Source organism: Caenimonas terrae (assembly GCF_042655405.1).
GTDB classification, from domain to species: Bacteria; Pseudomonadota; Gammaproteobacteria; order Burkholderiales; family Burkholderiaceae_C; genus Ramlibacter; species Ramlibacter terrae_A.
This window is the reverse complement of record NZ_JBHSMF010000010.1, coordinates 164,581-220,170: the sequence shown is the minus strand read 5'-3', so window position 1 is coordinate 220,170 and position 55,590 is coordinate 164,581. Positions and strand designations below refer to the sequence as shown.

General features: G+C 68.9%; 51 protein-coding genes (2 of these 51 cut by a window edge). 17 read left to right on the top strand and 34 right to left on the bottom strand.

Annotation, left to right across the window (positions count from 1 at the left end; all coding sequences use genetic code 11):
• Together ACFPOE_RS20265 and ACFPOE_RS20260 are read right to left on the bottom strand one after the other, a co-directional pair.
• A protein-coding gene (locus tag ACFPOE_RS20265) for a phospholipase (protein ID WP_376852136.1) crosses the window boundary here: on the bottom strand, window positions 1-484 show its start. 614 nt of this gene lie to the left of the window's left edge; only the first 484 of its 1,098 coding nucleotides appear in the window; it begins with the start codon at window positions 482-484; its stop codon lies beyond the left edge, outside the window.
• 4 nt (window positions 485-488) lie between these two features.
• The gene (locus tag ACFPOE_RS20260) at window positions 489-2,873 is read right to left on the bottom strand and encodes a Tex family protein (protein ID WP_376852135.1); all 2,385 of its coding nucleotides are present in this window, start codon (window positions 2,871-2,873) and stop codon (window positions 489-491) included.
• A gap of 133 nt (window positions 2,874-3,006) precedes the next feature.
• On the opposite strand from ACFPOE_RS20260, the gene ACFPOE_RS20255 reads away from it, so the two are divergent.
• The 4 genes from ACFPOE_RS20255 (at window position 3,007) to ACFPOE_RS20240 (ending at window position 6,195) form a co-directional block, all read left to right on the top strand.
• Window positions 3,007-3,522, top strand: a complete 516-nt coding sequence (locus ACFPOE_RS20255; RefSeq protein ID WP_376852134.1) for a hypothetical protein — start codon at window positions 3,007-3,009, stop codon at window positions 3,520-3,522.
• Between the two features lie 66 nt (window positions 3,523-3,588).
• Window positions 3,589-4,320: a DUF1223 domain-containing protein gene (locus tag ACFPOE_RS20250; protein ID WP_376852133.1), complete on the top strand. Its 732-nt coding sequence runs from the start codon at window positions 3,589-3,591 to the stop codon at window positions 4,318-4,320.
• A gap of 88 nt (window positions 4,321-4,408) precedes the next feature.
• A complete protein-coding gene (locus tag ACFPOE_RS20245) occupies window positions 4,409-5,380 on the top strand; it encodes a tripartite tricarboxylate transporter substrate binding protein (RefSeq protein WP_376852132.1) in 972 nt (323 codons plus the stop codon).
• The gene (locus ACFPOE_RS20240; RefSeq protein ID WP_376852131.1) at window positions 5,377-6,195 is read left to right on the top strand and encodes an amidohydrolase family protein; all 819 of its coding nucleotides are present in this window, start codon (window positions 5,377-5,379) and stop codon (window positions 6,193-6,195) included. Before ACFPOE_RS20245 ends, ACFPOE_RS20240 begins: the two co-directional genes overlap by 4 nt.
• A 9-nt stretch (window positions 6,196-6,204) precedes the next feature.
• Here the strand turns inward: ACFPOE_RS20240 and ACFPOE_RS20235 are convergent, their stop codons facing one another.
• Entirely contained in the window at window positions 6,205-6,750 is a 546-nt protein-coding gene (locus ACFPOE_RS20235; RefSeq protein ID WP_376852130.1) for a methylated-DNA--[protein]-cysteine S-methyltransferase, read from the bottom strand.
• A 23-nt stretch (window positions 6,751-6,773) separates the two neighbouring features.
• Here ACFPOE_RS20235 and ACFPOE_RS20230 point away from each other — a divergent pair, with 23 nt between their 5' ends.
• Window positions 6,774-7,691: an aldo/keto reductase gene (locus tag ACFPOE_RS20230; RefSeq protein WP_376852129.1), complete on the top strand. Its 918-nt coding sequence runs from the start codon at window positions 6,774-6,776 to the stop codon at window positions 7,689-7,691.
• Window positions 7,692-7,749: 58 nt separating this feature from the next.
• Window positions 7,750-8,418 (top strand): DUF6064 family protein, encoded by a 669-nt coding sequence (locus ACFPOE_RS20225; RefSeq protein WP_376852128.1) that lies wholly within the window; start codon window positions 7,750-7,752, stop codon window positions 8,416-8,418.
• Here the strand turns inward: ACFPOE_RS20225 and ACFPOE_RS20220 are convergent.
• The 17 genes from ACFPOE_RS20220 to ACFPOE_RS20140 all read right to left on the bottom strand — a co-directional run bounded on the left by ACFPOE_RS20220 (window position 8,390) and on the right by ACFPOE_RS20140 (window position 28,411).
• Entirely contained in the window at window positions 8,390-9,298 is a 909-nt protein-coding gene (locus ACFPOE_RS20220; protein WP_376852127.1) for an SDR family oxidoreductase, read from the bottom strand. The two genes, ACFPOE_RS20225 and ACFPOE_RS20220, sit on opposite strands and share 29 nt — an antisense overlap.
• The gene (locus ACFPOE_RS20215) at window positions 9,295-10,251 is read right to left on the bottom strand and encodes a glutathione S-transferase family protein (protein WP_376852126.1); all 957 of its coding nucleotides are present in this window, start codon (window positions 10,249-10,251) and stop codon (window positions 9,295-9,297) included. Before ACFPOE_RS20215 ends, ACFPOE_RS20220 begins: the two co-directional genes overlap by 4 nt.
• 16 nt (window positions 10,252-10,267) lie before the next feature.
• Window positions 10,268-11,944: an isovaleryl-CoA dehydrogenase gene (locus tag ACFPOE_RS20210; protein WP_376852125.1), complete on the bottom strand. Its 1,677-nt coding sequence runs from the start codon at window positions 11,942-11,944 to the stop codon at window positions 10,268-10,270.
• A gap of 15 nt (window positions 11,945-11,959) precedes the next feature.
• A complete protein-coding gene (locus ACFPOE_RS20205; RefSeq protein ID WP_376852124.1) occupies window positions 11,960-12,976 on the bottom strand; it encodes an NADP-dependent oxidoreductase in 1,017 nt (338 codons plus the stop codon).
• Between the two features lie 19 nt (window positions 12,977-12,995).
• Window positions 12,996-13,418 carry a PaaI family thioesterase gene (locus ACFPOE_RS20200; protein ID WP_376852123.1) on the bottom strand — a complete coding sequence of 141 codons (423 nt, stop codon included), beginning with the start codon at window positions 13,416-13,418 and terminating at the stop codon, window positions 12,996-12,998.
• A 4-nt stretch (window positions 13,419-13,422) separates the two neighbouring features.
• Window positions 13,423-14,214, bottom strand: coding sequence for an SDR family oxidoreductase (locus ACFPOE_RS20195; RefSeq protein WP_376852122.1), 792 nt, complete (start codon window positions 14,212-14,214; stop codon window positions 13,423-13,425).
• Between the two features lie 81 nt (window positions 14,215-14,295).
• Window positions 14,296-14,499: a hypothetical protein gene (locus ACFPOE_RS20190; RefSeq protein WP_376852121.1), complete on the bottom strand. Its 204-nt coding sequence runs from the start codon at window positions 14,497-14,499 to the stop codon at window positions 14,296-14,298.
• Complete coding sequence (locus ACFPOE_RS20185; protein WP_376852120.1) at window positions 14,499-16,340, bottom strand: acyl-CoA dehydrogenase; 1,842 nt, start codon at window positions 16,338-16,340, stop codon at window positions 14,499-14,501. The genes ACFPOE_RS20190 and ACFPOE_RS20185 overlap by 1 nt, the downstream gene beginning before the upstream one ends.
• 113 nt (window positions 16,341-16,453) lie before the next feature.
• A complete protein-coding gene (locus ACFPOE_RS20180) occupies window positions 16,454-17,629 on the bottom strand; it encodes an acetyl-CoA C-acyltransferase (RefSeq protein ID WP_376852119.1) in 1,176 nt (391 codons plus the stop codon).
• A 31-nt stretch (window positions 17,630-17,660) separates the two neighbouring features.
• The gene (locus tag ACFPOE_RS20175) at window positions 17,661-19,142 is read right to left on the bottom strand and encodes a M20 family peptidase (protein WP_376852118.1); all 1,482 of its coding nucleotides are present in this window, start codon (window positions 19,140-19,142) and stop codon (window positions 17,661-17,663) included.
• Window positions 19,143-19,153: 11 nt separating this feature from the next.
• On the bottom strand, window positions 19,154-21,253 hold the full coding sequence (locus ACFPOE_RS20170; RefSeq protein WP_376852117.1) for a 3-hydroxyacyl-CoA dehydrogenase NAD-binding domain-containing protein: 2,100 nt from the start codon (window positions 21,251-21,253) through the stop codon (window positions 19,154-19,156).
• A gap of 161 nt (window positions 21,254-21,414) precedes the next feature.
• Window positions 21,415-22,116: an ABC transporter ATP-binding protein gene (locus ACFPOE_RS20165; RefSeq protein ID WP_376852116.1), complete on the bottom strand. Its 702-nt coding sequence runs from the start codon at window positions 22,114-22,116 to the stop codon at window positions 21,415-21,417.
• Window positions 22,117-22,258: 142 nt separating this feature from the next.
• Window positions 22,259-23,038 carry an ABC transporter ATP-binding protein gene (locus tag ACFPOE_RS20160; protein ID WP_376852115.1) on the bottom strand — a complete coding sequence of 260 codons (780 nt, stop codon included), beginning with the start codon at window positions 23,036-23,038 and terminating at the stop codon, window positions 22,259-22,261.
• Complete coding sequence (locus tag ACFPOE_RS20155; protein WP_376852114.1) at window positions 23,035-24,336, bottom strand: branched-chain amino acid ABC transporter permease; 1,302 nt, start codon at window positions 24,334-24,336, stop codon at window positions 23,035-23,037. The genes ACFPOE_RS20160 and ACFPOE_RS20155 overlap by 4 nt, the downstream gene beginning before the upstream one ends.
• 1 nt (window position 24,337) lies before the next feature.
• A complete protein-coding gene (locus ACFPOE_RS20150; protein ID WP_376852113.1) occupies window positions 24,338-25,285 on the bottom strand; it encodes a branched-chain amino acid ABC transporter permease in 948 nt (315 codons plus the stop codon).
• 138 nt (window positions 25,286-25,423) lie between these two features.
• On the bottom strand, window positions 25,424-26,665 hold the full coding sequence (locus tag ACFPOE_RS20145) for a branched-chain amino acid ABC transporter substrate-binding protein (protein WP_376852112.1): 1,242 nt from the start codon (window positions 26,663-26,665) through the stop codon (window positions 25,424-25,426).
• Window positions 26,666-26,785: 120 nt separating this feature from the next.
• Entirely contained in the window at window positions 26,786-28,411 is a 1,626-nt protein-coding gene (locus tag ACFPOE_RS20140) for a 3-(methylthio)propionyl-CoA ligase (RefSeq protein WP_376852111.1), read from the bottom strand.
• A gap of 161 nt (window positions 28,412-28,572) precedes the next feature.
• Here ACFPOE_RS20140 and ACFPOE_RS20135 point away from each other — a divergent pair, with 161 nt between their 5' ends.
• Window positions 28,573-29,598 (top strand): AraC family transcriptional regulator, encoded by a 1,026-nt coding sequence (locus ACFPOE_RS20135; protein WP_376852110.1) that lies wholly within the window; start codon window positions 28,573-28,575, stop codon window positions 29,596-29,598.
• A 3-nt stretch (window positions 29,599-29,601) separates the two neighbouring features.
• Here the strand turns inward: ACFPOE_RS20135 and ACFPOE_RS20130 are convergent, their stop codons facing one another.
• From ACFPOE_RS20130 to ACFPOE_RS20115, 4 genes are all read right to left on the bottom strand, one after another.
• Entirely contained in the window at window positions 29,602-30,774 is a 1,173-nt protein-coding gene (locus ACFPOE_RS20130; protein ID WP_376852109.1) for a response regulator, read from the bottom strand.
• Window positions 30,775-30,785: 11 nt separating this feature from the next.
• Complete coding sequence (locus tag ACFPOE_RS20125; RefSeq protein ID WP_376852108.1) at window positions 30,786-33,293, bottom strand: response regulator; 2,508 nt, start codon at window positions 33,291-33,293, stop codon at window positions 30,786-30,788.
• Window positions 33,290-33,604, bottom strand: a complete 315-nt coding sequence (locus ACFPOE_RS20120; protein ID WP_376852107.1) for a hypothetical protein — start codon at window positions 33,602-33,604, stop codon at window positions 33,290-33,292. The genes ACFPOE_RS20125 and ACFPOE_RS20120 overlap by 4 nt, the downstream gene beginning before the upstream one ends.
• Window positions 33,605-33,750: 146 nt before the next feature.
• Window positions 33,751-34,038, bottom strand: a complete 288-nt coding sequence (locus ACFPOE_RS20115) for a hypothetical protein (RefSeq protein WP_376852106.1) — start codon at window positions 34,036-34,038, stop codon at window positions 33,751-33,753.
• Between the two features lie 255 nt (window positions 34,039-34,293).
• On the opposite strand from ACFPOE_RS20115, the gene ACFPOE_RS20110 reads away from it, so the two are divergent.
• From ACFPOE_RS20110 to ACFPOE_RS20090, 5 genes are read left to right on the top strand one after another with little or no spacing between them, the layout of a single operon-like run.
• Entirely contained in the window at window positions 34,294-35,790 is a 1,497-nt protein-coding gene (locus ACFPOE_RS20110) for a protein adenylyltransferase SelO (RefSeq protein ID WP_376852105.1), read from the top strand.
• Window positions 35,787-36,206: a peptide-methionine (R)-S-oxide reductase MsrB gene (gene msrB, locus ACFPOE_RS20105; RefSeq protein WP_376852104.1), complete on the top strand. Its 420-nt coding sequence runs from the start codon at window positions 35,787-35,789 to the stop codon at window positions 36,204-36,206. The genes ACFPOE_RS20110 and msrB overlap by 4 nt, the downstream gene beginning before the upstream one ends.
• A 6-nt stretch (window positions 36,207-36,212) precedes the next feature.
• On the top strand, window positions 36,213-36,758 hold the full coding sequence (locus ACFPOE_RS20100; RefSeq protein WP_376852103.1) for a septation protein A: 546 nt from the start codon (window positions 36,213-36,215) through the stop codon (window positions 36,756-36,758).
• A complete protein-coding gene (locus ACFPOE_RS20095; protein ID WP_376852102.1) occupies window positions 36,755-37,036 on the top strand; it encodes a BolA family protein in 282 nt (93 codons plus the stop codon). The genes ACFPOE_RS20100 and ACFPOE_RS20095 overlap by 4 nt, the downstream gene beginning before the upstream one ends.
• Window positions 37,037-37,088: 52 nt before the next feature.
• Window positions 37,089-37,868 (top strand): peptidylprolyl isomerase, encoded by a 780-nt coding sequence (locus ACFPOE_RS20090; protein ID WP_376852101.1) that lies wholly within the window; start codon window positions 37,089-37,091, stop codon window positions 37,866-37,868.
• 86 nt (window positions 37,869-37,954) lie between these two features.
• Here the strand turns inward: ACFPOE_RS20090 and ACFPOE_RS20085 are convergent, their stop codons facing one another.
• From ACFPOE_RS20085 to ACFPOE_RS20075, 3 genes are all read right to left on the bottom strand, one after another.
• Window positions 37,955-38,449 (bottom strand): hemerythrin domain-containing protein, encoded by a 495-nt coding sequence (locus tag ACFPOE_RS20085; RefSeq protein WP_376852100.1) that lies wholly within the window; start codon window positions 38,447-38,449, stop codon window positions 37,955-37,957.
• Window positions 38,450-38,477: 28 nt separating this feature from the next.
• Window positions 38,478-40,916, bottom strand: a complete 2,439-nt coding sequence (locus tag ACFPOE_RS20080) for a catalase (RefSeq protein ID WP_376852099.1) — start codon at window positions 40,914-40,916, stop codon at window positions 38,478-38,480.
• Window positions 40,917-41,025: 109 nt separating this feature from the next.
• The gene (locus ACFPOE_RS20075; RefSeq protein WP_376852098.1) at window positions 41,026-41,751 is read right to left on the bottom strand and encodes an acetyltransferase domain-containing protein; all 726 of its coding nucleotides are present in this window, start codon (window positions 41,749-41,751) and stop codon (window positions 41,026-41,028) included.
• 100 nt (window positions 41,752-41,851) lie between these two features.
• Between ACFPOE_RS20075 and ACFPOE_RS20070 the strand changes: the two genes are divergently transcribed.
• The 3 genes from ACFPOE_RS20070 to ACFPOE_RS20060 are packed head-to-tail and all read left to right on the top strand — an operon-like array spanning window position 41,852 to window position 43,946.
• Window positions 41,852-42,700: a metal-dependent hydrolase gene (locus tag ACFPOE_RS20070; RefSeq protein WP_376852097.1), complete on the top strand. Its 849-nt coding sequence runs from the start codon at window positions 41,852-41,854 to the stop codon at window positions 42,698-42,700.
• Window positions 42,700-43,497 (top strand): ABC transporter substrate-binding protein, encoded by a 798-nt coding sequence (locus ACFPOE_RS20065; RefSeq protein WP_376852096.1) that lies wholly within the window; start codon window positions 42,700-42,702, stop codon window positions 43,495-43,497. Before ACFPOE_RS20070 ends, ACFPOE_RS20065 begins: the two co-directional genes overlap by 1 nt.
• Window positions 43,494-43,946, top strand: coding sequence for a universal stress protein (locus ACFPOE_RS20060; RefSeq protein WP_376852095.1), 453 nt, complete (start codon window positions 43,494-43,496; stop codon window positions 43,944-43,946). Before ACFPOE_RS20065 ends, ACFPOE_RS20060 begins: the two co-directional genes overlap by 4 nt.
• On the opposite strand, the gene ACFPOE_RS20055 is transcribed toward ACFPOE_RS20060, so the two are convergent.
• The 5 genes from ACFPOE_RS20055 to ACFPOE_RS20035 all read right to left on the bottom strand — a co-directional run bounded on the left by ACFPOE_RS20055 (window position 43,909) and on the right by ACFPOE_RS20035 (window position 50,863).
• Window positions 43,909-44,727 carry a DUF2189 domain-containing protein gene (locus ACFPOE_RS20055; RefSeq protein ID WP_376852094.1) on the bottom strand — a complete coding sequence of 273 codons (819 nt, stop codon included), beginning with the start codon at window positions 44,725-44,727 and terminating at the stop codon, window positions 43,909-43,911. The two genes, ACFPOE_RS20060 and ACFPOE_RS20055, sit on opposite strands and share 38 nt — an antisense overlap.
• Window positions 44,724-44,927 (bottom strand): DUF3330 domain-containing protein, encoded by a 204-nt coding sequence (locus ACFPOE_RS20050; protein WP_376852093.1) that lies wholly within the window; start codon window positions 44,925-44,927, stop codon window positions 44,724-44,726. The genes ACFPOE_RS20055 and ACFPOE_RS20050 overlap by 4 nt, the downstream gene beginning before the upstream one ends.
• Window positions 44,928-45,053: 126 nt before the next feature.
• A complete protein-coding gene (locus tag ACFPOE_RS20045; RefSeq protein WP_376852092.1) occupies window positions 45,054-45,422 on the bottom strand; it encodes a VOC family protein in 369 nt (122 codons plus the stop codon).
• Between the two features lie 113 nt (window positions 45,423-45,535).
• Entirely contained in the window at window positions 45,536-49,525 is a 3,990-nt protein-coding gene (gene purL, locus ACFPOE_RS20040) for a phosphoribosylformylglycinamidine synthase (protein WP_376852091.1), read from the bottom strand.
• A gap of 90 nt (window positions 49,526-49,615) precedes the next feature.
• On the bottom strand, window positions 49,616-50,863 hold the full coding sequence (locus tag ACFPOE_RS20035) for a sensor histidine kinase (RefSeq protein ID WP_376852090.1): 1,248 nt from the start codon (window positions 50,861-50,863) through the stop codon (window positions 49,616-49,618).
• A gap of 117 nt (window positions 50,864-50,980) precedes the next feature.
• On the opposite strand from ACFPOE_RS20035, the gene map reads away from it, so the two are divergent.
• Both map and ACFPOE_RS20025 read left to right on the top strand, forming a co-directional pair.
• Window positions 50,981-51,784 carry a type I methionyl aminopeptidase gene (gene map, locus ACFPOE_RS20030; RefSeq protein ID WP_376852089.1) on the top strand — a complete coding sequence of 268 codons (804 nt, stop codon included), beginning with the start codon at window positions 50,981-50,983 and terminating at the stop codon, window positions 51,782-51,784.
• 17 nt (window positions 51,785-51,801) lie between these two features.
• Window positions 51,802-54,396: a [protein-PII] uridylyltransferase gene (locus tag ACFPOE_RS20025; RefSeq protein WP_376852088.1), complete on the top strand. Its 2,595-nt coding sequence runs from the start codon at window positions 51,802-51,804 to the stop codon at window positions 54,394-54,396.
• An 11-nt stretch (window positions 54,397-54,407) separates the two neighbouring features.
• Here ACFPOE_RS20025 and ACFPOE_RS20020 read toward each other — a convergent pair whose 3' ends face one another.
• Together ACFPOE_RS20020 and def are read right to left on the bottom strand one after the other, a co-directional pair.
• On the bottom strand, window positions 54,408-55,097 hold the full coding sequence (locus tag ACFPOE_RS20020; RefSeq protein WP_376852087.1) for a class I SAM-dependent methyltransferase: 690 nt from the start codon (window positions 55,095-55,097) through the stop codon (window positions 54,408-54,410).
• Window positions 55,098-55,267: 170 nt separating this feature from the next.
• On the bottom strand, window positions 55,268-55,590 hold the 3' portion of the coding sequence (gene def / locus ACFPOE_RS20015) for a peptide deformylase (RefSeq protein WP_376852086.1). 217 nt of this gene lie beyond the right edge of the window; 323 of the gene's 540 nt are visible here — the last part of the coding sequence; the start codon falls outside the window, past its right edge — the gene reads right to left on this strand; its stop codon occupies window positions 55,268-55,270.

Below are 55,590 nucleotides of genomic sequence, written 5' to 3'. Positions count from 1 at the left end.
CCAGGTAGCCCAGCGGCGTGCGCCACGCGTGTTCGCGCCCCAGCAGGTGGCGCCCGCGCGAGGTGACGACGTGCAGCCGGTAGCGCGGGTGCTGCAGCACCTCGGCCAGCCGCCCGCCGTAGAACGACTCCAGGCTCTGGCCGAAGCGCTCGCTGACGTGGGCGGCGGTGGGGTTCTTGCGGCCGGGTTCGAGCTCGTAGTCCTGCGCGATGTAGTCGCGCTCCAGCCGCCCGAATGCCGCCACCGGATCATCCAGGCAGGCCGTCGCCATCCGCCAGGCGCCGATCGATGCGCCCACCAGGTGCACCGGTTGCTGCGACTGCGCCAGCCACTGGCCGAAGATGAAGCGGTCCAGCGGCCCGAGGATCAAACCCTTGGGACCGCCCGCGGCGCCCGGCACCACGCCGACGTCCTGCGGCCGCAGGCCCTGGCGCTCGATATGGGCACGGGCCGCGGGGCCGGCGTAGATCCGCAGCGCCCGCATCGGCTTACTTGCGCTGCAATTTGGCGAAGGCGCCGGCCATCGCGGTGTTCATCGGCGCGGCCGGCGCGCGCTGGCCTTGCGGCGGCCGCTGGCCCCGGCCCGCGCCTTCGTAGCGGTTCTCGCGGGGGGCGTCGCGGCGAGTGGGCGCGTCGCCCAGCTTCATCGACAGCCCGATCCGCTTTCTCGCCACGTCGACTTCCATCACCTTGACCTTGACGATGTCGCCGGTCTTGACGATCTCGCGCGCATCGGTGACGAACTTGTGGGACAGCTGGCTGACGTGGACCAGGCCGTCCTGGTGCACGCCCAGGTCGATGAAGGCGCCGAAGGCGGCGACGTTGCTCACCGTGCCCTCCAGCACCATGCCTTCGCGCAGGTCGGCGATGTCTTCCACACCCTCGTTGAAACGCGCCACCTTGAAGTCCGGACGCGGGTCGCGGCCCGGCTTTTCCAGCTCCGCCAGGATGTCCCGGATCGTGATCACGCCGAACTTGTCGTTGGCGAACAGCTCGGGCCGCAGCGTCTTGAGCATCTCGGCGCGGCCCATCAGCTCGGCGACCGGCTTGCCGGCCTGCGCCAGCATCTTCTCCACCACCGGATAGGTTTCCGGATGGACGCCGGTCATGTCCAGCGGGTTCTCGCCGCCGCGGATGCGCAGGAAGCCGGCGCTCAGCTCGAAGGTCTTGGCGCCCAGGCCGGAGACTTCCAGCAGCTGCTGGCGGCTGCGGAAGGCGCCGTTGGCTTCGCGCCAGCGCACCACGGACTTGGCGACGGTCCCCGACAAGCCGGACACGCGCGACAGCAGCGGCACGCTGGCGGTGTTGAGGTCGACGCCGACCGAGTTGACGCAGTCTTCCACCACCGCCTCCAGCGAGCGCATCAGCTCGCCCTGGTTGACGTCGTGCTGGTACTGGCCGACGCCGATCGACTTGGGATCGATCTTCACCAGTTCCGCCAGCGGGTCCTGCAGCCGGCGCGCGATGCTGGCCGCGCCGCGCAGGCTGACGTCGACGTCCGGCATTTCCTGGGATGCGAACTCGCTGGCGGAATAGACCGAGGCGCCGGCTTCGCTGACCACGACGCGCTGAATCTCCGTTCGCGTTGAGCTTGTCGAAACGCCGGCTTCGACAGGCTCAGCCCGAACGGTCAGGGACAGGCGCTTCATCAGGTCCCCCGCCAGCTTGTCGGTTTCCCGGCTGGCCGTGCCGTTGCCGATGGCGATCAGGTTGACGCCGTGCTTCTCGCACAGCTTGGCCAGCGTGTGCAGCGAGCCTTCCCAGTCGCGCCGCGGCTCGTGCGGAAAGACGGTCGACGTGTCGACCAATTTTCCGGTGGCGTCGACCACCGCCACCTTGACGCCGGTGCGGATGCCCGGGTCCAGCCCCATCACCACCCGCGGCCCGGCCGGCGCGGCCAGCAGCAGGTCGCGCAGGTTGTCGGCGAACACCTTGATCGCCACCTTCTCGGCGTCCTCGCGCAGCCGGGCGAACAGGTCGCGTTCGGTGGACAGCGACAGCTTGACGCGCCAGGTCCAGGCCATGCACTTGCGCAGCAGGTCGTCGGCGGCGCGGCCGGCGTGGCTCCAGCCCAGGTGCAGCGCGATCTTGCCTTCGGCGATCGACGGCTTGCCCGGCTCCGGCTCGACCGGCAGCACCAGCTTGGCATCGAGGATCTCCAGCTGGCGGCCGCGGAACACCGCCAGCGCCCGGTGCGAGGGCACCCGGCCGATCGGCTCGTCGTAGCCGAAGTAGTCGCGGAACTTGGCGACGTCGGGATGGTTCTGGTCCTTGCCGGCGGCCAGCGCGCTCTTGAACAAGCCTTCCTGCCACAGCCATTCGCGCAGCGTCTGCACCAGCGTGGGCTGCTCGGCCCAGCGCTCGGACAGGATGTCGCGCACCCCGTCCAGCACCGCGGGGACGGTGGTGAAGTCCTCGCCGCCCTCGCCTTTTTCCGCCTGCACGAAGGCCTGCGCCTCGTCGGCCGGAACGCGCGTGGGATCGGCGAACAGCAGGTCAGCCAGCGGCTCGATCCCCGCTTCCCGGGCGATCTGGCCCTTGGTGCGGCGGCGCGGCTTGTACGGCAGGTACAGGTCTTCCAGCTCCTGCTTGGTGGGCGCCGCCTCGATCGCCGCCCGCAGCGACGGCGTCAGCTTGCCCTGCTCCCCGATGCTCTTGAGCACCGCGCCGCGCCGCTCCTCGAGTTCGCGCAGGTAGCCCAGCCGCTGTTCGAGCTCGCGCAGCTGGATGTCGTCCAGGCCGCCGGTCGCCTCCTTGCGGTAGCGGGCGATGAAGGGGACGGTGGCGCCGCCATCGAGCAGGTCGACGGCGGTCTGCACCTGGTTCGCCTGGGCCCGGAGTTCGGCGGCGAGCTGCTGGATGATTTTCTGCATTCTGGAAGGATGGCCGGGAGCAAGGGCCGCGAGTTTGCCACAGCGGGCGGACAGCACTTCGGCATGTCCGCTGACAGCCCGGTACGGGCCGGCGTTTCCACAATGGGGCTGTCTCATCCACAGGAGCACAGACATGCGCCCTCGCCTGACCATCCTCCTCGTCGCCATCCTGCTGGTGGCGGGCTTCGCCGGCCTCAACTGGTCGGAATTCGTGCGTCCCACGCCGCTGAGCTTCGGCCTGTTCGTGATGGACGCGCCGCTCGGCCTGATCCTGCTGACCGTGCTGACCGTCACGCTGGTGGCCTTCCTGATCAGCAGCATCCACATGCAGACCGTGAACCTGCTGGACACGCGCCAGCATTCCAAGGAACTGCACGCCCAGCGCGAACTGGCGGACAAGGCCGAGGCTTCGCGTTTCACCGACCTGCGCCTGCACCTGGACGCCCAGATGAAGGAGATCCAGCAGCGCGAGGCGATCACGGCCACCGAGCTGGAAAAGGCAGTCGTCGCCGGCCAGCGCGAACTGCGCACCCAGCTGGAACTGATGAACCGCACGCTGGCCACCCGGCTGGCCGAGATCGAGGGCCGCGTGGACGCCCGCGCCGACCAGCACGCCCGCGTGCCGGGCTCCAGCACCATCCTGAGCTGAGGCGCGCCGCATCCAGCCGCGCCCGGCGCGCGTACAGGAGGAGAATCGAACTCCTGGAGCGCGCCCATGAACCTTCCGCTTCGCGCCTTTGTCGCTGCCGCCCTGCTGGCCGTCGGCGCTGCCGCGACCGCTGCCGGCCCGGCCTGCCGCGCCGAATCCGCCGCCACGCTGACGCCGGTGATCGAGCTCTACACCTCGGAGGGCTGCAGTTCCTGCCCGCCGGCCGACCGCTGGCTGTCCACGCTCAAGGCCGGTGCGGCCCAGGGCAAGGCCGTGGTCGAGGCGTTCCACGTCGGCTACTGGGACTCGCTCGGCTGGATCGATCGCTTTGCGGCGCCGGCCCATACCGCAAGGCAGAAACAGATCGCCGTCCTCAACGGCCTGTCGGCTATCTACACGCCGCAGCTGGTGCGCAATGGGCGCGACTGGCCCGACGCCACGCGGCGGCTCGACGCAGCCGCCGAACCCGCAGGGGCCCGCATCGCCATCCAGCGCAACCCCTCCGACGCCTTCGAAGCCAGCGTCACGCCGCTCGATCCGGCCGGCCGCTGGTCCGCCTACTGGACCGTCACCGAACACGGCCACGCCAGCAAGGTCAGGGCCGGCGAGAACGCCGGCGAATTCCTGCAGCATGACTTCGTGGTGCGGCAGTACGTGCCGGCCGGCGACTACCAGGGCGCGGCGCGGCTGGTGCTGCGTGCGGTGCCCGGCGAGGCCGGCCATCCGCGCCAGGTCAACCTGGTCGTGTACGACAAGGCCACCGGCAAGCCGCTGCAGGCACTCAGCATCGGCTGCTGACGGGCTTTCACCGATTGCCAGCCGGTCCGGCTTGCGCCAAGGTCCGACGACCCGTCGATCCGGCGGCATCGTCCAACCAAGGAGCACCATGGCCCGTTCCCTGATCGCCTTTGCGCTGGCCGCTGCCGCGCTCGCAGCGGCCGTATCGCCCGCCGTTGCCGAGGTCGCGGGCGGCAAGCCCGTGGTGCTGGTCGTGTCCTATCCGGTGGGTGGCGGCGCCGACCTGATGGCGCGGCTGATCGCGCCGCGCATGGCCGAGGCGCTGGGCCAGACCGTGCTGGTCGACAACAAGCCCGGCGGCGCCGGCCAGCTCGCCGGCGCCTATGTGGCGAAGGCGGCGCCGGACGGCGCGACGCTGCTGCTGGACGCGTCCAGCTTCGCTGTCACGCCCGCGCTGTACCCGCGCATGAGCTACGACCCGACCAAGGCCTTCACGCCGATCGCGGTGCTGGCCCTGTTCCCCAACGTGCTGGTGGCCTATCCGCAATTCCCGCCGGCCGACGTGCAGGGCGTGCTGGCCGCCGCTCGGGCCGCGCCCGGCAAGGTGGCCTTCGCCTCGTCGGGCAACGGTTCGGCGCAGCACTTGGCCGGCGCGCTGTTCGAGGACATCGGCAAGGTCAGCCTGCTGCACGTGCCGTACCGCGGCGGCGGCCCGGCGATGACGGACGTGATGGGCGGCCAGGTGCCGCTGTTCTTCGCCAACCTGGCCTCGTCGCTGCCGCAGATCCAGAACAAGCGCTTGCGGCCGATGGCAGTGACCAGCCGCACGCGCTCGCCGGCGCTGCCGAACGTGCCGACGATGGAAGAGGCGGGCCTGAAGGGCTACGAGGTCTACGAGTGGAACCCGGTGCTCGCCCCGGCGGGCATCAGCGCCGACACCCGCCGGCAGCTGGTGGCGGCGGTGCAGCGCGCGATGGCCGCGCCCGAGGTGCAGGAGCGCATCCGCACCCTGGGCGGCGAGGCCTTCACCGGCGGGCCGGATGCTGCGGCGAAGTTCCTGAAGGACCAGCGCGAGCTCTGGTCCGGCATCGTGCGGGAACGCAACATCAAGGCCGAATGAGCGCCGCAGCGGCCGGCGGCTGGGACTGCCACGTCCACGTCTTCGACGCCGCGGCGCCGGCCCTGCCCGGCCACTACCTGCCGCCGACGCGCACGCTGGCGATGCTGGCGGCGGCCGCGGTGGGGCTGGCCGACCGCTTCGTGCTGGTGCAGCCGAGCGTCTACGGCAGCGACAACACGGTGCTGCTGCAGGCCCTGCGCGGGTCCGGCGGCCGGCACCGCGGCGTGGCCGTCGTCGACCCGGCGATCGGCGCCGGCGAGCTCGACGCGCTGCACGAGGCCGGCGTGCGCGGCCTGCGCTTCAACCTGGTGTCGCCGGTGGGCAATTCCGACGCCGATGGCCTGGACCGGCTGGCGCCGCTGCTGCGCGAGCGCGGCTGGCATGTGCAGTGGTACGCGCGGCCGCAGCAGCTGGCGCAGATCGCGCTGCTGCAGGAGCGCCACGGCTTCACGCCGGTGCTCGACCACCTGGGCGGCCTGACGCCGGCGCTGCTGGCCGACGGCCCGCACTGGGAAGCGCTGCAGCGGCTGGCCGCGGCCGGCGGCTGGATCAAGCTCTCCGGCTGGTACCGGCTGCAGTCGGCCGCGCCCTACCGCGACATCGAAGCGGTGCTGCGCAAGGCGGCGGCGCTGTTTCCCGGCCGCAGCGTCTGGGGCTCGGACTGGCCGCACACCGCCTTCCTCGGTCCGGATGCGAAGGAAGCGCCGCCGGCGTACGCCGCCACCTGGCGGCCGGTGCCTGCTGCACTCGGTGAGGCGCAGGCTGGCGAGATCCTGCAGGCCAACCCGGCGCGCCTGTACGCGGCGAACGATTGACGCGCGCGCTCAGTCGAACAGGCCGGGACCGTCGCCCAGCTGCGCCTTCTCGATCTGCAGCATCCTGAGCTTGGTGGCGACGCCGCCGCCGGCGGAAAAGCCGCCCGAGCGCTTGCCGGCGGCCAGCACGCGGTGGCAGGGCACGATCGGCGCGAACGGGTTGTGGCCCAGCGCCTGGCCGACCGCCCGCGCCGCGCCCGGTTCGCCCAGCATCGCGGCCACCTCGCCGTAGCTCAGGGTCTGGCCGGGGGCGATGGCCCGGGCAATGGCGTAGACGCGCTGGTTGAACTCGGGCACGCCCGCCATGTCCAGCGGCACGTCGGCCAGCGTGTCCGTGGTTGCTCCATTCAGCAGTGCCCGCGTCCGTTCGATCACCTGCGCCACCCAGTGCGGCGGCGCAATCTGCCGCGCCTGCGGAAAGCGCCGCTGCATGCGGGGCGCGGTCTGCTGCGGATCGTCCTCGGGCAGCAGCACGCCGACGATGGCCGCCGCGCTCCAGGCGATGGCGCACTGGCCGATCGGCGTGTCGAACAGGCAGAAGCCACTGGCGTGCATCGGGCGATGCTATCGTCTTTGCCATGGGCAAGCCACCGTCCACCAGCCTGACGCGCCGCAGCCTGGTCGGCTGCGCAGCCGCGCTGCTGCTGCCGGCCGCCGGGCAGGCGGCATCGCCCCTGCTCACCAGGCCGATCCCCTCCAGCGGCGAGGCCTTGCCCGTGGTCGGGCTCGGAACCTGGATCACGTTCAACGTCGGCAACGATCCGGCGGCCCGGGCCGACCGGGCCGAGGTGATGCGGCAGTTCTTCGAGGCCGGCGGCCGGATGATCGATTCGTCGCCGATGTACGGCTCCTCGCAGCCGGTGATCGGCGAGGGCGTGGCGAAACTGCAGCCCGGAGCGACGCTGTTTGCCGCCGACAAGGTCTGGACTTCCTCCGATGGCGCCCGCCAGATCGAGCAGTCGAGGCGCCTGTGGCGGGTGCCGCGCTTCGACCTGCTGCAGGTGCACAACCTGCTGGCCTGGGAACGGCAACTGCCGCTGCTGTTCGAGCTCAAACGCAAGGGCGAGGTCCGCTACGTGGGCATCACCACCTCCGAGGCCCGGCGCCATGCGGAGGTGGAGCAGATCATGCGCGCGCAGCCGCTGGACTTCGTCCAGGTGACCTACAACATCCTGGACCGCGAGGTGGAGCAGCGCATCCTGCCGCTGGCGCGCGAGCGCGGCATCGCGGTGATCGCCAACCGGCCGTTCCGCGAAGGCGCGCTGATCGACGCGGTGCGCAGGCATCCGCTGCCGCCGTGGGCCGCCGAGATCGACTGTGCCAACTGGGCCCAGTACCTGCTCAAGTTCATCGTGTCCCATCCGGCCCTGACCTGCGCGATTCCCGCCACCAGCAGCGCGGCCCATGTGCGCGAGAACATGGGCGCGGCGCGCGGGCGCCTGCCCGACGAGGCCATGCGCAGGCGCATGGCGCAGCACGCCGGACGGCTGACATGAGGCGCACCGCCGTTGCGAAGGCGCACGGAACCGCAGCTCGTCGAGCGGAGGTTCCCCATTGACCGAGTGGTGGGCCTACGGGCTGTCGGACTTCCTGATGTTCTCGGCGCGCACCTGGCAGCGCACCCTGGAGCTGCACAACCGCGACTGGTTTCCGTCGCAGGCGCTGGCCACCTTGCTGGCCACGGTGATGCTGTTCGCGCTGCGCGCCCGCGCGGCCTGGGCGCCGCGCGCCGCACTGCTGGCGATGGCCATGGCCTGGGGATTCGTCGCCTGGGCCTTCCACTGGCAGCGTTACGCGCCGATCAACTGGGCGGCGCAGTATTTCGCGGCCGGTTTCGCGCTGCAGGCGTTGTTGCTGGCGTGGCGGGCATTGGCCGCGCCGCCAGCGCGCGTGGCGGACGGCGGCCTGCGCAGCCTGGTCGGCGACTTGCTGCTTGCGGCCGCCATCCTGTATCCCCTGCTGGCGCTGGCCGCAGGCCGGCCGCCGGTTGAAACCGAATGGGTGGGCCTGATGCCCGATCCCACCGTGCTGGCGACGCTGGGCCTGCTGCTGTCCCTGCATGGCGGGCGCAACCGGCTGCTGCTGCCGCTGCCGTTGCTGTGGTGCGCCATCACCGGCGCCACGCTCTGGACGCTGAAGTCGCCGCAATGGTGGCTGGCGCCGCTGGCCGGCGTGCTGGCGCTCGCGGCCTTTCCTATCCCGCCGCGCGCAGCGCCGCCCTGAGCTCGACGCCGATCTCCGGCCGGGCCAGGAACGGGTCCGGCGGGTTGTGCGCCTGCACGATCGCCTCCATCCGGCTTTGCACGTTGCCCAGCGCCTTGGGGTGGCTGAAGATGTAGAACTGGTCGGCCGCGACGGCGTCGAACACCTTCTGCGCCACTTCGGCCGCGGTGATCTTGCCGGAGCCGACCGCCTTGTCGCTCATCGCCTGGCCGATCAACTGGCTGCGGGTGGGCTTCTCGTGCGCCAGTTCGCCCGGCTTGTTGCGGTGGCTCTGGCTGATGCCGGTGGGCACGAAGTACGGGCACAGCACGCTGGCGCCGACCTGGTCGGTGACCAGCCGCAGGTCCTGGTACAGCGTCTCGGAGAAGCTGACCACCGCGTGCTTGCTGACGTTGTAGATGCCCATGTTGGGCGGCGTCAGCAGGCCCGCCATGCTGGCGGTGTTGACGATGTGGCCGCGCCAGGCCGGGTCCTTGGCCGCCGCCTCCAGCATCATCGGCGTGAACAGGCGCACGCCGTGGATCACGCCCCAGAGGTTCACGCCCAGCACCCACTCCCAGTCCTTGACCGAGTTCTCCCAGATCAGGCCGCCGGAGCCGACGCCGGCGTTGTTGAAGACGAAGTGCGGGGCGCCGAAGCGTTCCTGCACCGCCTGGGCCAGGGCCTCCATCTGCTGCGCGTTCGAGACGTCCACCTTGCGCGCCAGCACCGGCGCACCGGCGGCCTTCGTCTCGGCCTCGGCCCGCTCCAGCGCGTCCTGCTGGACGTCCACCAGCACCAGGTTCATCCCGAGCCGGGCGCCGATGCGCGCGCATTCCAGCCCGAAGCCCGAGCCGGCGCCGGTCAGCACCGCGGTCTTGCCCTTGAAGTCCTCGATCATGTTGCGTCTGCCTTCTTCAATACGTAGCCGATGCGGGGGAAATGGACGTGGACGGTGCCGGCGCGCGGGTCCTCGCGGCGCAGCGAGTAATGGGTGCGGGTGGCGGCGATCAGCTCGCCCTCGGTGGGCTCGGGCCCGAAGCTCTCGCCGGTGACCGTCACCCGGCTGCCCAGCGCAATGCCATGGTCGTCCTGGAACGCGCTGTCCACCAGCAGGTTGCCGCCGGCCGGCCGCGGACCGGCATTGCGGGCCACCTCGATCGCGTCGGCGGAGGTGAATTTCTCCGGCAGTCCGTGGCCGGTCGCGGCCATGCGGTCCATCCATTCGAGCACCGAGGGCGTGGCCGCCAGGATGTCGGCCATCGCAGGCGTGCGGGTGCGGGTGAACCACAGCGGGTGGTAGGCGGCGAAATCGGCGACGCAGGCGTCGATGCCGAACAGGAAGTCGTGCTCGTCGGCCATGTGGGCGATGCGCCGCAGGTACGAGCGGTAGGCGCTGGCCGCATCCGCCGGCCGCAGGGAGGTCATGTTCACCCGCATCGCCTTGCGGTCCTCGGCGAAGCTTCTGGCGAATTCCGGCGGCGCGTCGGCGAACACCTGGGCCGCGCCGCCGGGCTGGAAGTTGTACGCCATCGCGGTCCAGAACAGCGTGCTGTCCGCCCACTGCGCGAAGATGCGGCACACGCCCTTGAGGTGGGCGGGGTACAGCGTCGGCTCCGGCGCGATGTGTTCCAGCACGTCGCAGATCAGGGCCGTGTCGCAATAGACGTCGGCGCCGACCTGCAGCACCGGCGTCTTGCGGTAGCCGCCGGTCAGGGCCAGGACGTCGGGCTTGGGCATGACGGCGGGAATCAGCACCGACTTCCAGGCCAGCTTCTTGAAGCCCAGGATCAGGCGGATCTTCTCCGCGAAGGGCGAGGTCGGGTAGTGGTGCAGGATCAGTTCGGTCGGCATGAAGTCTCCGTTGTTGTCAGCGCGGCATGGCCCGGGCGATGATGGCGTCGAAATCGGTGTGCGCACCCAGGGTGCCGAACACCGGCCCCCAAGCGCCGCCCAGGGGCGCGTTCGGCATCCAGCCGGCCAGGCGCGAATCGCAGAAGGCCGCAAACACGGCCGCCGGGGCGCCCTGGTACAGCAGCGCGGCCTGGACCGCCAGCGCCACGTCCTGGGCCAGCCGGCGCGCTTCCACCTCGGTGGCCAGTTGTTCCACCTGGGCCGGCAGCGCGGCCACCAGCCGGTCCAGCGCGGGATGCGCGCCCTTCGCCGGAGCCAGTTCCTTGGCCAGCGCGGCGCCGGCATCGGCCTTGCGCAGCGCCCGCAGCAGGTCCAGCGCCATGATGTTGCCGGCGCCTTCCCAGATCGAATTGACCGGCATCTCGCGGTAGATCCGGGCCATGATGCCCTCGCCGCCCTCCTCCACGTAGCCGTTGCCGCCCAGGCACTCCATCGCTTCCTCGGCGAAATGGCTGCCGCGCTTGCAGATCCAGAACTTGGCCACCGGCGTCAGCAGCCGAGCGATCGCCGCCTCGTGGGCGTCGGCGCCGTCGTCGAAGGCGCGGGCCAGCCGGATCGCCAGCGCGGTCGACGCCTCCGATTCCAGCGCCAGGTCGGCCAGCACGTTGCGCATCAGCGGCTGCTCCAGCAGCGGCTTGCCGAAGGCCTGGCGCTGCGCCGTGTGGTCCAGCGCGATGGCCAGCGCCTGGCGCATCAGGCCGCTGGTGCCGAGCGCGCAATCGAGCCGGGTCATGGTGCCCATCTCGAGGATCTGCGGCACGCCGCGGCCTTCCTCGCCGACCAGCCAGGCCGTGGCGTTGTCGAATTCCACTTCGGAGCTGGCGTTGGCCTTGTTGCCCAGCTTGTCCTTCAGCCGCTGGATCCGGATGGCGTTGACGCTGCCGTCCGGCAGCACGCGCGGCAGGAAGAAGCACGACAGCCCGGCGCCGCTTTGCGCCAGCACCAGGAAGGCGTCGCACATCGGCGCCGACATGAACCACTTGTGGCCGGTGATGCCGAAGCGCCGGCCCCAGCCGTCCGTGCCCTGCTCCGCCGCCGCCGTGGTGTTGGCCCGCACGTCGGAGCCGCCCTGCTTCTCGGTCATGCCCATGCCCATGGTCAGGCCCGGCTTGTCCTTCCACAGCTTCAACGCCGGGTCATAGGCGCGGCTGGCCAGCTTCGGGCCCCAGTCGGCGTAGATCGCCGCATTGCGGCGCAGCGCCGGCGTCACCGCATAGGTCATCGAGACCGGGCACAGGATCGAGGGCTCCAGCTCGGTGAACAGCATGAAGCCGGCGGCGCGCAGCACGTGCGGGTTGGCCGCCTGGGCGCCCTCGCCCCAGGGCGTTCCGTGCAGGCCGGCGCCGGTCGCCGCCGCCATCAGCGCGTGGTAGCTGGGATGGAATTCCACCGTGTCGGTGCGGCGGCCGAAGCGGTCGTGGCTGCGCAGCTGCGGCGGATGGACGTTGGCCAGCCGGGCGTGGGCCTGCATGTCGGCCGTCCCCAGGGTCGCGCCGAGCGCCGCCAAAGGCCCGGTGTCCAGGGCGGGCGCGTTGAACTTCAGCGCGTCGCGCAGGGCCCGGTTGCCCTCGAACAGGTTGTAGCCCGCCAGCGGCGCCGGCTGGTTGAAGACCTCGTGGGTGGCATCCGCCATGGCGCCCTCCCGCGCTCAGACCAGCTTGACCAGCTGCTTGCCGAAGTTGCGGCCCTTGAGCAGGCCCAGGAAGGCCTCGGGCGCCGACTCGATGCCCTGGGCGATCGACTCGCGCGGCCGCAGCTTGCCGCTGCCCACCAGCGTGCCCAGCTCCTTGAGCGCGTCCGGCCACACTTCCATGTGCTCGCTGACGATGAAGCCCTGCACCTTCATCCGGTTGGTCAGGATCAGCTGCGGATAGGTCATCGGCACCGGCTGGCCGTCATAGCCGGCGATCATGCCGCACAGGGCGATGCTGCTGAAGGCGTTCATGCGCAGCATCACGGCGTCCATCACCATGCCGCCGACGTTCTCGAAATAGCCGTCGATGCCGTCGGGCGCCGCTTCCTTGAGCGCCTTCGACAGCGAAGCCGCGTCCTTGTGCTGCTTGTAGTCGACGCAGGCGTCGAAGCCCAGCTCCTTGGTGACGTAATTGCACTTGTCGGCGCCGCCGGCGATGCCGACCACCCGGCAGCCGCGGGCCCTGGCCAATGCGCCGAAGGCGCTGCCCACCGCGCCGCTGGCGGCGCTGACGGCCAGGGTCTGGCCGGCCTTGGGTTCGATGATCTTCACCAGCCCGTACCAGGCGGTCACGCCCGGCATGCCGACCGCGCCCAGGTAGTGGGACAGCGGCACGTGGGTGGTGTCCACCTTCTTGAGCGCGCCGGGCTGGTCGGCGTTGACCACGCTGTATTCCTGCCAGCCGCCGAAGCCCACCACCTTGTCGCCAGGCTGGTACTTGGGCGAGCGGCTCTCCACCACCTCGCCGGCCGTGCCGCCCTGCATCACCTGGCCCAGCGGCTGCGGCTGGGCGTAGCTCTTGGCGTCGTTCATGCGCCCGCGCATGTACGGGTCCAGCGACAGGAAGTGGTGGCGCACCAGCACCTCGCCGTCCTGCAGCGCCGGCGTCTCGGCGCTCACCAGCTTGAAGTTGCCCGCCACCGCTTCGCCCTGCGGCCGGTTGTCGAGATGGATCTGTCGGTTCTGTGTCATGGGTTGCTCCTGCGGAATGTCAGTCGGTCGAAATGACGTCGCGCCCCGGGGGCTGGCGCTGGACGTACTTGAAGGTGCCGGTGGCGTGGGCGCAGGGCCTGCCCTCGCCGTCGTGGATCGTGCCTTCGGTGAAGGCCATGGAGCGGGTTCGGTGCATCAGCCGGCCCTTGCCGGTGAGCAGGCCGACGCAGGGCTGCATGAAGGTGGTCTTCATCTCGATGGTGACGACGCCGATGTCCATGTCCACGCTGCGCGCGGCCGTGGCCAGCGTCACGTCCAGCAGCGTCATGATGGCGCCGCCGTGCGTCACGCCGAAGGAGTTGAGGTGCTCGGGCCGGGGCAGGAAGCGCAGCTCCGACTGCCCGCCCTCCATCATCACCAGCTCGAAGCCCAGGTGGCTGACGAACGGGATCTCGACGCCGAAGAGCTTCGGTGCGCTCAAGGCCTCAGCCCCCGGTGACGACGCTGACGCCGCCGTCCACCGCCAGCCACTGGCCGGTGATGTGCTTGCCGGCGTCGGACGCGTACAGCACGGTGATGCCCTTGAGGTCCTCGTCGTCGCCCAGCCGGCGCAGCGGCGCGTGCTCGGCGAGCTTGTCCTCGCCCAGGTTCTTCAGGGTGGCGGCCGTCATCTTGCTGGGGAAGAAGCCAGGGCAGATCGCGTTGACCGTGATGTTGTACTTGCCCCATTCGGCGCCCAGCGCCTTGGTGAAATTGACCACCGCGCCCTTGGAGGTGTTGTAGGCGATGGTGGTCATCTCCGGCGGGTTGCCGCCCAGGCCGGCGATCGAGGCCACGTTGATGATGCGGCCGCTGCGGCGCGCGATCATGCTGCGCTTGGCGACCTGCTGCGACAGGATGAAGTAGCCGCGGATGTTGAGGTTCATCACCTTGTCCCAGGCCTCCACCGGATGGTCCTCGGCCGGTGCGCCCCAGGCGGCGCCGGCGTTGTTGACCAGGATGTCGATGTCGCCCATGCGCTGCAGCGTCTCGTCGGCCAGCCGCCGGATGTCTTCCTCCTTGGCGCAGTCGGCCGCGATCCAGCGGGCGTCGATGCCCGCCGCCTGCAGGTCGGCCGTGGCCTCCTCCAGGTCGCCGGCCTTGCGCGAGCTCAGCATGATGCGGGCGCCGGCCTCGCCGAGCGCGTGGGCCATCTGCAGGCCCAGGCCGCGCGAGCCGCCGGTGACCAAGGCGGTCTTGCCCTTGAGGTCGAAGAGTTGCATTACGGTGCGGGTCATTGCCGGTTTCTCCTGGAGAGTCGTTGTTTGCGCCGATTGTGCGACGGTGGGGCGGGGTTGTCGTGTCCCCGCCGCGATATTTCAGCGGTCCGGGCCGAGCCGCGAGCGCACCCAGATCAGCAGCACGCCGGCCGCGGCCAGGCAGCCGCCCAGCACCATCAGCGTCCAGCCGGTTGCCGTCGCCACCGGCCGGCTGGCGATGCCCAGCACCGCGGTGAGCAGCCCGCCGAAGATGAGGACCCAGATCAGCACGTCGAGGCGGGCCTTGAGCGGCGTCATCGGCATCAGAAGGACTCCTCCGGCATGTCGGCGCAGGTCGGGTCGCGCGCCGACACCACGTTCAGCCAGGCGCCGATCTTGGGCAGCTCGTAGTGGAAGAAGAAGCGCTGCGCCCGCAGCCGCCCTTCGCGCGCCGCACCGGCCGGCGCGGCGGCGGCGACCAGCGCCACGTCCAGCCAGATCCAGGCCAGCACCATGTGGCCGAAGGCCTGCATGTACGGAACCGCGTTGGCCAGCGCCTCGCCCGGCACGCCGGTGGCCCACGCCGCCTTGGTGGCCGCGCCCACCTGCTGCAGCGCGGCGGCCAGCGCGCTGGCGTCCGCGGCCAGGTCCGGCTTGTTGGTCGCGCGCTCGATGGTGGCGTTGATGCGGCCGGCCAGCAGCTGCAGGCCCTTGCCGTCCTCCATCAGCACCTTGCGCCCCAGCAGGTCGGCGGCCTGGATGCCGTGCGTGCCCTCGTGGATCATGTTCAGGCGGTTGTCGCGCCAGTACTGCTCCACCGGGAAGTCGCGGGTGTAGCCGTAGCCGCCGTGCACCTGGATCGCCAGCGAATTGGCCTCCAGGCACCATTCGCTCGGCCAGCTCTTGGCGATCGGCGTCAGCACCTCCAGCAGCAGCCTGGCGTCGTCGGCCACTGCCGGGTCGGCCGTGTGCTGCTCGTCGACCAGCCGGGCGCAATACAGCTCCAGCGCCAGCGCGCCCTCGCAATACGACTTCTGCGCCAGCAGCATGCGCTTGACGTCGGCGTGTTCGATGATGCGCACCTGCGGCTGCGCCGGGTCCTTGCCGGCCGGACCCAGCGGGCGGCCCTGCGGGCGGTTCTTCGCGTAGTCGAGCGAGGCGTAATAGCCCGCCAGGCCGAGGACGACGGCGGCGGTGCCGACGCCGATGCGCGCCTCGTTCATCATGTGGAACATGCAGCGCAGGCCTTCGTGCGGCCGGCCGACCAGGTAGCCCACCGCCCCGGCTTGCGCCTGTCCTGCGCCTGTGGACGGGACCGGGAACCGGCCCTCGCCGAAATTGAGCAGCGTGTTGGTGGTGCCGCGCCAGCCCAGCTTGTGGTTCAGGCCCGCCAGCGCGACGTCGTTGCGCACGCCGGTGAGCTGGCCGTCGGTGCCCACCATCTTCTTGGGCACGATGAACAGGGAGATGCCGCGGGTGCCCGGGATCAGCTTGCCGTCCGGCCCCGGGATCTTGGCCAGCACCAGATGAACGATGTTCTCGGTCAGCTCGTGGTCGCCGGCCGAGATCCACATCTTGTTGCCGGTGAGGCGATAGCGCGGCCCGAGCGGATCGTTCTCGAAGTCCGGTCCGTCGGGCACCGCACGGGTGGCGATGTCGGACAGCGACGAGCCGGCCTGCGGCTCCGACAGGCACATCGTTCCCGCGAAGCGGCCGTTGAGTTCATTGCGCGCGAACACCGCCTTCTGCATCTCGGTGCCGTGCACCAGCAGCAGGTTGGCGTTGCCCTTGGTCAGCAGCGCCGAGCCGATGCTCACCGAGGCCAGGCCGAAGAAGCCGTTGGCCGCCGCCTCGATGGTGTAGGGCAGCTGCATGCCGCCCTCCTGGTAATCCTGCGCCGCGCTCAGCATGCCGGATTCGGCGTAGGCCCGGTGCGCGTCATGCGTGGCCTGGGGAAGAATGACCTTGTCGCCGTCCAAGCGCGGCTCCTCGGTGTCCACCGTGCGGTTGAACGGCGCGTATTTCTCGCGCGCGATCCGCTCGCAGGTGTCCAGCACCGCGTCGAAGGTCTCGCGCGAATGGTCCGTGAACCGGGTGCGCCGCGTCAGGTCCTCGGCGTGCAGCCAGTCGTACAGCAGGAAGTCGAGGGTTGCACGCAGGGACATTCATTCTTCCTGATCACATTGCCGGCGAAGGCGCGGCGGCTATCGCTACGACAAGACTTGTGGCTGTTCAATCAAACAGGAAAGCGCCGGGCCGCCCCAAATTTTCTCAGTGATTAGAGAACTTCGAAGATGCCGGCCGCGCCCATGCCGCCGCCGATGCACATGGTGACGGCCACCCGCTTGGCGCCGCGGCGCTTGCCCTCGATCAGCGCGTGGCCGGTCAGGCGCTGGCCCGACACGCCGTACGGATGGCCCAGCGCGATGGCGCCGCCGTTGACGTTCAGGCGGTCGTTCGGGATGCCCAGCTTGTCGCGGCTGTAGATCACCTGCACGGCGAAGGCTTCGTTCAGTTCCCACAGGTCGATGTCGTCGACCTTCAGGCCCAGCTTCTTGAGCACCTTGGGCACGGCGAACACCGGGCCGATGCCCATTTCGTCGGGCTCGCAGCCGGCCACCGCGAAGCCCAGGAAGCGGCCCAGCGGCTTGAGGTTGTGCTTGCTGGCGTATTCCTCGCTCACCACCACGCAGGCGCCGGCGCCATCGGAGAACTGGCTGGCATTGCCGGCAGTGATCACGCCGCCGGGCAGGGCCGGCTTGATGCCGCTGATGCCTTCCTTGGTCGTGCCTTCGCGCGTGCCCTCGTCCTTGCTGACGGTCACTTCCTTGGTGCGCAGGCCCATCACCGCGTCGGCGACGCCGGCCATCACGGTGATCGGCGCGATCTCGGCGTCGAACTTGCCGGCCGCCTGCGCGGCGCAGGCCTTCTGCTGGCTGGCGGCGCCGTATTCGTCCATCGCGTCGCGGCCGATGTCGTAGCGCTTGGCGACCTGTTCCGCGGTCTGCAGCATCGACCAGTAGATCTCGGGCTTGAGCTTTTCCAGTTCCGGGTCCTTGAGCATGTGGGTGTTCATTTCCTGCTGCACGCAGGAGATGCTCTCCACGCCGCCGGCGACAAACACCTCGCCCTCGCCGGCGATCACGCGCTGCGCGGCCAGCGCGATGGTCTGCAGGCCGGAGGAGCAGAAGCGGTTGACCGTCATGCCGGAGACCGTGACCGGCATCCCGGCCATCAGCGCGATCTGGCGCGCGATGTTCATGCCGGTGGCGCCCTCGGGATTGGCGCAGCCCATGATCACGTCCTCCACCGCGCCGGCGTCGATGCCGGCGCGCAGCAGCGCGTGCTTGACGGCGTGGCCGCCGAGCGTGGCGCCGTGGGTCATGTTGAAGGAGCCCTTCCAGCTCTTGGCCAGGGGGGTGCGGGCGGTGGAAACGATCACGGCGGAGGTCATGCTGGGCCTTTCTGGGATGTGCGGAAAAAAATCAGGGCGACGGCGCGCTGGCGGCGTTGCGAATGAGCTGGTGATAGAAGCCCACCAGCTCCGCGAGGTTGCTGATGGCGATGCGCTCGTTGGTGCCGTGGAAGCGCGGCAGGTCTTCGGCCTTCGCGCGCACCGGCGAGAACCGGAAGATGTTGTCGCTGATCGCGCTGAAGTGGCGCGAGTCGGTGCCGCCGATCATCAGCGAGGGCGCCACCACCGTGCCGGGAAACAGCGAGCGGATGGTGCGGTTGACCAGCTGGTAGGAAGGCGAGCCGGTGGGCGACACCGGCGGCGGATCGTAGGCGTCGGGCGCCGCCTTCAGTTCGATGCGCTCGTTGGCGATGGTGTCCTTGACGTGCTGCAGCACCTGGGCGCCGGTGTCGCCGGGCAGGATGCGGTAATTGACCGTCGCCTCCGCCACGCCGGGCAGCACGTTGAACTGGTTGCCCGCATGGACCACCGTCAGCGCGGTGGTGGTGCGCAGCATGGCATTGGTGCTGGCGCCCTTTTCCAGTTGCGCCTGCACCACCGGGCCGAACAGCCAGAGGTTGGACAGGGCCACCCGGCCGAAGCCGGTCATCTCCGGCGCCAGCGTGTCGAACATCTCGTGCGCGATGCCGCGCATCGCGGCCGGCAGCTGCTGGTCGTCCAGCCGCCGCAGCGCCGCGCTCATCATGCCGATCGCGCTGGTGCCCTGCGGCGGCGGCATCGAGGAATGGCCCGGCGCGGTGGTCACGCGCAGCAACACCGACATCGAGCCCTTCTCGCTGACGCCGATCAGCGCCGCCGGCGGCGCCAGCCCTGGCAGGATGCCTTCGGTGATCAGCAGGCCCTCGTCGATCACGAAGTCCAGGGCCACGCCGCGGGACTGCAGCAGTTTCGCGACCTCGCGGGCGCCTCGGTGGCCACCCACCTCCTCGTCGGCGCCGAACGAGAGATACACCGTCTGGCGCGGCTGGAAGCCGCTGGCCACCAGCATCTCCACGGCTTCGAGCTGCGAGATCAGGTTGGCCTTGTCGTCCCAGGCGCCGCGGCCCCAGACGAAGCCGTCCTTGCGCTCGCCGGCGAAGGGCGCGGCCTGCCAGGTGCTTTCGGTGCCGGGCGCGATCGGCACCACGTCCTGGTGCGCCATCAGCAGGATCGGCTTGGCGGCCGGGTCGCTGCCGGGCCAGGTGTAGAGCAGGCTCAGCCCGCCGACCATCTCGCGCTTGAGGGTCGCATGCACCTTGGGGAAGCGCTCCTGCAGGTAGGCGTGGAGCTTGCGGAATTCGTCCGCGTTCTGCTGCGGATCGTCGAAGCTGGAGATGGTCCTGAAGCGGATGGCGCCGGCCAGCTTGTCGGCCACGCCCTCCTTGTCGATCGCCAGCGGCGGGGCCGCCGGCACCTGCAGCTGGCGCGATCCCTGGCGCAGGGTGTTGACCGCGACGGCCGCGGCCAGCAGCAAGAACAGCGCGAGCAGCGCCAGCAGGACGCGCTTGATCATCGGGCCGGCCCTCAACTGAAGGTCTTGCCTTCGGCCGCCAGCTTCGCCAGCAGCGGCGCCGGCTCCCAGAACGCGGCGTCGTCGCGCGGGTTCTGCTGGAAGCGCTTCATCGCCTGCACCACGTTGAACAAGCCGACCTGGTCGGCGTACATCATCGGGCCGCCGCGGTGCATCGGGAAGCCGTAGCCGGTGAGGTAGACCATGTCGATGTCGCCGGCCTTGGACGCGATGCCGTCCTCCAGGATGCGCGCGCCTTCGTTGACCAGCGAGAACACCAGCCGCTGGACGATCTCGTCGTCGGAGATCTTGCGCGGCGTGATGCCCAGTTCCTTGCGGTGGTCCTCGATCATCTTGTTGACCAGCGGCGACGGGATGGCGTCGCGCTTGCCGGCCTGGTAGTCGTACCAGCCGGCGCCGGTCTTCTGGCCGAAGCGGCCCAGCTCGCACAGCTTGTCGGCCGTGCGGCTGTACAGCATGTTGGGCCGCTCCTGGGCCCGGCGCTTGCGGATCGCCCAGCCGATGTCGTTGCCGGCCAGGTCGCCCATGCGGAACGGCCCCATCGCGAAGCCGAACTTCTCGATCGCCCGGTCCACCTGCTGCGGCGTCGCGCCCTCGTCCAGCAGGAAGCCGGCCTGGCGGCTGTACTGCTCGATCATGCGGTTGCCGATGAAGCCGTCGCACACGCCGGAGACCACGGCCGTCTTCTTGATCTGCTTGCCCAGCGCCATCACGGTGGCCAGCACGTCCTTGCCGGTCTTGGCGCCGCGCACCACTTCCAGCAGCTTCATCACGTTGGCCGGGCTGAAGAAATGCATGCCCACCACGTCCTGCGGCCGCTTGGTGAAGGAGGCGATCTTGTCGACGTCCAGCGTCGAGGTGTTGGAGGCCAGGATCGCGCCGGGCTTCATCACCTCGTCGAGCTTCTCGAACACCTTCTGCTTGACGCCCATCTCCTCGAACACCGCCTCGATCACCAGGTCGGCGTCCTTCAGGTCGGCGTAGTCCAGGGTGGTGGACAGCAGCGCCATGCGCTGGTCGTACTTGTCCTGCTTGAGCTTGCCCTTCTTGAGCTGCGACTCGTAGTTCTTGCGGATGGTGGCGATGCCCTTGTCCAGCGCCTCCTGCTTCATCTCCAGCATCTTCACCGGGATGCCGGCGTTGAGGAAGTTCATCGCGATGCCGCCGCCCATGGTGCCGGCGCCGATCACGGCCACCGACTTGATCTGGCGCTTGGGCGTGTCTTCCGGCACGTCCGGGATCTTGGAGGCCGCGCGCTCGGCCATGAACAGGTGGCGCAGCGCGCGCGATTCCGGCGTGAACATCAGCGCGGTGAAGATCTCGCGCTCCAGCACCATGCCGTCGTCGAACTTCTTGGTCGTGGCCGCTTCCACCGCGTCGACGCACCTGGCGGGCGCCGGGAAGTTTTTCGCCATGCCCTTGACCATGTTGCGCGCGAACTGGAAATACGCGTCGCCCAGCGGATGCTTGCACGGCAGGTTGCGCACCAGCGGCAGCGGCCGCGCGGCGGCCACCGAGCGCGCGTAGGCCAGCGCCTCCTCGGCCAGCGACTCAGGCGACGAGGCCATCTTGTCGAACAGCTTCTGGCCCGGCTGCTGCGCCAGCAGCTCGCTCTTGACCGGGTCGCCCGACAGGATCATGTTCAGCGCGGTCTCCACGCCCAGCACGCGCGGCAGCCGCTGGGTGCCGCCGGCGCCGGGGATCAGGCCCAGTTTCACTTCGGGCAGAGCGATGTTGGTGCCGGGTGCGGCGATGCGGTAATGGCAGCCCAGCGCCAGCTCCAGCCCGCCGCCCATGGCCACCGAATGCAGGGCCGCGACCACCGGCTTGGCGGAGTTCTCGATCGCCAGGATCACCGACAGCAGGTTCGGTTCGGCCAGCGCCTTGGGCGAGCCGAACTCCTTGATGTCGGCGCCGCCGGAGAAGGCCTTGCCGGCGCCGGTGATCACGATCGCCTTGATCGCAGCGTCGGCGTTGGCCTTGGCCAGGCCATCGGTCAGGCCGACGCGGGTGGCATGGCCCAGCCCGTTGACGGGCGGGTTGTTCATGGTGATCACGGCGACGTCGCCGTGAACTTTGTAGTCAGCCGTCATGCTGGTCCCCTGGAAGGAATGTAAAAAGTTTTGCGGGACAGACCTTTAGCTCTGTCCCCAACTGATTAATAGAACGGTCGTTCTTTTTCAATTGTAGGTTGGCTATAGTGCGCCGCCGCGCCCTGTTTGTCACTGCGGCGACTGGTATCCCCCAGGCCCGCTCAGACTTCCAGCCACTCCTTGCGGGTGTAGGCGTCGGCGCGCAGCGTGTCGGGCGTGCCCTGGAACACGATGCTGCCGTGGCCCATCACCAGGGCGCGGTCCGAGATCGCCATCGCGATCGTCAGCTTCTGCTCGATCAGCAGCACGGACACGCCGCGCTCCTTGAGCTTCTTGAGGTAATCGCCGACCAGTTCCACGATCTTGGGCGCCAGCCCTTCGGTCGGCTCGTCGATGATGATCAGGTCGGGGTCGCCCATCAGCGTGCGGCACAGCGTCAGCATCTGCTGCTCGCCGCCGGAAAGCACCCCCGCCTCGGTGTGCTGGCGCTCCTGCAGGCGCGGGAACATCTGGTACATGTCGGCGAAGGACCAGCGCGCCTTCTTGGCCGCCGCCTTGCCCTTCTGGCCCAGCATCAGGTTCTGGTGCACGGTGAGCTTGGGAAAGATGTCGCGGTTCTCCGGCACGTAGCCGATGCCCAGGTGGGCGATCTCGTAGGCCTTCAGGCCCAGCGTCTGGCGGTCGTTCCACTCGATCGAGCCGGTGCAGGCCACCATGCCCATGATGGCCTTGGCGGTGGTGGAGCGGCCCGAGCCGTTGCGCCCCAGCAGCGCCACGATCTCGCCCTGGCCGACCTCGAAGTGCACGCCGTGCAGCACGTGGCTCTTGCCGTAGAAGGCGTGGAGGTTTTCTATCTTCAGCATGGGGAATACGGGATCGGGGTCAAGGACGCAGAAGACGCAGAAGTGACGCAGAAAGCGCAAAAGAATCCATCAAAGATTTGAATCGGTTTTCTTCTGCGCTTTCTGCGTTGCTTCTGCGCTTTCTGCGTCCGGATGTCCGAATTCATGCTGCCCCCACCTGCGCATCGGCGACGTGGGAGCCGAGATAGGCCTCCTGCACGCGCTGGTTGGCGCGCACCGCTTCCGGGGTGTCGAAGGCGATGACCTCGCCGTAGACCACGACCGCGATGCGGTCGGCCAGGCCGAACACCACGCCCATGTCGTGCTCCACGGTCAGCAGGGTCTTGCCCACGGTCACTTCCTTGATCAGCTCGATGAAGCGCCGGGTCTCGCTCTTGCTCATGCCGGCGGTGGGTTCGTCCAGCAGGATGACGTTGGCGCCGCCGGCGATGGTGATGCCGATCTCCAGCGCCCGCTGTTCGGCGTAGGTGAGGTTCACGGCCAGGACGTCGCGCTTCTTGTGCAGCTTGATCATCTCCATCAGCTGCTCGGCGCGCTCGTTGGCGTCGTCCAGGTCGGCCAGAAACTTCAGGAAGGTGTAGCGGTAGCCCAGGCTCCAGAGCACGCCGCAGCGCAGGTTCTCGAACACGCTGAGCTTGGGGAAGATGTTGGTGATCTGGAAGCTGCGCGACAGGCCCATCCGGTTGATCTCGAACGGCTTCTTGCCGTCGATGCGCTGGCCGTTGAGCAGCACCTGGCCGCTGGTGGGCGCGAACCGGCCCGAGATCAGGTTGAACAGCGTGGACTTGCCGGCGCCGTTGGGGCCGATCACCGCGACGCGTTCGCCGGCCTTCACCGCCAGGCTGGCGCCGCGGATGATCTCGGTCTTGCCGAAGCTCTTGCGCAGGTCTTTCAGTTCGAGCGCGTAGGTCGGATCGCTCATAGGCTCTCCCTGCGCTTCATTTCCTTCTCGATGAACTCCTGGATCTCGCCCCACTGGCGCACGAAGTGGCGGCGCGCCACCTCGAACAGGCCCAGCCCGGTCAGCATCACGAAGGCGGCGCCGAACCAGCTATTGACGCCGCGGGAGTTGAGCGTGGCGCCCAGGAAGGTCAACTCCGGCCCGAGGGCCGCGTTCAACTGGATGTGATAGACCATCTCGATCATTGCGGCGGCGCCCAGCAACACGACCAGCGCGGTGAAGGCAAGCGCCAGGTAGCTGACCCACAGTTCCTTGAGGCGGCCGAAGGCGGCGACCCGCAGGTTCATCATGATCAGGCTGGCGATGCCGCCGGGCGCATACATCACCATGAACAGGAACACCAGGCCGAGGTACAGCAGCCAGGCCTTGGTCAGCTCGGACAACAGCACGTTGGCGAGGACCAGCACGATGGCGCCGATGATGGGGCCGAAGAAGAAGGTCGCCCCGCCCAGGAAGGTGAACAGCAGGTAGGCGCCGGAGCGCGTGCCGCTGACCACTTCGGAGGTGACGATCTCGAAGTTCAGCGCCGCCAGTCCGCCGGAAATGCCGGCGAAGAAGGCCGCGATGACGAAGGAGATGTAGCGCACCTTCTGCGTGTCATAGCCGACGAACTCGACCCGCTCCGGGTTGTCGCGCACCGCATTGAGCATGCGCCCGAGCGGGGTGCGCGTGAAGGCGAACATCAGCGCGGTGCAGACGAAGGTGTAGAACGCGATCAGGTAATAGAGCTGGATCTGCGGGCCGAAGCTGATGCCCAATGGCCGCGGGCCGGTCACCCGGTTGCCGGTGATGCCGCCCTCGCCGCCGAAGAACTCGGGGAACATCAGCGCCATCGCCCAGACCAGTTCGCCCACGCCCAGCGTGATCATGGCGAACGGCGTGGCCGCCTTCTTGGTGGTCACCCATCCCAGCACCACGGCCACCAGCATGCCCGACAGGCCGCCGACGATCGGCACCAGGCTGACGGGCAGCGGCAGGCCCTTGGTGACAAGGTTCAGGGTGTGGATCGCCAGGAACGAGCCCATGCCCGAATAGACGGCATGGCCGAAACTGAGCATGCCGCCCTGCCCCAGCAGCATGTTGTACGAGAGGCAGACGATGATCGCGATGCCCATCTGGCTGAGCATGGTCTGGCTGAGCGAGCTGGTGAAGACCAGCGGCGCCACCAGCAGCACCAGGGCGAAGGCGCTCCAGATGGCCCAGCGGCCGACGTTGTACGGCTTGAACTGGTAGTAGGCGGTGGAGGAAGATGGACGCATGTCAGCCTTCCCGGGTGCCGAGCAGGCCCTTGGGCCGGAAGATCAGCACCAGCACCAGGAACAGGTAGGGCAGGATCGGCGCGACCTGGCTGATCTTGAGCTTCCACAGCGCGAAGCCGAAGGTCTCGGGCGTGACGTTGACGCCCACGGTGCCCAGCGCGCCCATCAGCGAATAGTCGATGCCCACCGCGAAGGTCTGGATCACCCCGATCAGCAGCGAGGCGACGAAGGCGCCGGTCAGCGAGCCCATGCCGCCGACCACCACCACCACGAAGATCACCGAGCCCACGGTCGCGGCCATGCCCGGCTCGGTGACGAAGGCGTTGCCGCCGATCACGCCGGCCAGGCCGGCCAGCGCGGCGCCGCCGCCGAACACCAGCATGAAGACGCGCGGCACGTTGTGGCCCAGGGCCTCCACCGTTTCCGGGTGCGTGAGCGCGGCCTGGATCACCAGGCCGATGCGGGTGCGCGTCAGCAGCAGCCAGATCGCGATCAGCATCAGGATCGCCACCAGCATCATGAAGCCGCGGTACATCGGGAACTGCGTGCCGTACAGCGTGAACAGCGGTCCGCTCAGTTCCGGCGGCACCCGGTAGTCCACCGAGCTGGTGCCCCAGATCAGCTGCGCCATCTCCAGGATGATGAAAGACAGCCCGAAGGTGATCAGCAGTTCCGGCACGTGGCCGAACTTGTGGACCCGCCGCAGGCAGTACCTCTCGAAGGCCGCGCCCAGCACCGCCACCAGCAGCGGCGCGATGAACAGCGCCGGCCAGTAGCCCACCAGCCGGGTGGTGCTGTAGGCGAAATAGGCGCCCAGCATGTAGAAGCTGGCGTGGGCGAAATTGAGCACGCCCATCATGCTGAAGATCAGCGTGAGGCCGGAGCTGAGCATGAACAGCAGCAGCCCGTAGCTGATGCCGTTCAGGAGGGAGATGGTGAAGAATTCCATGAAACCTAGGCAGGAAAAAGCCCGTTCACCCTGAGCTGAGCCGGCCCTGAGCAAGTCGAAGGGTCGGCGGGGGAACGGGCTTCGATCCTTCGACAAGCTCAGGATAGGCCGAGCTCAGCCCGAACGGTGGGAACGCGATCAGCCGCCCGACGGCCGCTTCATCTGGCAGCTGGTCGGCGTGCTCGACACGTACGGGTCCATCTGCTTGATCGGAACGAAGGTATAGCCGGTGTTCTCCACGCTGTACGGATACTTCTTGTCCGCCTTCTGCCACTTGGTGACGAACATCGACTGCTGCAGCTGGTGGTCCGAGGCGCGCATGGTGGCGTCGCCGGCGAAGCTCTTGAACGACAGGCCTTCCATCGCCCTGGCCACCTGCACCGGGTTGGTCGACTTGGCCTTGGCCATGGCCGCGCCCAGCAGGTTGATGCCGTTGTAGGTCGCGAAGGTGTAGTAGTCGTCGTTGAACTTCTTCTTGAACTCGGCGGCCATCTGGCCGATCTCGCCGCTGTGGTTCGAATGGCCGTAGGCAACCACATAGACCTCGCTGTCGCCGCCGGCGGCCAGCGCCGTGGGCGTGCCGGTCACGCCGGCGTAGTAGGTGTACATCGGGATCTTCAGGCCGGAGTCGTTCAGCGCCTTGACCAGCAGCGTCAGGTCCTGGCCCCAGTTGCCGGTGACGATGGTGTCGGCGCCGGACTGCTTGATCTTGGCGACGTACGGCGAGAAGTCCTTCACCTGGCCGATCGGGTGCAGGTCCTCGCCCACGATCTTGACGTCGGGACGCTTGCGCGCGATGTCTTCCTTGAAGAACTTGGCGACCTGCTGGCCGTGCGAATAGTTCTGCCCGATGATGTAGACCTTCTTGACCTTGGGCTGGTCCTTCATGAAGGAGGTCAGCGCCTCCATCTTCATCGTCGTGTCGGCGTCCAGCCGGAAGTGCCAGTAATCGCACTTCTCGTTGGTCATCGACGGGTCCACCGCGGCGTAGTTCAGGTAGATCACCTCCTTGCCGGGGTTGCGCTCGTTGTACTTGGCGACCGCGTCCTCCAGCGCCAGCCCGGCGCCCGAACCGTTGCCCTGGGTGATGTAGCGAAAGCCCTGGTCGATCGCCGCCTTGAGCGTGTTCAGGCTTTCCTGGGGCGAGCCCTTGTTGTCGAAGCCGACCACCTCGAACTTCACGCCGGCCGGATTCTTCGCGCCCGAGAAGTGCTCGGCGGCGAACTGCCAGCTCTTGAGCTGGTTCTGGCCGACGTTGGCGAACGGGCCCGACAACGGGTCCATGAAGGCGATCCGCACGGTCTCGCCCTTCTGGGCCAGGGCCAGGCCGCTGGCCGCCGTCAGGGCCGCGACGGCCACGATTTTCAGGGCGAATTTCATCGATGTCTCCTTGGTTGACTGGTAGCGCGCAGGGTACAAGTCTTTGTGCACCGCAGCGCTCAGGGATTGCCCCTAAGGGACCCCGCTGCTATCGCGCAGGCGACATCGACCGCCCCCCGCTCAGGCCGGCAGCTTGTAGTCCTTGAGCAGCTCGCGCAGCCGGGTCTTGAGCATCTTGCCGGTGGCCCCCAGCGGAATGGCGTCGACGAAGATCACGTCGTCCGGGATCTGCCACTTGGCGGTCTTGCCCTCGTAGAACTTGAGCAGCTCCTCGCGCGTCACCTGCGCGCCGGGCTTCTTCACCACGGCGATCACCGGGCGCTCGTCCCACTTGGGATGCCTCATGCCGATGCAGGCCGCCATGGCGACCGCCGGATGGGCGACGGCGATGTTCTCGACGTCGATCGAGCTGATCCACTCGCCGCCGGACTTGATCACGTCCTTGCTGCGGTCGGTGATCTGCATGTAGCCGTCCGCATCGATGGTGGCCACGTCGCCGGTGGGGAACCAGCCGTCCACCAGCGGGTTGCCGCCCTCGCCCTTGAAGTATTCGCGCACGATCCATGGGCCCTTCACGTACAGGTCGCCGTAGGTCTTGCCGTCCCACGGCAGTTCCTTGCCGTCCGCGCCGACGATCTTCATGTCGACGCCGTAGATCGCCCGGCCCTGCTTCAGGCGGATCTTCATCTGTTCCTCCGACGGCAGCTCCAGGTGGCGGTTCTTCAGGGTGCACAGCGTGCCCAGGGGCGACATCTCCGTCATGCCCCAGGCGTGCAGCACCTCCACGCCGTAGTCGTCGTTGAAGGCGGTGATCATGGCCGGCGGGCAGGCCGAGCCGCCGATCACCGTGCGCTTGAGCGTGGAGAAGCGCAGGCCGTCGGGCTTCATGTGCCCCAGCAGCATCTGCCAGACCGTGGGCACGCCGGCGGCGTAGGTCACCTTCTCCGCCTCGATCAGTTCATAGATCGACTTGCCGTCCATCGCCGGGCCGGGGAACACCAGCTTGCAGCCGGTGAGCGCAGCCGAATAGGGGATGCCCCAGGCGTTGACGTGGAACATCGGCACCACCGGCAGCACCGAATCGCGGGCCGACAGGCACATCACGTCCGGCAAGGCGGCGGCGTAGGCGTGCAGCGTGGTGGACCGGTGGCTGTACAGGGCTGCCTTCGGGTTGCCGGTGGTGCCGCTGGTGTAGCACATGCTCGACGCGGAGTTCTCGTCGAAGCTGGGCCACTCGTAGGCGGTGGGCTGGCCGCCGATCCAGGCCTCGTAGCTCACCAGATTGGGCACGCCGCTGTCGGCCGGCAGCTTGTCGGCGTCGCACAGCGCGACGTACTGCCGGATCATCGGGCAGCGCGCATGCACCGCCTGCACCAGCGGCAGGAAGCTCATGTCGAAGCACAGCACCTGGTCCTCGGCGTGGTTGGCGATCCAGGCGATCTGGTCCGGGTGCAGCCGCGGATTGATGGTGTGCAGCACCCGGCCCGAGCCGCTGACGCCGAAGTAGATCTCCAGGTGGCGGTAGCCGTTCCAGGCCAGCGTCGCGACCCGGTCGGAGAACAGCAGGTTCATCGCGTCCAGCGCGTGGGCGACCTGGCGCGAGCGGCGCGCCACTCCGGCCCAGGTGGAGCGATGGATGTCGCCCTCCACCCGCCGGGACACGATCTGCGCATCGCCGTGGTGGCGTTCGGCGTGGTCGATCAGCCCGGAAATCAACAGCGGTTGGCTTTGCATCAGACCCAGCATGGAAACTCCTTCGTGGAACTTGTTGGTGGCAGTTTTGTCAGCCGTCGATTGTGCGGCAGCGGCGAGTGTCGCCCGCCGCGCGCCAGCCACGCAACCGGAGTTGCCCCACCGTCCGCACAGACGGGCTTGCGGCGGCGCCGCGATTCGATTTGAATGGGGGCGTGAGCACCGGACCGACCGCCACTTCCGCCGCCTGGGTCAGGGGCGTGCTGCGGATGTTCGAATCGCAGGGCGTCGACAGCGCGCGCCTGCTGCAGGCCGCCGAGATCGATCCGGCGCTGCTGGAAGACCCGCACGGCCGGCTCGAGCTGGAGGCTGTCAACCGGCTGTGGCGGCTGGCGGTCGCCGCCAGCGGCCAGGAGACGCTGGGCCTGGACCGGGCGCTGGCCAGCCGCTACCTGGATCTGGAGATCGCCGCCAACTGGATCGGCTCGGACGCCACGCTGGGCTCGGTGCTGCAAAGCCAGGCCAGCTACGCGGCCCTGACCAACGACGCCTCGGCCTTCACGCTGGAACCGGAACATCCCAATGTCTGGCTGGCGCTGACCCATGGCAACGACCGGGCCTACCCGCGCCAGCGCATCGAATACGCGATGCTGGCGACCGTCCTGGTGATGCAGCGCATCACCCGCTGCCTGCTGCGGCCGCTGGCGGCGGAGTTCGTGTTCCCCGAGCCGGCCGACGCGCACCGGCATCGCATGGCCTTCCCCTGCCCGCTGCGCTTCGACCGGCCGGCCAACCGGCTGCTGCTGGCCGGCGAGGACCTGGAGCTGCCGGTGGTCAGCGGCAGCGCCTCGGTCTTCGTGGTGGAGGAACGGGTGCTCGAATCGCTGCTGGCGGACCTGGGAACGGCGCGCACCAGCTTCCGGGTGGCGCAGGAACTGGTGGGCCGGCTGCGCAAGGGCGAGTTCCAGTCGCAGTCGCTGGCCGCCGCGCTGGGCCTGAGCGACACCCAGCTGGCGCGCCAGCTGCGCGCCGAACGCACCTCGCTGGAGGATCTGCTGGACCGGGTGCGGCGCGAGCTGGCCCACGAATACCTGGCCGCGTCCGACGCGCCGCTGGCCGAGATGCCGGGCTGGCTCGGGCTGCGGGATGCCGCCGAATTTGCGGCCGCCGTCCGCCGCTGGTTCGGCACCACGCCGGCCGACTACCGCCGCCACCACGGCCCGGACCGGCCCCGGGCCTGAGCCTTAAGGCGTGGTCGCCTCGTAGCGGTTGAAATAGAGCCAGACGGCCGCGCCCGCGCCCAGCTCGGATTCGATCTCGATCGCGCCGTTGATCGACTGCATCACGCGCAGGCAGAACATCAGGCCCATGCCGTTGCCGCCCGAATTGGCCCGGGTGGTGACCGGCTCGCGCGTCAGCTTGCGCAGCACGTCGGGCGCAATGCCGGGCCCGTTGTCGACGAATCGGATCCAGCGGCGCGGCGCGCCGCGCCGGTCTGCGTCGCGTCCCAGCTCGATCCGCAGCCGCGGCTCGGGCCGGCCGCGCAAGACCAGCAAGGCATTCTTGGTCAGGGTGCAGAGCACGAGATACAGCAGATCGCGCCGTCCCGGCAGCAGGAAATCGTCCGACAGTTCGCTGTCCACCCAGCTGCGTTCGTCGCCCTCGAACGGGTATTCGTCCAGCAGGCTGCGCACCAGTCCGGCGGCGCTCACCGTCTGGACCGCCGCGCCCGGGTAGGCGTCGCGGGCCGACTGCACGAAGGTGGACACCAGCGACTGGCAGTACAGCGCCCGCCGCTCGGCGCTTTCCAGCGCGGCGACCAGCTGGCCGGGATGGTCTTCCTGGAACTGCACGATGCCCGGCGGCGTCTCGGGGCCGGCCGGCAGGCGCCGCACCGCGACCGCATTGACGTAGCCGCGCACGGTGGCCAGCGGGGTGTTCAGTTCGTGGGCCAGGAAGCCCAGCGTCTCGCGCATGGCCGCCACCCGGCTTTCATTGAGGGCGCGCTCCAGCGCCTGCGAGCGGTGGACCGCCAGCGCCTCGCGCAGCGCTTCCCGGGTCGGCGCTTCGTCCAGCGGCTTTTCCAGGATGCGCAGCACCTTGCCCTGGTTGACGGCAGCGATCGCCACCTCCTTTTCGGCATAGGCGGTCGCCAGCAGCCGCACCAGGTGGCGGAAATCCCGCTGCACCGCCCGCAGCAGGTTCATCCCGTCCTGCTCCGGCATCCGGTAATCGGTGACCAGCACCGCGAATTCGTGGCCACGCTGGCCGAGCAGCGCAAGGGCCTCGCTCACGCCCGAGGCGGTGACCACCGTGAATTCGTCGCCGAAAGTCAGCGCGAACCACTTGCGCGACGAGGCTTCGTCGTCGACGAACAGGATGGAGCGCGCTTCGTCCAGGGCTTCGGCCGGCAGCATCGATCGCGCCCCTAGATGGCCGCGGTCCTGGCCTGCTCGCGCCCGTAGGCTGTCAGCGCAGCGTCGGTCCGGATTGCCAGCGCCCGGATCTGCTCCAGCCAGCCGTCGGACGGCGGCCAGCAGCGCTCTTCCACCATCGGCACATAGATGCGCCGCACCAACTGGTGCAGGGCGGCGGCGCCGGCCTCGCCGCTCATGCCCAGCAGGGAGTGCAACGCCTCCAGCCCGCCCTGCAGGTCCTGGCGCTGGGCGGCGGCATCCAGCCGGTCGATCAGCCGCGCCGCCTCCGGGAAATAGTCGCTCAGCAGTTCGTCCAGCATGCCGATGCGCCGGTAGCTTTCCAGCCGCTTGAGATCCAGCAGGTCGGCGCCGGTGGCCGCCGTGCCGCCAGGAGTCGCGGCCAGCGGTGCGGCCGCCGCACGGGACACGCCGGCTGCGACCAGCTGTCGCAGCTCTTCATAGAGCACGTAAGCATCGACCGGCTTGGTCAGGAAGGCATTGATGCCCGCCGCCTGCGCCGCCGCGACCATCGCCTCGTCCGAATGCGCCGTCAGGGCGATGATGGGCACGTCGCGGCAGGCCAGCGTGCTCTGGCGGATGGCCTGCGCCGCCTCCAGCCCGCTCATGCCGGGCATGTTGATGTCCATCAGGATCGCGTCCCAGCCGCTGCGCTCGCGCAGCAATTCCAGCACCGCCTGGCCGTGCGCGGCCTCGGTCACCTTCACCCCGGCCTGGTGCAGGTACGCGGTCATTGCCTTGCGGTTGTACGGGTTGTCGTCGGCCAGCAGCACCTGCCGCCCCGCCAGCACCGCGTCCTCGGGCCGGGTGCGCGGCGCCGGATGCTCGAAGGCATGCACCAGGGCCTGCAGCAGCGGCAGCTGGGCGCAGGGCTTGCCGACGAAGCCGTCCATGCCGGCCTTCTGGGTCTTGACGCTGGCCAGGTGGGCCGGCTCGCTGGTGTAGGCGACGATGCAGATGTCGCGGTTGGCCGGCACGTCGCCGTCGCGGATCCGCTCGGCCAGGGCGTAGCCGTCCAGCACCGGCATGTTCAGGTCCAGCACCACCAGGTCGTACTTGTGGCGCGCCAGCAGCTCCAGCGCGCGCTGGCCGTTGGCCGCCTCGTCCACGTGCGCCTCCAGCAGCCGCAGCTTGTGGCGGGTGGTGGTGCGCAGCGCGGCGTCGTCGTCCACCACCAGCAGGCGCTTGCCGTGGAACGTGTCGCGCGCCTTCTGCAGCGCCGCGCTGCTGTGGGCCTGCGCCTCCTGCGCGTTGACCGGCGGCAGCCGCATGTTGAACTGGGTGTATTCGCCCAGCACCGACTCGCAGCTGATGTCGCCGCCGAAGGCGCGCATCACGCGCTGGCAGTAGGCCAGGCCCAGGCCGGTGCCGCCCGTCTTGCCGACCGAGCGGAACGGTTCGAACATGCGCGCCCGGACGTCGGCCGGCACGCCCGGCCCGTTGTCGCGCACCAGCACCTGCTGGCGGTCGACGGTGATCACGACGCGGCCGTCCTGGCGCAGCGGCAGGTAATACAGCGCGTTCTTGATCAGGTTGAACAGCACGAACAGGTAGGCGGTCTCGTCGCCGCGGAAGCTGAAATCCTCCCGCACCTCGACGCTGACGCGGGCCCGGTCCTCGTCGCTTTCATAGCCGTATTCCTGCACCGCCTTGCGGCAGACGTCGGCCGCCGACAGGTAGGAGAACGATGCGCTGTCCAGCGGCTTGGCGCTGACCTCGTCCAGCGTCATCGCGATCACCTGCAGGCCGCGCGTCACCGCCAGTTCGCTTTCCGCCAGGTGCCGGTACAGCGCGTCCACCTGCCGCACGCCTAGGGTCTGCGGCTGCGGGCTGGTGCTGGGCTGGGGCAGCGCCTGCTGCATGCGCTCGAGGTTGTGGCGGATCTGGCTGAGCGGATTGCGCATCTCGTGGGCGATCGAGCCGGCCAGTGCCTGGGTAGCGCGCAGCTTGCGCTCGGCGTCGATCTGCTCGGTCGAGAACTTGAACAGGTTGCCGCCGAGCAAGATCAGCCCATAAGCCGGCAACTGGGCCACGAGGTCCATCGGGATGCGCGGGTTCGGGCTGGTCAGGTAGTACACGAGGCTGGCGAGGGCCGTTCCCGCCAGCAGCATCACCAGCGTGTTGCGCCAGTCGGTCAACAGCACCAGCAAACAAAGGATGATGAAGCCGTTCGAAATGGCGGGCAGGCCGCCGCCACGCTGGAGGGCCGTCAACACCGAGAAACCCGGCAGGCAATACAGCAGGACCAGATAGGAAAACCCGATGTAGTAGGGCCTGAGCCGTTCCGGCCAGTAGTCCCTGAGCGCCAGCAGAGCGAACAGTCCCACCGCAATCAGCCGCAGGCCCAGGTCATCGTACAGGTTGGCGTTGGGACGGGTGAACCGCACCAGGTAGAAGGCCGCGTAGCTCACCACCCCCAGGTATCCCATGTACTTCAGCCGTGGCGGGCCGTACGCGTGATACGACTGGTAATGCTCGAACAGCTGGCGCCAGAGTTTCATGCGCAGACCCGGTCGGGCGCGGCCAGAGCCGCCAGTTCTTCCTCGGCCAGTTGTCGCTCGGCGTCCGTGCCCGCCAGCGCACGCAATACCGTCGGAACGTCGCCGTGAATCAGCGAATAGTTTCCGCCGTCGCCTTCGCAGGCATTCTTCACCAGCACCGTAAAGCCGCAGCGGCGATAGAGCCGGCCCAGGGCCGGGTTGCAGGTGGCGAACAGGTTCTCGATGGTGGTGCTCCGGACGAGGTCAAGCAGCGCCAGGAACAGGCAGCGCTTCAGCACTTCCGGCCCGGTGCGGTATTGGGGTGCAAGCACCAGGCGCCCTGCTTCCCAGCTGCCTTGATAGTAATGCCCCGGGAGCAGCGATTGTCCCTGCAGAAGGGCCTCGCAGGGAGCGAGCCCGCGATCCATCGGAAGGAACCGGATGGTGCCGATGTAGGTGCCCCGGCAATGGAAGGCGCCTACGACCCCGTGCTCGTCTCTTTTTTTTCGCGGGTATGGAAGGAAGGGTCGGCCAATGCGGTGGCCGGCAGGTTGATTTCACCGCGCAGGTGCAGGATCCGGCCGATGTCGGCATGGGTGGTCAGGCGGTGGAAGCTCAGCTCGTCCAGCGGCAGTTCGAGCCGGTCGTCGACCTTGCCCAGGGGCAGCGCATCGTCCGGCAACGGCGTCGACGGTTCCCGCAGTGCAGGAAACAGGGCCGCGGCTTGCGCCAGCGACGTGGAAATGGCTTCGGCTTGAAGACTCATAGACATATTTGAACTCCCCCTTGCAATGTCGCGAGTGACAGCACCAGAACGATCAACTACCCGGTTTCGCGACTTGATGTTAATTATTAGACGGTTGGTAAGTTTTTGTTAAGTCCACCCGCAGCCCATAAGCCACAAATTGACTGCAAATTACCAAAGGTCACATTTGCGCGCTTAGGGAAATTGCTCAAGCAGCGGCCGAACGCCGATTTCCCCTCTTGACGCAGCGCTGCTTGCGGCGCGGGACAATGTGGGATGAATGAAATCCTGCAGCTGCCCGAGGCCCCCGCCGATCTGGCGCAACCGGCCCTGGCATGGCGCAACAGCTTCGCCGGCCTGGGACCGGCGTTCTTCACCGACCTGCAGCCCACGCCCCTGCCCTCTCCGGCCCTGGTCGGATTGAATGCCCCGCTGGTGCAGGAGCTCGGACTCGATCCCGACTGGCTCGCATCGCCGCCGGGCCTCGACGTGCTCACCGGCAACCGGCTGCTGCCCGGCGGACGGCCGCTGGCCAGCGTCTACAGCGGCCACCAGTTCGGGGTCTGGGCGGGCCAGCTCGGCGACGGCCGCGCCATCCTGCTGGGCGAGATCGACTCGCCCGCCGGCCCGCGGGAACTGCAGCTCAAAGGCGCGGGACGCACGCCTTACTCGCGCATGGGCGACGGCCGCGCCGTGCTGCGTTCGAGCATTCGCGAATACCTCGGGTCCGAGGCCATGCAGGGCCTGCGCATCCCGACTACCCGGGCGCTGGCCGTCACCGGTTCCCCCGCGCCGGTGCGCCGCGAAGAGGTGGAGACGGCGGCCGTGGTCACGCGGGTGGCGCCAAGCTTCGTCCGTTTCGGCCACTTCGAGCACTTCGCCGCGCGCGACCAGCACGATCACCTCAGGACCCTGGCCGATTACGTGATCGACCGGTTCTACCCGGAGTGCCGCGGCGCGGAGCGGTTCGCCGGCAATGCCTATGCGGCCTTCCTCGAGCAGGTCAGCGAGCGCACGGCGGCGATGGTCGCGCAATGGCAGGCCGTGGGCTTCTGCCACGGCGTGATGAACACCGACAACATGAGCATCCTGGGCCTGACGATCGACTACGGGCCGTTCCAGTTCCTGGACGGCTTCGATCCCGGCCACATCTGCAACCACAGCGACGAGCAGGGCCGTTACGCCTTCAACAAGCAGCCCAATATCGCGTACTGGAACCTGTTCTGCCTGGGCCAGGCGCTGCTGCCGCTGATCGGCGAGCAGGAGCTGGCGCTGGCCGCGCTGGAGTCGTACAAATCGGTGTTTCCGCGCGAGCTGGAGCGCCTGATGCGCGCCAAGCTGGGCCTGGCGACGGCGCAGGACGCTGATCGCCAGCTGATCGAGGGCATCCTGCAGCTGCTGGCCAAAGAGCGGGTCGACTACACCATCTTCTGGCGCCGGCTCTCCCACCATGTCGCCGGCCAGCCCGCCGACACCGTGCGCGACCTGTTCCTGGACCGCGAGGGCTTCGACGGCTGGCTCAGCCGGTATTCGCAGCGGCTGGCGCTCGAAGAAGGAGCCGGCCCCAGGATGCTGCAGACCAATCCAAAATACGTGCTGCGCAACCACCTGGGCGAAATGGCCATCCGGCAGGCGAAACTCGGCGACCATTCGATGGTCTCAGGCTTGCTGCTGCTGCTTCAATCCCCATTTGCAGAGCATCCGGACCACGAGGACCTCGCCGGATTCCCGCCCGACTGGGCCTCCAACATCGAAATCAGCTGCTCGTCATGACCTACCCTGTGCAGAAAACCGAAGCCGAATGGAAGGCGCTGCTGGCCGACAAGGGCGCCGAGCGCGGCGCCTTCGACGTCACCCGGCACGCCGCCACCGAACGCCCGTTCACCGGCAAGTACGAAGCGGTCTGGGCCGACGGCAGCTACCACTGCATCTGCTGCGGCAACAAGCTGTTCGACTCCAGCACCAAGTTCGACGCCGGCTGCGGCTGGCCCAGCTTCTCGCTGGCGGTGCCCGGCGCGATCCGGGAGATCGTCGACCGCAGCCACGGCATGAGCCGCACCGAGACCGTGTGCGCCCAGTGCGGCGCCCACCTGGGCCACGTGTTTCCGGACGGCCCGACCGAAACCGGCCTGCGCTACTGCATGAACTCCGCCTCGCTCGATTTCACGCCCAAGAACAACAACAACTGAGATCCCATGAAACTGCTGCTCGATTTCTTTCCCATCATCCTGTTCTTCGTGGCGTTCAAGATCTGGGGCATCTATGCGGCCACCGCGGTCGCGATCGTCGCCACCGTCGGCCAGATCGGCTGGCTGCGCTACAAGACCGGCAAGGTGGAGCCGATGCAGTGGGTCAGCCTGGGCGTGATCGTGCTGTTCGGCGGCGCCACCATCGTGGCCCACAACGACACCTTCATCAAATGGAAGCCGACGGTGCTGTACTGGCTGATGGCCGGCACGCTGGCCGCGGGCCAGCTGTTCTTCCGCAAGAACCTGCTCAAGTCGCTGATGGGATCGCAGATGGAGCTGCCCGACGCCGCCTGGCGCGTGACCAACTGGAGCTGGATCGTGTTCTTCACCGCCATGGGCGTGCTGAACCTGTGGGTGGCCTTCAACTTCGACACCGACACCTGGGTCAATTTCAAGCTGTTCGGCGGGCTGGGGCTGATGGCGGTGTTCGTGGTGGTCCAGGCGCTCTACCTGGGCCGCTACATGAAGGCCGACGAGGCACCCAAGTCGTGAGCGCCGTCACGCCGGCCACCGGCATCACCGCGGCCGCGCTCGAGCGCCGGCTGCGGGAACTCCTGGCGCCCACTGCGCTCGAAGTGCTGGACGAAAGTGCTGCCCATGCAGGCCATGCCGGGGCTGACGGCAGCGGTTTCGGCACCCATTTCCGGGTGCGGATCGCCTCCCCATTGTTCGAAGGAAAACCCCGCTTGGCGCGGCATCGCCTTGTGTATGATGCGCTGCAAGAATTCATCGACCAGGGGCTCCATGCCCTCGCGATCGAGACGTTCTGATCCTCAGTCCTCCCGTCCCAGCTTCCTAGACCCTCCCAAGGGAAAAATACCCATGAAAAAACACCTTCTTTCGGCTGTGGCCGCGGCCGCCCTCTGCATCGCCGTCCCGGCCTTCGCCCAGAACGTCGCGGTGGTCAACGGCAAGCCGGTGCCCAAGGCCCGCGTCGACATGCTGGCCAGCCAGCTGGCCAAGTCCGGCCGCCCGGTCACGCCGGAAATGACCGGCCAGATCAAGGACGAAGTGATCTCGCGCGAAATCTTCATGCAGGAAGCGCAAAAGCGCGGCCTGGACGCCACCGATGACTTCAAGGCGCAGATGGAACTGGCCCGCCAGACCCTGCTGATCCGCGAGCTGTTCACCGAATACCAGAAGGCCCACCCGGTCACCGACGCCGAGATCAAGGCCGAATACGACAAGTTCGCGGCAGCCAACGGCGGCAAGGAATACAAGGCCCGCCACATCCTGGTCGAGAAGGAAGACGACGCCAAGGCGATCATCGCCAGCCTGAAAAAGGGCGGCAAGTTCGACGAAATCGCCAAGAAGCAGTCCAAGGACCCGGGCTCCGGCGCCCACGGCGGCGATCTGGACTGGGCCAACCCGAACAGCTACGTGCCGGAGTTCTCCGCCGCCCTGGTCAAGCTCAAGAAGGGCCAGACCACCGAGACGCCGGTCAAGACCCAGTTCGGCTACCACATCATCCGCCTGGACGACACGCGCGATGCCCAGCTGCCGAAGCTGGAAGACGTCAAGCCGCAGATCGCCCAGCAGCTGGCGCAGGTCAAGATGACCAAGTTCCAGGACGAACTGCGCGCCAAGGCCAAGATCGAGTAAGCCTCCCTCGCGGTCCGGCCAGGGCCCGCGCCGTTCCGGTGAAGCACCGGCGGCGCGGGCCCTTTTCTTTGGCCCGGCCTGTTGGCCTAGCCGCGCCGGGCCGCGCGGCCCGCCGGCTTCGGGGCGGAGCCGGCCAGCTGGTCCTGCCGCTCCTTGAGCCGCACGCCCAGCGCATCCAGGTCGATGTCGCTGGCCCGTGCCTTGGGAAACAGGCCGTCCCGTTCCTCCTTCACGTGCTGCTCCACGGCGCGGTTCAGGTCCGCCACCAGCTGGTCCATCTGGGCGTCGGCGGCCGCCCTGCCCTCGATCTGCGCGATCAGCGCCTTGGCTTCCTGGTGCTCGGCCTCGGCCTCGTCGAGCAGCTCGGGGGCGTCGATCTCCTTGCGCAGCGCGGGGTAGAAGATTTCTTCCTCGATCTGCGCATGGACCGTCAGCTCGCTGCAAATGCGGCGGGCCAGCGCCAGCCTGGCAGCGGCGGCGCCGCCGGAGTAGGCCAGCCGGGCGTATTCCACGAACAGGTGCTTGACCGCGAGGTGGTCCGCGTCCAGCAGTTCGCAGGCGTCTTTGTCGACAAGAGTCATGTCATTTCTCCGGATGGTGGGGATGCGTTCAGACCAGCGGCGGGTCCATCTCGCGGCCGAAATGGCGATGCATCGCGAGCGCCTGCACGAAGGCGTCGGCCGCTTGCGCCGCGTCGCCGGCGGCGGCCAGGATCAGGCCGGTGCCGCCCTGTGCCTGGCTCTTGTCCATCGTCACCGGAACGCCGGCCTGCGCCAGCAGCGAACGGGAGCCGCCGAAGGCCAGGATGGTCTTGCAGTGCCGGAACTGGTCCTTGATGAATTCCGCCGTGTGGCCGTCCTGGGCCAGCGCGGCGATCGCCTCGGCGCCGTCCGGCAGCACCAGGCCGTCGAACAGGAAGCCGGGTTCGTTCTCCATCGACGCGTCCGCATCCAGCATCTCGCCGCTCGCGGTCTTGATCGGCCCGATGCGCGGTCCCACCAGCCGGCCGACGGCCCCTTGCTGCGCCAGCGCGGCCTGCACCGCGCCAATCGACTCGCCGTCGACGCCGGGCGCCACCAGCAAGGCGACCTTGCGGCCCTTGATCGAGCCGTCGCCCGGCCGGGCCAGCAGCGACAGCGTCGGCGACTTGCTCACTTCGGGCGCGGGCGGGTTCGCCAGCGCGCGCGGCATCGGCTCGGGCAGTTCCATGCCCAGGCCGTCGGCCACCTTCTGCGCCAGCGCCTCGGATGCATTGCGCAGCGAGGACACCATGCGCTCGCGGATCGCCGGCACCGTCACCTTCGACAGCTCGAAGCGGAAGGCGGCGGCGATGTGGTCCTGCTCCACCGGGCTCTGGCTGTCGAAAAACAGCGTGGCCTGGGTGTAGTGGTCGGCGAATTTCTCCGGCTTGGCGCGGACCTTGTCCTGCTCGCGGTCCTTGATGCGCAGCGCCGTGGAGACGAAGCCCTGCGCAGCGCCGGCCTGGAACGGGCAGCCGCCGCCCAGCGAATTGGGCTCGTACGACACGCGGCCACGATGGATCGCCTGGCGGTGCATGCCGTCGCGCTGGTTGTTGTGGACCGGTGCGACCGGCGAGTTGATCGGGATCTCGTGGAAGTTCGGTCCGCCCAGGCGCGAGATCTGCGTGTCCACGTACGAGTGGATGCGGCCGGCCAGCAGCGGGTCGTTGGAGAAGTCGATGCCCGGCACAACGTGCGCGGTGCAGAAGGCCACCTGCTCGGTCTCGGCGAAGAAGTTGTCCGGGTTGCGGTTGAGCACCATGCGGCCGACCTTGCGCACCGGCACCAGCTCCTCGGGGATGATCTTGGTGGCGTCCAGGATGTCGAAGCTGAACTTCTCGGCCTGCTCCTCGGTGAAGACCTGCACCCCCAGCTCCCATTCGGGGAAGGCGCCCGACTCGATGCGTTCCCACAGGTCGCGCCGGTGATAGTCCGGGTCGGCACCGGAGATCTTCACCGCCTCGTCCCACACCAGCGAATGGGTGCCGTACTTCGGCTCCCAGTGGAACTTGACGAACACCGAGTCGCCGGCGTCGTTGACGAAGCGGTAGCTGTGCACGCCGAAGCCCTGCATCGTCGCGTAGCTGCGCGGGATCGCGCGGTCCGACATCGCCCACATCATCATGTGCGTCGATTCCGGCATCAGCGAGATGAAGTCCCAGAAGGTGTCGTGCGCGCTGGCAGCCTGCGGCATCGCGTGGTGCGGCTCGGGCTTGACGGCGTGCACCAGGTCCGGGAACTTCATCGCATCCTGGATGAAGAACACCGGCATGTTGTTGCCCACCAGGTCCCAGTTGCCTTCGTCGGTGTAGAACTTGACGGCAAAGCCGCGCACGTCGCGCGCCGTGTCCTTGGAGCCGCGCTCGCCGGCCACGGTGGAGAAGCGCACGAACACCGGCGTCACCTTGCCGGCTTCCTTGAACGGCGCGGCCTTGGTCAGCGCGGTGAGCGGCTCGTAGGCCTCGAAGAAGCCGTGCGCGCCCGAACCCCTGGCGTGCACGATCCGCTCGGGAATCCGCTCGTGGTCGAAGTGCGTGATCTTCTCGCGCAGGATGAAGTCTTCCAGCAGCGCCGGGCCGCGCGGCCCGGCCTTGAGCGAGTTCTGGTTGTCGGCGATCGCCACGCCCTGGTTGGTGGTGAGCACCTGGCCGGCCGAGTCCACGCGCACGCGGTCCAGCGGCTCGATGGTCGAATTGACGCCTTCCGGGGCCACGCTGCCGGTCTTTTGCGAGCCGTTTTCTTCCGACAGCGTGCTGCCGGTGGGCAGGCGCGAGGCCGGCGTCGCGGTCTGGCCGGCCGGCGGGTTCATGCCGTTCTTGGCGCCGTGTTCGAGTGGCTTGTTGGCGTTGAACGGGAATGCTGCGGCCAGCTCCTGGGTCTGGGCCATCTTTTCGGAGGGCAGGTCGCCGGCCGGTCCGGGCTGGGCGCCGGCGGGGCCGCTGTCGGTGTTGCGTGCCGCCGATTTCGCAGCGGTCCTGGCCTTGCCGGGATCTTGTCGGCCGGCGGCCGGTTTCTGGGATTTGGGCATGTCTTTGTCCGAGGGATGCGGCGGGATTGCCGCCAGCCAAGGTAAGGGCCCGGTCAGTTTGGCTTTGTAGGACTGGTTCTCGTTGTCTCGCTGAAGAGCATGAGCGCGGCTATCGCAGCGATAGCAAGATGCCGAAGAGCAGCGGCTGGTGCAGCATGTACCAGCTCAGGCTCCAGCGGCCCAGCCAGGCCAGCGGCGCCGCGACCCGCGGCAGCGGCCGCGCCAGCAGGCTGCGGTGGTGCTGCAGCAGCCATTGGCCTGCGGCCATGCCCCACCACATCACGCCCAGCCAGGGGATCAGCGGAACGTAGTCCTCGGTCTGGGGCTTGCGGCTGACCAGGCCCAGCCAGTTCCACGGCCTGTCGTTGAGGAAGTCGAGCGCGGGCCAGAGCGCATGCGCCTGCAGCGCCGCGAACTTCAGGCCGATCGCCAGCGCGCCGGCCAGCCACAGCCAGCGGCCCCAGCCGCCGGTGAAGCGCACGATCACCAGCATCAGGGCGATGCCGTGCAGCACGCCGAAGTAGATGAAGCTCTGGGGAAAGACGTACCACGATCCGATCGTGACCAGCAGCGCGCAGGCCGCCACCTGCGACCAGCGTTTCCAGAAGCGGCGCGCGTCCTGGCGCTGGTCCACCGCGATGGCCTGGCCCAGGCCGGCGCACAGCAGGAACAGGCTGACGATGGCGCTGCGCTGCCAGGTCCAGAACGGATCGCGGTAGAAGTCCTGCCGGATCCAGCCGAAATGGTCCAGGTCGAAGCAGAAGTGGAAGACCGTCATCCAGACGATGGCGATCCCGCGCAGGGCGTCGATGGAGTCGAAACGGCGTGACGGCATGCGGCCCGAGTTTAGCGATCGGTGTCTACGCCGATTGACGGCGCGACCCGGCGCGGCTTCAATCGGCCGCACACCCACCAATTCCCCGGAGCAACACCCCATGCGATTCCAGATTCCTTTCGGCGGCCGCCTGCTGCGCGCCCTGCTGGCCGTCGCCGCGCTCTGCACCGCCGCCGCGGCGTTCGCGCAGGGCGGCAAGACCGAGATCCTGTGGCTGGGACAGGCCACCACCCGCATCACCACGCCCGGGGGCAAGGTGATCGTCATCGATCCCTGGCTCACGTCCAATCCCAAGACGCCGGCCGCCTTCAAGAACCTGGCGGCGCTGGGCAAGGTGGACCTGATCCTGGTGACGCACGCCCACTTCGACCATTTCGCCGACGCTCCGGCGCTGGCGAAAATGAACAACGCTGCGGTGTGGGGACCGGCCGGACTGAACGACTCGATCGTCAAGCTGGGCATCCTGCCGGTGGAGCTGTCGCCGCGCTTCGGCAAGGGCGGCACCATCGCGCTGTTCGGCCCCGGCGGCGTGAAGATCACTGCCGTCCATGCGGAACATTCGTCCGAGCTGACCTGGAAGAACCCGGCCACCGGCAAGGACGAGATCCACGTCGGCGGCGAGCCGGTCGGCTTCATCCTGGAGATGGAGAACGGCTTCAAGATCTGGCACATGGGCGACACCGCCGTGTTCGGCGACATGCGCCTGATCGGCGACATGTACCGGCCCGACCTGGTGCTGATCCCGATCGGCGGGCACTTCGTGATGAATCCGCGCGACGCGGCGATGGCCGTGCGCGACCTGATCCGGCCCAAGTACGCCTTGCCGATCCACTACGGAACGACGCCGCAGCTGGCCGGCACGCCTGCCGAATTCAACGCCGCGCTCGGCACCGCGCCCGGCACGGCCCGCATGCTGGTGGTGGACCCGGGCCAGAAGGTCGAGTTCTGATGGCCTTGCAGCGCCGCGCCGCCCTGCTCGCCTGCGCCGCCCTGGTCGCCGGCTGCGCAGCGCCCGGCCCGGCGGCGCCGGTGACCGAACTGGCGCCCAGCGGGCGCCTGCGCGCGGCGATCAATTTCGGCAATCCCATCCTCGCCGCCCGCGGGCCCGACGGCCAGCCGCAGGGCGTCTCGGTGGACCTGGCGCGCGAGCTGGGCAAGCGGCTGGGCGTGCCGGTGGACCTGGTTACCTTCACTTCGGCCGGCAAGGTGGTCGAGGCGGTGAAGGACGCCAGGGTGGACATCGCCTTCGTGGCGATCGACCCGGTGCGCGGCGCCGACGTGCTGCAGACGCCGCCCTACGTGGTCATCGAAGGCGCCTACCTGGTGAAGAACGATTCGCCGATCCGCCGCAACGAAGAAGTGGACCGGCCGGGCAACCGCGTGGTGGTCGGCCTGGGCAGCGCCTACGACCTGTACCTGACGCGCGAACTCAAGGCCGCGACACTGGTGAAAGCGCCCACCTCGCCGGCGGTGACGGACGTGTTCCTGGCGCAGGGCATGGAAGTGGCGGCCGGCGTCAAGCAGCAGCTGCAGGCGGACGCCAGGCGTGTGCCGGGGGTGCGGCTGCTCGATGGCCGCTTCATGGTGATCCAGCAGGCGATGGGCCTGCCCAGGGGCCGCGAGAGCGGCGCGCGCTACGTCAGCGCCTTCGTCGAGGAGATGAAGGCCAGCGGCTTCGTGGCCGCCGCCTTGCAGCGGCATGGCATCCAGGGCGCGGTGGTCGCGCCGCCGGGGAACGCAAGATGAAGGTGCTTTTGCCCGTCGACGGCAGCGAACTGTCGCTGCACGAGGTGCGCTTCGCGCTCAAGCTGGTGCGCGAGGGGCTGCAGGCCAGCTTCCTGCTGGTGAACGTGCAGGAGCCGTCCAGCCTCTATGAAATCGTCACCTGGCCCGATCCCGAGGTGCGGGCCCAGGGCAGCCGCGCGGCCGGCGAGGACGCGCTGCAGCCGGCGGTGCAATTGCTGCGCGACGCCGGCGTCGAGTGCGAGACCGAGGTGGTGTCGGGCGATCCCGCCCACGCGGTGGTGGACCTGATCGAGGAGCACGGCTGCGAGCTGGTGATCATGGGCAGCAGCGGCGCCGGCGGCCTGCTGGGCGCGCTGCAGGGCTCGGTGGCGCAGTCGCTGCTGCACGATTCGCCGGTGCCGGTGCTGCTGGTCAAGCCGGCGGAGGAGCCGGCTGCGCCCGCGGGGTGAGCGGGGACCAGGCGAAGCTGCCGCGGTAGGCGTGCCAGCTGGCATGGCCCAGCCAGGGACCGACGACCAGCAGGCCCACCGCCCACGGCAGCAGCACCGCGGCCAGCACCAGGGCCACGATCAGCGCGCCCCACAACAGCATCGTCCCGGTGCGTTCGGCCACCAGCTGCAGGCTGGCGATGCCGGCCGTGACGGCGTCGGTGTCGCGGTCCAGGATCATCGGGATCGAGACCACGCAGGTGGAGAACACCAGGGCGGCGAACACGCCGCCGACCACCGCGTAGACGGCGACGAACTGCCAGTTCTGCGGATTGAAGACCGCCTGCAGCACGCTCGCCGTGCTGGGCATGCCGGTGGTGAAGAACACGGCGAACACCACCAGCGAGGCGCGGCCCCAGAGCAGCTCCAGCAGCAGCAGCACCAGCACCAGCATGCCCATGCTGCCCAGGCGCCGGTCCCAGCAGGTCAGCGAGGCGGCCAGGCTTTGCTCCAGCCCCTGTTCACGGCGCCGGCTGGATTCGTACAGGCCCATCGCCAGGAAGGGCCCCACCAGGAAGCAGCCCGAGACGAAGGACAGCGTGTACTCGGCCTTGTTGCGGAACACCGCGCCCAGCAGCAGCGCCATCAGCCAGAAGCAGCCGCCGTAGAACAGCGCGATGCCCGGCGCCGCGAGCAGGTCGCTCCAGCCGGCGCGCAGCCAGCGCCAGGGATCGGCCAGGCCCAGCGGCTGCAGCACGCGCGCGGCCTCGGGGCTCGCAACCGGCTGCTCGGCCAGTTTCATGCCGGGCGCGGTTGCACTGGCGCGGCGGCCGGCGCTCTCGCCTCGCCCCGGCCTTTCCACTTCTCGTAGCACTCCAGGCCGCAGAAATAGGTGAAGTAGTCGGTTGCCTCCGCGATCGCGGCCTCGGCGACCGGCACTTCCTTGAGGCAGACCTCGCAGGAGACGAGGTCGACTTCGATCGGCTTGTCCAGGGTGGCCATGATTTGCTCCCGTGCACCTGTCACCCTGGCTTTGTCGCCTGAATTCCTGTTCCGCGCATTGATCTGGCTCATGCCGGAACGACGTAGGGCTCGCACGGGCGCTGCCGGCGCGGCTCCCGGACCGGCTCAGCGCGGCGGCTGGTGGCAGACCGCCTCGACGTTGTGGCCGTCCGGCCCGATGACGAAGGCGCCGTAGTAATCCGGGTGGTATTGCGGGCGCAGGCCGGGCGGACCGTTGTCCTTGCCGCCGGCTTCCAGGGCGGCGCGGTAGAACGCGTCCACCTGCGGGCGGTCGGCGGCGCGGAAGGCCAGGTGCAGCGGCGCCGGCTTGTCGCTCGTCTGCGACAGCCACAGCGCCGGCTTGCCGGGCGGCCCGATGCCCACGCCGTATGGCCCCTCCATCACCACCCCGATGCCCAGCGGCTGCAGCGCCTTCAGAAAGAAGGCCTTGCTGGCGGCGTAGTCGCTGACGCCCAGGCCGATGTGGTCGAACATGGATCGCTCCTTTCCTGCGCCAGCCGGCAGGCTGCCGGCGCACGGCCGAATGCTACTGCGGCCGGCGCGGCTTGTCGTCCCCCGCAGCGTCCCGGACCGCGTCGATGGCGGTGCTAACCGACCCAGCGGCGCGCATTGCGCCACAGCTGCAGCCACGGGCTGGACGCGGCCGGATCGCCGTCGGTCCACGACATCTGCACGTTGCGGAACACCCGCTCGGCGTGCGGCATCATGGCGGTGAAGCGGCCGTCGGCGGTGGTGACGGCCGTCAGCCCGCCCGGGCTGCCGTTGGGGTTGAGCGGATAGCTTTCGGTGGCCTGCCCATGGTGGTCGGTGAAGCGCATCGCCGCCAGCACGCTGGGCCGGTCGCCGCGCTGGGCGAAGTTGGCGTAGCCCTCGCCATGGGCCACCGCGATCGGCAGCCGCATGCCGGCCATGCCCTGGAAGAACAGGCTGGGCGACTGCAGCACCTCCACCTGAGACAGCCGCGCCTCGTAGCGCTCGCTGCGGTTGGTGGTGAAGCGCGGCCAGGCCTGCGCGCCCGGAATGATGTCGGCCAGCTCGGCCAGCATCTGGCAGCCGTTGCACACGCCCAGCATGAAGCTGTCGTCGCGTGCGAAGAAGGCCTGGAACTGCTGCGCCAGCTGCGGATTGAACAGGATGCTGCGGGCCCAGCCGATGCCGGCGCCCAGCGTGTCGCCGTAGCTGAAGCCGCCGCAGGCCACCGCGCCCTGCATGTCCGACAGCCTGACGCGGCCGCTTTGCAGGTCGGTCATGTGGACGTCGATCGCCTCGAAGCCGGCCTCGGTGAAGGCATAGGCCATCTCCACCTGCGAGTTGACGCCCTGCTCGCGCAGGATGGCGACCTTGGGGCGGCTGAGGTTGAGTGACGGGGCTTCGACAGGCTCAGCCCGAACGGGCGTTGGCAGAAAGACGTGCAGGCCCGGATCGGCGGGGGCGCCGGCCGCGGCGTGCTCGGCATCCGCGCCGGCGGGGTTGTCGCGCAGCCGGCAGATCTTCCAGCTGACGCTGTCCCAGACCTGGTGCAGGTCCTGCAGCTTCGCGCTGAACACCGCCCTGGTGTCCCGCCACACCTGCACCTCGCCCTTGCCGGCGTCGATGGTGGACGACAGGGGACGGGTCTTGCCGACGAAGTGGCTGTGCTTGCTCAGGCCGTGCTGGCGCAGGGTCTGCATGACGGCGTTGCGCTCGGCGGTGCGCACCTGCAGCAGCACGCCCAGCTCCTCGTTGAACAGCGCCTTGAGCGTCAGTTCGTCACGGCGCGGCGCCACCTGGGCGGCCCAGTTCTTGGCGTCGCCGACATCGGCGCGGCTGTCGGAGATGCCGTCGCCCTCGGTCACCAGCAGGTCCACGTTCAGCGCCACGCCGACGTGGCCGGCAAAGGCCATCTCGCAGGCAGCGGCGAACAGCCCGCCGTCGCTGCGGTCGTGGTACGCGAGGATCTGGCCGGCGGCGCGCAGCTGGTTCACTGCATTGACCAGCTTCACCAGGTCCTGCGGGTCGTCCAGGTCCGGCACGCTGTCGCCGACCTGGTCCAGCACCTGGGCCAGGATGCTGCCGCCCATCCGGTTGCGGCCCTTGCCGAGGTCGAGGAGGACCAGCGTGGTGTCGTCCTCCTTCGCATCGAGCTGCGGCGTCAGCGTGCCGCGCACGTCGGCCAGCGTGGCGAAGGCGCTGACGATCAGGCTGACCGGCGAGGTCACCTTCTTCTTCTGCCCGGCCTCCTCCCACTGGGTGCGCATCGACAGGCTGTCCTTGCCCACGGGAATCGAGATGCCAAGCGCCGGGCACAGCTCCATGCCGACCGCCCGCACGGTTTCATACAGCGCCGCGTCCTCGCCCGGTTCGCCGCAGGCGGCCATCCAGTTGGCCGACAGCTTGACCCGCGCCAGCTCGATCGGCGCGGCCAGCAGGTTGGTGATCGCCTCCGCCACCGCCATCCGGCCGGACGCCGGCGCGTCGACCGCGGCCAGCGGCGTGCGCTCGCCCATGCTCATCGCCTCGCCGGCGAAGCCGCGGTAATCGGCCAGCGTCACGGCGCAATCGGCCACCGGCACCTGCCAGGGGCCGACCATCTGGTCGCGGTGCGTCAGGCCGCCCACCGTGCGGTCGCCGATCGTGATGAGGAAGCGCTTGGAGGCGACGGTCGGGTGGGCCAGCACCCGGATCGCCGCGTCCTGCAGCGCCACGCCGGTCAGGTTCACCGGCTGGAACGCGCGCCGGACGGTCGCCACGTCGCGGTGCATCTTCGGCGGCTTGCCCAGCAGCACGTCCATCGGCATGTCCACCGGAGCGGCTGCGGCGTCGGCCAGCACCAGCTGGCGCTCCTGCGTCGCCACGCCGACCACCGAGAACGGGCAGCGCTCGCGCTCGCACAGGGCCTGGAACTGCGGCAGCGACTGCGGGGCGATTGCCAGCACGTAGCGCTCCTGGCTCTCGTTGCACCAGATCTCCTTGGGCGCCATGCCCGACTCCAGCACCGGCACCTGGCGCAGCTCGAAGCGGGCGCCGCGGCCGGCGTCGTTGGTCAGTTCCGGGAAGGCGTTGGACAGGCCGCCGGCGCCGACGTCGTGGATCGCCAGGATCGGGTTGGCATCGCCTTGCGCGACGCAGCGGTTGATCACCTCCTGGGCGCGGCGCTCGATCTCCGGGTTGCCGCGCTGCACCGAATCGAAATCCAGCTGCGCCGCGTTGGTGCCGGTGGCCATCGAGCTGGCGGCGCTGCCGCCCATGCCGATGCGCATGCCCGGGCCGCCCAGCTGCACCAGCAGGCTGCCGGCCGGAAACGCGATCTTGGCGGTCTGGCCGGCGTCGATGCTGCCCAGCCCGCCGGCGATCATGATCGGCTTGTGGTAGCCGCGCGGCACGCTGTCCACGTCGGAAGCGGCCTGCTGCTCGTACTCGCGGAAATAGCCCAGCAGGTTGGGCCGGCCGAACTCGTTGTTGAAGGCGGCGCCGCCCAGCGGTCCCTCCACCATGATCTGCAGCGGGCTGGCGATGTGGTCCGGCTTGCCGCCGGCCTGGTCGGACCAGCCGCCCCACAGCTTCGACACGGTGAAGCCGGTCAGGCCGGCCTTGGGCCTGGAGCCTCTTCCGGTCGCGCCCTCGTCGCGGATCTCGCCGCCGGCGCCGGTCGACGCACCGGGGAACGGCGAGATCGCCGTCGGGTGGTTGTGCGTTTCCACCTTCATCAGCACGTGGTGCAGCGCGTCGCCCTTGGCGTAGCTGCCCGAGGTCGTTGGACTGAAGCGCTCCAGCTGGTGGCCTTCCATCACCGACGCGTTGTCCGAATAGGCCACGATGGTGTGCTGCGGTGCCAGCCGGTGGGTGTTGCGGATCATGCCGAACATGCTCTTGTCCTGCGGCACGCCGTCGATGGTGAAGGCGGCGTTGAAGATCTTGTGCCGGCAGTGCTCGCTGTTGGCCTGCGCGAACATCATCAGCTCGACGTCGGTCGGGTCGCGGCCCAGCTCGCGGAAGGCCTGCAGCAGGTAGTCGATCTCGTCGTCGGCCAGCGCCAGGCCGAAGCGGGCGTTGGCCTGCTCCAGCGCCGCCCGGCCGCCGGCCAGCAGCGGCACCTGCTCCATCGGCACCGGCGGCAGTTCGGCGAACAGGCCGCGGGCCTGCTCGCGCGAGAACAGCACGCTCTCGGTCATGCGGTCGTGCAGCAGCGCCGCGGCCGCCTGCAGTTGCGCCGCGTCCAGCCCGCCCCGCGACAGCAGGCCCGATTTGAGCGCCAGCCGGTATTCGGTGGCGCGCTCGATCCGCTTGAGCGCGATGCCGCAGTTGTGGGCGATGTCGGTGGCCTTGGAGGCCCAGGGCGAGATGGTGCCCAGGCGCGGCGTCACGACGATCAGCGCGCCGTCCGCCGGCCCGGCGGCCGGCTCGCCGTACGTCAGCAGCGCTGCCAGCCGCGCCCGGTCGGCCTCGGTCGGTGGGGCGTCGGTGGCGACCAGGTGCACGAAGCGGGCCGCCAAGCCGGTGATCCGGTCGCTGATCGCGGCCAGCCGGGGAAGCAGTTGCTGGACGCGGAACTCGCCGAGGGCATTGCCGCCCTCGAACTCGGTGATGTGCAGGGTCACTGTTTGGCCTGGTGGGTCTGGGATCGGGCCGGCACGCCGCTGACTGGGGCGCGCCGTTGAACGACCCATTTTAACGGGCGCGCCCGCCGGCTACTGGCAGGGCAGGACGACGGTCAGCGCGGTGCCCAGCCCCGGCTGGCTGGCGATCTCGACGCGGCCGCCGTGCTCCTCCACGAGGGTGCGGACGATGAACAGGCCCAGACCGGCGCCGTCGCCGCGCACCATGCCCTCGGCGCCCTGCCAGCCGCTGTCGAAGGCGCGCTCCAGCTCGGTCGCCGTCATGCCGCGGCCCTGGTCGGTGACGGTCAGCAGCAGTTCCGCGCCCATCCGGGTGGCGCCCACCAGCACCGCGGTGCCGGACGGCGAGTACTTGATGGCGTTGCCGATGACATTGCCCAGCACCCGCAGCATGCGGGCGTAGTCGATGCTGATCGACGCCTCATCGAGCGCCGACAGCTGCAGCTCGATGCCGGCGCGCTCGGCGATGGGCGCCATCATCGCCACCGCGTCGCGGGCCAGCTCGCTGGCGCCGACCGCGCGGGACCGGCCGGCCGACGGCGCCAGCAGCGCGCTGGACGACAGCAGGCCCTCGGCCATGGATTTCATCGAGTCGATCGCCTTGACCATCCGGCCGATCACCGGCCGCTGCTCCTGCGGCATCTGCCGCTGCAGCAGCGTCGCGCTCAGTTGCAGGATCTGCAGCGGCGTGCGCAGGTCGTGTGCCACCACGGCGACCACCTCCTCGCGCGAGCGGGCCAGCGCGCGGGCATCTTCCGAGTCGGCCCGGGCTTCGGCCAGGGCCGCGCGCAGCCCCAGTTCGCGGCCGGCCGAGATGGCCAGCTGGCGCAGGGTTTCCAGCTCCTCGTCCGACCAGCGCCGCGGCTCCATGTCGATCACGCAGAAGCTGCCCACGGTTTCGCCGCCCACCCGCAGCGGCACGCCCACATAGGCGCGCACGCCCAGCGTCTGGACCGTGGGCACGGCGCGCCAGACCGGGTCGGCGTGGGTGTCGTCGATCACCAGCACCTGGTCGGCGGCCAGCGTGTAGTGGCAGAAGGTGCGCCCCGGCAGCGCCCGCGCCTGCGCCAGCGGCTCCGGGAAGCCGACCTGGCTCTTGTAGAAATCGCGGTCGGCGCCCACCACCGAGATGAAGCTGGCCGGCACCTTCAGCAGCCGGGCGGCCAGCTTGGTGAGGCTGTCGAAGCTTTCCTCCGGTTCGCTGCCGTCCAGGCCGGTGCTCGCGACTGCGGCCAGCCGGGCCGGCGAGCTGACCCACTGGTCCACGGCGTTGGGGTCGGTGGGGGCTGCGCGGAGCAGCCAGGCGGGTGGAGCGTTCAAGGGATTCGGCAAGGAGGTTGCCGCGATTATCTCCGGTCCGGCCGGCGCCAGCGGCCCGGGCAGGGACTTGCCGTCCTGCCCCCGTGCGCGGCGCCGCCCTCTGGGATAATTGGGGCCATGAGCATTACCTACAAAGACGAGGCAGGCATCCAGGGCATGAAGACGGCCTGCCGGCTGGCGGCCGAGGTGCTGGATTACCTGACGCCGCACATCCAGCCCGGCATCACCACCCGGGAGATCGACCGGCTGGCATCGGAGTGCATGCAGACCCAGGGCTCGATTTCCGCCACGCTGGGCTACCAGCCCTCGGGCTATCCGCCCTATCCCGCCTCGCTGTGCACCTCGGTCAACCACGTGGTGTGCCACGGCATCCCCAACGACAAGCCGCTCAAGAAGGGCGACATCGTCAACGTCGACGTCACCGTGATCAAGGACGGCTGGTATGGCGACACCAGCCGCATGTTCATGGTCGGCGAGGTCTCGATCGCCGCCAAGCGGCTGGTGGCGCTGACCTACGACGCCATGTGGCACGGCATCAGCAGGGTCAAGCCCGGCATCCACCTGGGCGACATCGGCTGGGCGATCCAGCAGTTCGCCGAGAAGAACGGCTTTTCGGTAGTGCGCGAGTTCTGCGGCCACGGCATCGGCCGCAACTTCCACGAGGAGCCGCAGGTGCTGCATTACGGCAAGCCCGGCACCCTGGACGAGCTCAAGCCGGGCATGACCTTCACCATCGAGCCGATGATCAACGCCGGCCGCCGCGACGTGAAGGAGTTCGGCAACGACGGCTGGACCATCGTCACCAAGGACCATTCGCTGTCGGCGCAGTGGGAACACACCGTGCTGGTCACCGAGACCGGCTACGAGGTGCTGACCCTGTCGGCCGGCAGCCCGCCGCCGCCGCCCTTCGTCAACGCCTGATCCGTCCGCCCCGCGCCATGGCCGACATCCAGGACTTGCGCGACAGCTACCGCAGCAGCAAGGCGCAGCTGCTGGCGTCGATGCAGGCCAAGGGCACCTCGGTGCGCGGGATCCGCAAGCTGCTGCAGGCGCTGGCCCGCAACGCCGACGACACGCTGCGCCTGTTGTGGACCCACGCCGGGATGCCGGCGCAGTTCGCCCTGATCGCGGTGGGCGGCTACGGCCGCGGCGAGCTCTTTCCCTTTTCCGACATCGACGTCGTGGTGCTGATGCCCGACGGCACCTCGATCGACCAGCAACCCGACCTCAAGCGCAAGGTGGAGGACTTCATCGGCCAGTGCTGGGACATCGGCCTGGAGATCGGCTCCAGCGTGCGCACCGTGTCCGAATGCGCGACGCAGGCCGCGCAGGACGTCACCGTGCAGACCTCGCTGCTGGAATCGCGGCTGGTCACCGGCGCGCGCAAGCTGCACGCGGCGTTCCAGCAGCGCTTCGACGCCGCCATGGACCCGCGCGCCTTCTACGTGGCCAAGACGCTGGAGATGCGCCAGCGCCACAACAAGTTCGAGAACACACCCTACTCGCTGGAGCCGAACTGCAAGGAATCGCCGGGCGGCCTGCGCGACCTGCAGGTGATCCTGTGGGTGGCCAAGGCGGCCGGCTTCGGCAGCAGCTGGGACGACCTGGCGCGCTCGGGGCTGGCGACTCCCTTCGAGGTGCGCCAGATCAAGCGCAACGAGGCGCTCCTGAGCCTGATCCGGGCCCGGCTGCACCTGGTGGCGCAGCGGCGCGAGGACCGGCTGGTGTTCGACCTGCAGACGGCGGTGGCGGAATCCTTCGGCTTCACGGCGCGCATCGACGCCAAGACCGGACGCGTGATGTCGCGCTCCAGCGAGTCGCTGATGAAGCGCTATTACTGGGCAGCCAAGGCCGTCACCCAGCTCAACCAGATCCTGCTGCTGAACATCGCCGAGCGGCTGGATCCCAACACGCCGCCGCCCGAGCCGATCAACGAGCGCTTCCTGAACAAGGCCGGCATGGTGGAGGTGGCCAGCGACGACCTGTACCTGAAGAACCCGCACGCGATCCTGGAGACCTTCCTGATCTACCAGACCACCGTCGGCGTCAAGGGCCTGTCGGCGCGCACGCTGCGGGCGCTGTACAACGCCCGCACGGTGATGGACGCGGACTTCCGCAACGACCCGGTCAACCACGCCACCTTCAAGCAGATGCTGCTGCAGCCCGAAGGCATCACCCACGCGCTGCGCCTGATGAACCAGACTTCGGTGCTGGGGCGCTACCTGTGGGCGTTCCGCCGGATCGTCGGCCAGATGCAGCACGACCTGTTCCATGTCTACACGGTGGACCAGCACATCCTGATGGTGGTGCGCAACGTGCGGCGCTTCTTCATCCCCGAGCATGCCCACGAATACCCGTTCTGCTCGCAGCTGGCGGCCGGCTGGGACAAGCCCTGGATCCTGTACGTGGCGGCCCTGTTCCACGACATCGCCAAGGGCCGCGGCGGCGACCATTCGGAGCTGGGGGCGCGCGACGTCCACCTGTTCTGCAAGCAGCATGAGGTGGATGTGGAGGACTGCAAGCTGATCACCTTCCTGGTGCGCGAGCACCTGGCGATGAGCCGGATCGCGCAGAAGGAAGACCTGAGCAATCCGGACGTGATCTCCGCCTTCGCCGCGCGAGTCGGCAACGAACGCTACCTCACGGCGCTGTACCTGCTGACGGTGGCCGACATCCGCGGCACCAGCCCCAAGGTCTGGAACAACTGGAAGGGCAAGCTGCTGGAGGACCTGTACCGCGCCACGCTGCGGGTGCTGGGCGGCCGGGCGCCGGACGCGGCGGCCGAGATCGAGGCCCGCAAGCGCGAGGCGCTGGTGCAGCTGGCGCTGGCGGCGCTGCCCTTCGAGGTCCACAAGAAGCTGTGGGACCGGCTGGACGTGGGCTACTTCATGCGCCACGACGCCGGCGAGATCGCCTGGCACACCCGCCACATCTCGCGCTATGTCGGCCAGGGCAAGACCATCGTCCGGGCCCGGCTGTCGCCGGTGGGCGAAGGCCTGCAGGTGCTGGTCTACACGCCGGACCAGCCCGATCTGTTCGCGCGCATCTGCGGCTATTTCGACGGCGCCGGCTTCAGCATCCTGGACGCCAAGGTCCACACCACCAGCAGCGACTACGCGCTGGACACCTTCCAGGTGGTCAGCTCGATGCTGCCGGAGCACAACCGCGAGCTGATCAACATGGTGGAGTCGGACCTGACCCGCACGCTGGAGAAAGCCGGCCCGTTGCCGCCGCCCAGCCGCGGCCGCGTGTCGCGCCGGGTCAAGAGCTTCCCGGTGGCGCCGCGGGTGGACCTGCGACCCGACGAAAAGGCCCAGCGCTGGCTGCTGAGCATCTCCGCCAGCGACCGCGCGGGACTGCTGTATTCGGTGGCGCGGGTGCTGGCGCGCCACAAGATCAACCTGCAGCTGGCCAAGGTTTCAACGCTGGGCGAGCGGGTCGAAGACACCTTCCTGATCGACGGCCCGGAACTGCAGCACAACAAGCAGCAGATCGAGATCGAGACCGAGCTGCTCGAGGCGCTTGCTTCCTGAATGCGCACCGCTCAACGCAGGTAGCGGTGCAGCCGTCCGCGGTAGGGAACGCCGTCGGGCAGGCAGGCAATCAGCGTGGAGCGGTGGGAGTAGCCCAGCTGGCCCATGCGGGTGCTGAAGCGGCCCTGGTTGCCGCGGTTGGGATCGACGATCAGCACCTCCACGCCGGGTCCCGAATGCAGGGCGATGAACTGCGACAGCGCCTCGGGCTGCTCGCGGTCGTACAGCACGTCGCTGCCGATGATCACGTCGAACAGGCCCAGCAGCGGATTGGGACGGCTCCAGTGGGCGGCGCTGAATTTCATCACCGGCAGGCCGTTGAGCTCGAGGTTCTCGGACAGGAACAGCGGGGCCAGCGGGTGGCAGTCGGTGGCGGTGACGTCGCCGCCGCGCCGGTGCACCACCATGCTGGCCAGCCCCAGGCCGCAACCCAATTCCAGCACGCGCTTGCCGGCGATCGCGTAGGTGGACATCACGCCGGCAAGGACCTGGCCCGAGGGCCACAGCAGCCCGAACAGCGGCCAGGAGGCCGGCGCGATGCCGGCGCGCTCGGCGTCGCCATCGGGGTCGTGGTACTGGACGCGGTCCAGCAGCGAGCGCAGCTGGATGTCGGCACCGCTGCCGGTGACGGTTTCGAGCTTGACGTGGTAGCCGCTGGGCAGGGGCGCAGGTTCCGCGCGCGCTGCGGGCTGGGAGGACATGGCCCATTAGGCCCGAATTGCCGCCCGGGCGCTTTGTGTGGGCACGGCGGATGGCCTCGGTTGTTCTCGAGACGCTGCCACGCAAAAATGCGGCGGCGCGCCGGCATGTTTCTGCAATCGTGGTCACGCCTTTTTTCGCCAATGGGGCGGCGGCGCGGGGGATCCCGCCTTCAGTCGTCGGCGGTCGCGTCCAGGCCCGGAAACAGCACCTCGGTGAAGCCGAACTTCGTGAAATCTCGCACGCGCATCGGATAAAGCTTGCCGACCAGATGGTCGCATTCGTGCTGCACCACCCGGGCGTGGAAGCCCTCCACGGTGCGGTCGATCGGGTCGCCGTACTGGTCGAAGCCCTGGTAGCGCACCTTGGCCCAGCGCGGCACCACGGCGCGCAGGCCGGGCACCGACAGGCAGCCCTCCCAGTCGCTCTCCTCGGCCTCGCCGATCGGCGTGACCACCGGATTGAGCAGCACGGTGCGCGGCACCGGCGGCGCAT

Coding starts and splice junctions, on each gene's coding strand:
- ACFPOE_RS20150 (WP_376852113.1), bottom strand. CDS start 25,285: ATGGAATTCTTCACCATCTCCCTCCTGAACGGCATCAGCTACGGGCTG.
- ACFPOE_RS20020 (WP_376852087.1), bottom strand. CDS start 55,097: ATGTCCTCCCAGCCCGCAGCGCGCGCGGAACCTGCGCCCCTGCCCAGC.
- ACFPOE_RS20130 (WP_376852109.1), bottom strand. CDS start 30,774: ATGCTGCCGGCCGAAGCCCTGGACGAAGCGCGCTCCATCCTGTTCGTC.
- ACFPOE_RS20080 (WP_376852099.1), bottom strand. CDS start 40,916: ATGCCCAAATCCCAGAAACCGGCCGCCGGCCGACAAGATCCCGGCAAG.
- ACFPOE_RS20125 (WP_376852108.1), bottom strand. CDS start 33,293: ATGAAACTCTGGCGCCAGCTGTTCGAGCATTACCAGTCGTATCACGCG.
- ACFPOE_RS20050 (WP_376852093.1), bottom strand. CDS start 44,927: ATGGCCACCCTGGACAAGCCGATCGAAGTCGACCTCGTCTCCTGCGAG.
- ACFPOE_RS20230 (WP_376852129.1), top strand. CDS start 6,774: ATGGGCAAGCCACCGTCCACCAGCCTGACGCGCCGCAGCCTGGTCGGC.
- ACFPOE_RS20155 (WP_376852114.1), bottom strand. CDS start 24,336: ATGCGTCCATCTTCCTCCACCGCCTACTACCAGTTCAAGCCGTACAAC.
- map (WP_376852089.1), top strand. CDS start 50,981: ATGAGCATTACCTACAAAGACGAGGCAGGCATCCAGGGCATGAAGACG.
- ACFPOE_RS20075 (WP_376852098.1), bottom strand. CDS start 41,751: ATGCCGTCACGCCGTTTCGACTCCATCGACGCCCTGCGCGGGATCGCC.
- ACFPOE_RS20220 (WP_376852127.1), bottom strand. CDS start 9,298: ATGATCGAGGACTTCAAGGGCAAGACCGCGGTGCTGACCGGCGCCGGC.
- ACFPOE_RS20260 (WP_376852135.1), bottom strand. CDS start 2,873: ATGCAGAAAATCATCCAGCAGCTCGCCGCCGAACTCCGGGCCCAGGCG.
- ACFPOE_RS20140 (WP_376852111.1), bottom strand. CDS start 28,411: ATGCTGGGTCTGATGCAAAGCCAACCGCTGTTGATTTCCGGGCTGATC.
- ACFPOE_RS20215 (WP_376852126.1), bottom strand. CDS start 10,251: ATGCCGACCGAACTGATCCTGCACCACTACCCGACCTCGCCCTTCGCG.
- ACFPOE_RS20085 (WP_376852100.1), bottom strand. CDS start 38,449: ATGACTCTTGTCGACAAAGACGCCTGCGAACTGCTGGACGCGGACCAC.
- ACFPOE_RS20115 (WP_376852106.1), bottom strand. CDS start 34,038: ATGAGTCTTCAAGCCGAAGCCATTTCCACGTCGCTGGCGCAAGCCGCG.
- ACFPOE_RS20240 (WP_376852131.1), top strand. CDS start 5,377: ATGAGCGCCGCAGCGGCCGGCGGCTGGGACTGCCACGTCCACGTCTTC.
- ACFPOE_RS20255 (WP_376852134.1), top strand. CDS start 3,007: ATGCGCCCTCGCCTGACCATCCTCCTCGTCGCCATCCTGCTGGTGGCG.
- ACFPOE_RS20245 (WP_376852132.1), top strand. CDS start 4,409: ATGGCCCGTTCCCTGATCGCCTTTGCGCTGGCCGCTGCCGCGCTCGCA.
- ACFPOE_RS20175 (WP_376852118.1), bottom strand. CDS start 19,142: ATGATCAAGCGCGTCCTGCTGGCGCTGCTCGCGCTGTTCTTGCTGCTG.
- ACFPOE_RS20195 (WP_376852122.1), bottom strand. CDS start 14,214: ATGACCCGCACCGTAATGCAACTCTTCGACCTCAAGGGCAAGACCGCC.
- ACFPOE_RS20190 (WP_376852121.1), bottom strand. CDS start 14,499: ATGCCGATGACGCCGCTCAAGGCCCGCCTCGACGTGCTGATCTGGGTC.
- ACFPOE_RS20060 (WP_376852095.1), top strand. CDS start 43,494: ATGAAGGTGCTTTTGCCCGTCGACGGCAGCGAACTGTCGCTGCACGAG.
- ACFPOE_RS20100 (WP_376852103.1), top strand. CDS start 36,213: ATGAAACTGCTGCTCGATTTCTTTCCCATCATCCTGTTCTTCGTGGCG.
- ACFPOE_RS20165 (WP_376852116.1), bottom strand. CDS start 22,116: ATGCTGAAGATAGAAAACCTCCACGCCTTCTACGGCAAGAGCCACGTG.
- ACFPOE_RS20025 (WP_376852088.1), top strand. CDS start 51,802: ATGGCCGACATCCAGGACTTGCGCGACAGCTACCGCAGCAGCAAGGCG.
- ACFPOE_RS20045 (WP_376852092.1), bottom strand. CDS start 45,422: ATGTTCGACCACATCGGCCTGGGCGTCAGCGACTACGCCGCCAGCAAG.
- ACFPOE_RS20055 (WP_376852094.1), bottom strand. CDS start 44,727: ATGAAACTGGCCGAGCAGCCGGTTGCGAGCCCCGAGGCCGCGCGCGTG.
- msrB (WP_376852104.1), top strand. CDS start 35,787: ATGACCTACCCTGTGCAGAAAACCGAAGCCGAATGGAAGGCGCTGCTG.
- ACFPOE_RS20065 (WP_376852096.1), top strand. CDS start 42,700: ATGGCCTTGCAGCGCCGCGCCGCCCTGCTCGCCTGCGCCGCCCTGGTC.
- ACFPOE_RS20110 (WP_376852105.1), top strand. CDS start 34,294: ATGAATGAAATCCTGCAGCTGCCCGAGGCCCCCGCCGATCTGGCGCAA.
- ACFPOE_RS20145 (WP_376852112.1), bottom strand. CDS start 26,665: ATGAAATTCGCCCTGAAAATCGTGGCCGTCGCGGCCCTGACGGCGGCC.
- ACFPOE_RS20235 (WP_376852130.1), bottom strand. CDS start 6,750: ATGCACGCCAGTGGCTTCTGCCTGTTCGACACGCCGATCGGCCAGTGC.
- ACFPOE_RS20090 (WP_376852101.1), top strand. CDS start 37,089: ATGAAAAAACACCTTCTTTCGGCTGTGGCCGCGGCCGCCCTCTGCATC.
- ACFPOE_RS20250 (WP_376852133.1), top strand. CDS start 3,589: ATGAACCTTCCGCTTCGCGCCTTTGTCGCTGCCGCCCTGCTGGCCGTC.
- ACFPOE_RS20170 (WP_376852117.1), bottom strand. CDS start 21,253: ATGACGGCTGACTACAAAGTTCACGGCGACGTCGCCGTGATCACCATG.
- ACFPOE_RS20185 (WP_376852120.1), bottom strand. CDS start 16,340: ATGTCCCTGCGTGCAACCCTCGACTTCCTGCTGTACGACTGGCTGCAC.
- ACFPOE_RS20180 (WP_376852119.1), bottom strand. CDS start 17,629: ATGACCTCCGCCGTGATCGTTTCCACCGCCCGCACCCCCCTGGCCAAG.
- ACFPOE_RS20070 (WP_376852097.1), top strand. CDS start 41,852: ATGCGATTCCAGATTCCTTTCGGCGGCCGCCTGCTGCGCGCCCTGCTG.
- ACFPOE_RS20160 (WP_376852115.1), bottom strand. CDS start 23,038: ATGAGCGATCCGACCTACGCGCTCGAACTGAAAGACCTGCGCAAGAGC.
- ACFPOE_RS20210 (WP_376852125.1), bottom strand. CDS start 11,944: ATGGCGGATGCCACCCACGAGGTCTTCAACCAGCCGGCGCCGCTGGCG.
- ACFPOE_RS20205 (WP_376852124.1), bottom strand. CDS start 12,976: ATGACACAGAACCGACAGATCCATCTCGACAACCGGCCGCAGGGCGAA.